Annotated in this window: 58 protein-coding genes (2 of these 58 cut by a window edge); 34 read left to right on the top strand and 24 right to left on the bottom strand. The window is 67.4% G+C overall.

Annotated elements, in window-relative coordinates; translation table 11 throughout:
• The 3 genes in view from AC5W7N_RS02155 to AC5W7N_RS02165 are tightly spaced (at most 15 nt apart) and all read left to right on the top strand, a layout consistent with a single transcriptional unit that may run on beyond the window.
• A protein-coding gene (locus AC5W7N_RS02155; protein ID WP_163813995.1) for a thiolase family protein crosses the window boundary here: on the top strand, positions 1-671 show its 3' portion. The gene continues 499 nt to the left of window position 1, outside the view; the window shows 671 of its 1,170 coding nt (coding positions 500-1,170); its start codon lies off the left edge, out of view; the stop codon is at positions 669-671.
• Positions 668-1,543 carry a TIGR03619 family F420-dependent LLM class oxidoreductase gene (locus tag AC5W7N_RS02160; RefSeq protein ID WP_163813994.1) on the top strand — a complete coding sequence of 292 codons (876 nt, stop codon included), beginning with the start codon at positions 668-670 and terminating at the stop codon, positions 1,541-1,543. Before AC5W7N_RS02155 ends, AC5W7N_RS02160 begins: the two co-directional genes overlap by 4 nt.
• A gap of 15 nt (positions 1,544-1,558) precedes the next feature.
• Positions 1,559-1,987: a nuclear transport factor 2 family protein gene (locus tag AC5W7N_RS02165; protein WP_036532703.1), complete on the top strand. Its 429-nt coding sequence runs from the start codon at positions 1,559-1,561 to the stop codon at positions 1,985-1,987.
• A 67-nt stretch (positions 1,988-2,054) separates the two neighbouring features.
• On the opposite strand, the gene AC5W7N_RS02170 is transcribed toward AC5W7N_RS02165, so the two are convergent.
• Entirely contained in the window at positions 2,055-3,326 is a 1,272-nt protein-coding gene (locus tag AC5W7N_RS02170; RefSeq protein ID WP_163813993.1) for a cytochrome P450, read from the bottom strand.
• Between the two features lie 187 nt (positions 3,327-3,513).
• Between AC5W7N_RS02170 and AC5W7N_RS02175 the strand changes: the two genes are divergently transcribed.
• Positions 3,514-4,677 (top strand): steroid 3-ketoacyl-CoA thiolase, encoded by a 1,164-nt coding sequence (locus AC5W7N_RS02175; RefSeq protein ID WP_163813992.1) that lies wholly within the window; start codon positions 3,514-3,516, stop codon positions 4,675-4,677.
• 362 nt (positions 4,678-5,039) lie between these two features.
• Complete coding sequence (locus AC5W7N_RS02180; protein WP_014348820.1) at positions 5,040-5,456, top strand: helix-turn-helix domain-containing protein; 417 nt, start codon at positions 5,040-5,042, stop codon at positions 5,454-5,456.
• Positions 5,457-5,622: 166 nt separating this feature from the next.
• On the opposite strand, the gene AC5W7N_RS02185 is transcribed toward AC5W7N_RS02180, so the two are convergent.
• The 5 genes from AC5W7N_RS02185 to AC5W7N_RS02205 form a co-directional block, all read right to left on the bottom strand.
• Positions 5,623-6,657, bottom strand: a complete 1,035-nt coding sequence (locus tag AC5W7N_RS02185) for a hypothetical protein (protein WP_194991816.1) — start codon at positions 6,655-6,657, stop codon at positions 5,623-5,625.
• Positions 6,654-7,169, bottom strand: a complete 516-nt coding sequence (locus AC5W7N_RS02190) for an ImmA/IrrE family metallo-endopeptidase (RefSeq protein ID WP_036532694.1) — start codon at positions 7,167-7,169, stop codon at positions 6,654-6,656. Before AC5W7N_RS02190 ends, AC5W7N_RS02185 begins: the two co-directional genes overlap by 4 nt.
• A 6-nt stretch (positions 7,170-7,175) precedes the next feature.
• The gene (locus tag AC5W7N_RS02195) at positions 7,176-8,504 is read right to left on the bottom strand and encodes a TrbL/VirB6 family protein (protein WP_195020546.1); all 1,329 of its coding nucleotides are present in this window, start codon (positions 8,502-8,504) and stop codon (positions 7,176-7,178) included.
• 604 nt (positions 8,505-9,108) lie between these two features.
• The gene (locus AC5W7N_RS02200; RefSeq protein WP_163813989.1) at positions 9,109-10,020 is read right to left on the bottom strand and encodes an SDR family oxidoreductase; all 912 of its coding nucleotides are present in this window, start codon (positions 10,018-10,020) and stop codon (positions 9,109-9,111) included.
• 72 nt (positions 10,021-10,092) lie between these two features.
• Entirely contained in the window at positions 10,093-10,896 is an 804-nt protein-coding gene (locus AC5W7N_RS02205) for an SDR family oxidoreductase (protein WP_163813988.1), read from the bottom strand.
• A gap of 60 nt (positions 10,897-10,956) precedes the next feature.
• On the opposite strand from AC5W7N_RS02205, the gene AC5W7N_RS02210 reads away from it, so the two are divergent.
• From AC5W7N_RS02210 to AC5W7N_RS02235, 6 genes are all read left to right on the top strand, one after another.
• Entirely contained in the window at positions 10,957-11,721 is a 765-nt protein-coding gene (locus AC5W7N_RS02210) for an enoyl-CoA hydratase family protein (protein ID WP_163814044.1), read from the top strand.
• A gap of 6 nt (positions 11,722-11,727) precedes the next feature.
• Entirely contained in the window at positions 11,728-12,603 is an 876-nt protein-coding gene (locus AC5W7N_RS02215) for a CoA transferase subunit A (RefSeq protein WP_163813987.1), read from the top strand.
• Positions 12,600-13,409 (top strand): CoA-transferase subunit beta, encoded by an 810-nt coding sequence (locus tag AC5W7N_RS02220; protein WP_228815247.1) that lies wholly within the window; start codon positions 12,600-12,602, stop codon positions 13,407-13,409. Before AC5W7N_RS02215 ends, AC5W7N_RS02220 begins: the two co-directional genes overlap by 4 nt.
• On the top strand, positions 13,406-14,500 hold the full coding sequence (locus AC5W7N_RS02225; RefSeq protein ID WP_195020545.1) for an NAD(P)H-dependent flavin oxidoreductase: 1,095 nt from the start codon (positions 13,406-13,408) through the stop codon (positions 14,498-14,500). Before AC5W7N_RS02220 ends, AC5W7N_RS02225 begins: the two co-directional genes overlap by 4 nt.
• Positions 14,501-14,697: 197 nt before the next feature.
• On the top strand, positions 14,698-15,306 hold the full coding sequence (locus AC5W7N_RS02230) for a TetR/AcrR family transcriptional regulator (protein ID WP_163813985.1): 609 nt from the start codon (positions 14,698-14,700) through the stop codon (positions 15,304-15,306).
• Positions 15,307-15,355: 49 nt separating this feature from the next.
• A complete protein-coding gene (locus AC5W7N_RS02235; RefSeq protein WP_195020920.1) occupies positions 15,356-16,510 on the top strand; it encodes an acetyl-CoA C-acetyltransferase in 1,155 nt (384 codons plus the stop codon).
• A 144-nt stretch (positions 16,511-16,654) separates the two neighbouring features.
• Here the strand turns inward: AC5W7N_RS02235 and AC5W7N_RS02240 are convergent, their stop codons facing one another.
• The 7 genes from AC5W7N_RS02240 to AC5W7N_RS02270 all read right to left on the bottom strand — a co-directional run bounded on the left by AC5W7N_RS02240 (position 16,655) and on the right by AC5W7N_RS02270 (position 23,895).
• The gene (locus tag AC5W7N_RS02240) at positions 16,655-18,022 is read right to left on the bottom strand and encodes an NtaA/DmoA family FMN-dependent monooxygenase (RefSeq protein ID WP_195020544.1); all 1,368 of its coding nucleotides are present in this window, start codon (positions 18,020-18,022) and stop codon (positions 16,655-16,657) included.
• Between the two features lie 11 nt (positions 18,023-18,033).
• A complete protein-coding gene (locus tag AC5W7N_RS02245) occupies positions 18,034-19,239 on the bottom strand; it encodes an LLM class flavin-dependent oxidoreductase (protein ID WP_163813983.1) in 1,206 nt (401 codons plus the stop codon).
• A gap of 203 nt (positions 19,240-19,442) precedes the next feature.
• On the bottom strand, positions 19,443-19,952 hold the full coding sequence (locus AC5W7N_RS02250; RefSeq protein WP_228815246.1) for a hypothetical protein: 510 nt from the start codon (positions 19,950-19,952) through the stop codon (positions 19,443-19,445).
• 30 nt (positions 19,953-19,982) lie between these two features.
• Entirely contained in the window at positions 19,983-20,996 is a 1,014-nt protein-coding gene (locus AC5W7N_RS02255) for a Gfo/Idh/MocA family protein (protein ID WP_228815244.1), read from the bottom strand.
• Positions 20,997-21,078: 82 nt separating this feature from the next.
• On the bottom strand, positions 21,079-21,825 hold the full coding sequence (locus AC5W7N_RS02260) for a hypothetical protein (protein WP_228815242.1): 747 nt from the start codon (positions 21,823-21,825) through the stop codon (positions 21,079-21,081).
• A 79-nt stretch (positions 21,826-21,904) separates the two neighbouring features.
• Complete coding sequence (locus AC5W7N_RS02265; protein ID WP_194991390.1) at positions 21,905-22,711, bottom strand: SDR family oxidoreductase; 807 nt, start codon at positions 22,709-22,711, stop codon at positions 21,905-21,907.
• Complete coding sequence (locus AC5W7N_RS02270; protein ID WP_194991393.1) at positions 22,708-23,895, bottom strand: acyl-CoA dehydrogenase family protein; 1,188 nt, start codon at positions 23,893-23,895, stop codon at positions 22,708-22,710. The genes AC5W7N_RS02265 and AC5W7N_RS02270 overlap by 4 nt, the downstream gene beginning before the upstream one ends.
• A 191-nt stretch (positions 23,896-24,086) precedes the next feature.
• Here AC5W7N_RS02270 and AC5W7N_RS02275 point away from each other — a divergent pair, with 191 nt between their 5' ends.
• The 9 genes from AC5W7N_RS02275 (at position 24,087) to AC5W7N_RS02315 (ending at position 33,605) form a co-directional block, all read left to right on the top strand.
• On the top strand, positions 24,087-25,652 hold the full coding sequence (locus AC5W7N_RS02275) for a FadD3 family acyl-CoA ligase (protein ID WP_495923164.1): 1,566 nt from the start codon (positions 24,087-24,089) through the stop codon (positions 25,650-25,652).
• Positions 25,653-26,567 carry an enoyl-CoA hydratase gene (locus tag AC5W7N_RS02280; RefSeq protein ID WP_195020543.1) on the top strand — a complete coding sequence of 305 codons (915 nt, stop codon included), beginning with the start codon at positions 25,653-25,655 and terminating at the stop codon, positions 26,565-26,567.
• Positions 26,568-27,707: an acyl-CoA dehydrogenase family protein gene (locus tag AC5W7N_RS02285; RefSeq protein WP_163813979.1), complete on the top strand. Its 1,140-nt coding sequence runs from the start codon at positions 26,568-26,570 to the stop codon at positions 27,705-27,707.
• Complete coding sequence (locus tag AC5W7N_RS02290) at positions 27,704-28,732, top strand: acyl-CoA dehydrogenase family protein (RefSeq protein ID WP_195020542.1); 1,029 nt, start codon at positions 27,704-27,706, stop codon at positions 28,730-28,732. The genes AC5W7N_RS02285 and AC5W7N_RS02290 overlap by 4 nt, the downstream gene beginning before the upstream one ends.
• 91 nt (positions 28,733-28,823) lie before the next feature.
• Complete coding sequence (locus AC5W7N_RS02295; protein ID WP_432420910.1) at positions 28,824-29,921, top strand: acyl-CoA dehydrogenase family protein; 1,098 nt, start codon at positions 28,824-28,826, stop codon at positions 29,919-29,921.
• Positions 29,922-30,320: 399 nt separating this feature from the next.
• Entirely contained in the window at positions 30,321-30,776 is a 456-nt protein-coding gene (locus AC5W7N_RS02300) for a hypothetical protein (protein WP_194992805.1), read from the top strand.
• A gap of 136 nt (positions 30,777-30,912) precedes the next feature.
• Complete coding sequence (locus AC5W7N_RS02305; protein ID WP_280498746.1) at positions 30,913-31,449, top strand: MarR family winged helix-turn-helix transcriptional regulator; 537 nt, start codon at positions 30,913-30,915, stop codon at positions 31,447-31,449.
• A gap of 14 nt (positions 31,450-31,463) precedes the next feature.
• Complete coding sequence (locus tag AC5W7N_RS02310) at positions 31,464-32,711, top strand: MFS transporter (protein WP_163813975.1); 1,248 nt, start codon at positions 31,464-31,466, stop codon at positions 32,709-32,711.
• 147 nt (positions 32,712-32,858) lie between these two features.
• Positions 32,859-33,605, top strand: coding sequence for a DUF427 domain-containing protein (locus tag AC5W7N_RS02315; protein ID WP_163813974.1), 747 nt, complete (start codon positions 32,859-32,861; stop codon positions 33,603-33,605).
• A 175-nt stretch (positions 33,606-33,780) separates the two neighbouring features.
• Here the strand turns inward: AC5W7N_RS02315 and AC5W7N_RS02320 are convergent, their stop codons facing one another.
• Positions 33,781-34,113 (bottom strand): hypothetical protein, encoded by a 333-nt coding sequence (locus AC5W7N_RS02320; protein WP_163813973.1) that lies wholly within the window; start codon positions 34,111-34,113, stop codon positions 33,781-33,783.
• Complete coding sequence (locus tag AC5W7N_RS02325; protein ID WP_163813972.1) at positions 34,113-35,330, bottom strand: 3-ketosteroid-9-alpha-monooxygenase, oxygenase component; 1,218 nt, start codon at positions 35,328-35,330, stop codon at positions 34,113-34,115. Before AC5W7N_RS02325 ends, AC5W7N_RS02320 begins: the two co-directional genes overlap by 1 nt.
• A 194-nt stretch (positions 35,331-35,524) precedes the next feature.
• Here AC5W7N_RS02325 and hsaA point away from each other — a divergent pair, with 194 nt between their 5' ends.
• The 7 genes from hsaA (at position 35,525) to AC5W7N_RS02360 (ending at position 41,122) form a co-directional block, all read left to right on the top strand.
• Positions 35,525-36,688, top strand: a complete 1,164-nt coding sequence (hsaA, locus tag AC5W7N_RS02330) for a 3-hydroxy-9,10-secoandrosta-1,3,5(10)-triene-9,17-dione monooxygenase oxygenase subunit (RefSeq protein WP_163813971.1) — start codon at positions 35,525-35,527, stop codon at positions 36,686-36,688.
• A gap of 17 nt (positions 36,689-36,705) precedes the next feature.
• On the top strand, positions 36,706-37,578 hold the full coding sequence (gene hsaD / locus AC5W7N_RS02335; RefSeq protein ID WP_163814038.1) for a 4,5:9,10-diseco-3-hydroxy-5,9,17-trioxoandrosta-1(10),2-diene-4-oate hydrolase: 873 nt from the start codon (positions 36,706-36,708) through the stop codon (positions 37,576-37,578).
• Positions 37,579-37,580: 2 nt separating this feature from the next.
• The gene (gene hsaC, locus AC5W7N_RS02340) at positions 37,581-38,480 is read left to right on the top strand and encodes an iron-dependent extradiol dioxygenase HsaC (RefSeq protein ID WP_194991498.1); all 900 of its coding nucleotides are present in this window, start codon (positions 37,581-37,583) and stop codon (positions 38,478-38,480) included.
• 2 nt (positions 38,481-38,482) lie between these two features.
• On the top strand, positions 38,483-39,076 hold the full coding sequence (gene hsaB / locus AC5W7N_RS02345; protein WP_194991497.1) for a 3-hydroxy-9,10-secoandrosta-1,3,5(10)-triene-9,17-dione monooxygenase reductase subunit: 594 nt from the start codon (positions 38,483-38,485) through the stop codon (positions 39,074-39,076).
• Positions 39,077-39,260: 184 nt separating this feature from the next.
• Entirely contained in the window at positions 39,261-39,848 is a 588-nt protein-coding gene (locus tag AC5W7N_RS02350) for a YdeI/OmpD-associated family protein (protein ID WP_324191366.1), read from the top strand.
• 95 nt (positions 39,849-39,943) lie between these two features.
• Positions 39,944-40,744: a DUF1460 domain-containing protein gene (locus AC5W7N_RS02355; RefSeq protein ID WP_195020541.1), complete on the top strand. Its 801-nt coding sequence runs from the start codon at positions 39,944-39,946 to the stop codon at positions 40,742-40,744.
• A 36-nt stretch (positions 40,745-40,780) separates the two neighbouring features.
• Positions 40,781-41,122, top strand: coding sequence for a DUF433 domain-containing protein (locus tag AC5W7N_RS02360; protein WP_163813967.1), 342 nt, complete (start codon positions 40,781-40,783; stop codon positions 41,120-41,122).
• Between the two features lie 33 nt (positions 41,123-41,155).
• On the opposite strand, the gene AC5W7N_RS02365 is transcribed toward AC5W7N_RS02360, so the two are convergent.
• From AC5W7N_RS02365 to AC5W7N_RS02385, 5 genes are all read right to left on the bottom strand, one after another.
• Positions 41,156-41,482 carry a helix-turn-helix domain-containing protein gene (locus tag AC5W7N_RS02365; RefSeq protein ID WP_163813966.1) on the bottom strand — a complete coding sequence of 109 codons (327 nt, stop codon included), beginning with the start codon at positions 41,480-41,482 and terminating at the stop codon, positions 41,156-41,158.
• 514 nt (positions 41,483-41,996) lie between these two features.
• Positions 41,997-43,034, bottom strand: a complete 1,038-nt coding sequence (gene dmpG, locus AC5W7N_RS02370) for a 4-hydroxy-2-oxovalerate aldolase (RefSeq protein WP_014348786.1) — start codon at positions 43,032-43,034, stop codon at positions 41,997-41,999.
• A 12-nt stretch (positions 43,035-43,046) separates the two neighbouring features.
• Positions 43,047-43,955, bottom strand: a complete 909-nt coding sequence (locus AC5W7N_RS02375; protein WP_036532626.1) for an acetaldehyde dehydrogenase (acetylating) — start codon at positions 43,953-43,955, stop codon at positions 43,047-43,049.
• A 10-nt stretch (positions 43,956-43,965) separates the two neighbouring features.
• The gene (locus AC5W7N_RS02380; protein WP_163813964.1) at positions 43,966-44,751 is read right to left on the bottom strand and encodes a 2-keto-4-pentenoate hydratase; all 786 of its coding nucleotides are present in this window, start codon (positions 44,749-44,751) and stop codon (positions 43,966-43,968) included.
• Between the two features lie 141 nt (positions 44,752-44,892).
• A complete protein-coding gene (locus tag AC5W7N_RS02385) occupies positions 44,893-46,524 on the bottom strand; it encodes an FAD-binding protein (RefSeq protein ID WP_195020540.1) in 1,632 nt (543 codons plus the stop codon).
• Positions 46,525-46,666: 142 nt separating this feature from the next.
• Between AC5W7N_RS02385 and kstD the strand changes: the two genes are divergently transcribed.
• From kstD to AC5W7N_RS02400, 3 genes are all read left to right on the top strand, one after another.
• Entirely contained in the window at positions 46,667-48,376 is a 1,710-nt protein-coding gene (gene kstD, locus AC5W7N_RS02390; protein ID WP_195006925.1) for a 3-oxosteroid 1-dehydrogenase, read from the top strand.
• A gap of 140 nt (positions 48,377-48,516) precedes the next feature.
• The gene (locus AC5W7N_RS02395) at positions 48,517-49,380 is read left to right on the top strand and encodes an enoyl-CoA hydratase ChsH3 (RefSeq protein WP_195020539.1); all 864 of its coding nucleotides are present in this window, start codon (positions 48,517-48,519) and stop codon (positions 49,378-49,380) included.
• 233 nt (positions 49,381-49,613) lie between these two features.
• Complete coding sequence (locus tag AC5W7N_RS02400; protein ID WP_324197384.1) at positions 49,614-50,312, top strand: YwaF family protein; 699 nt, start codon at positions 49,614-49,616, stop codon at positions 50,310-50,312.
• Between the two features lie 63 nt (positions 50,313-50,375).
• Here AC5W7N_RS02400 and AC5W7N_RS02405 read toward each other — a convergent pair whose 3' ends face one another.
• Positions 50,376-50,765, bottom strand: coding sequence for a DoxX family protein (locus AC5W7N_RS02405; RefSeq protein WP_195020537.1), 390 nt, complete (start codon positions 50,763-50,765; stop codon positions 50,376-50,378).
• Positions 50,766-50,940: 175 nt separating this feature from the next.
• Between AC5W7N_RS02405 and AC5W7N_RS02410 the strand changes: the two genes are divergently transcribed.
• Positions 50,941-51,231, top strand: coding sequence for a hypothetical protein (locus AC5W7N_RS02410; protein WP_280213614.1), 291 nt, complete (start codon positions 50,941-50,943; stop codon positions 51,229-51,231).
• A gap of 219 nt (positions 51,232-51,450) precedes the next feature.
• A complete protein-coding gene (locus AC5W7N_RS02415) occupies positions 51,451-52,620 on the top strand; it encodes a methyltransferase (protein WP_195020536.1) in 1,170 nt (389 codons plus the stop codon).
• Here AC5W7N_RS02415 and AC5W7N_RS02420 read toward each other — a convergent pair.
• Positions 52,611-53,168, bottom strand: a complete 558-nt coding sequence (locus AC5W7N_RS02420) for a DUF7691 family protein (RefSeq protein WP_495923169.1) — start codon at positions 53,166-53,168, stop codon at positions 52,611-52,613. The two genes, AC5W7N_RS02415 and AC5W7N_RS02420, sit on opposite strands and share 10 nt — an antisense overlap.
• A 418-nt stretch (positions 53,169-53,586) precedes the next feature.
• Here AC5W7N_RS02420 and AC5W7N_RS02425 point away from each other — a divergent pair, with 418 nt between their 5' ends.
• Positions 53,587-54,468 (top strand): helix-turn-helix domain-containing protein, encoded by an 882-nt coding sequence (locus tag AC5W7N_RS02425; RefSeq protein ID WP_490724535.1) that lies wholly within the window; start codon positions 53,587-53,589, stop codon positions 54,466-54,468.
• Positions 54,465-54,671: a DUF397 domain-containing protein gene (locus tag AC5W7N_RS02430; protein WP_195020533.1), complete on the top strand. Its 207-nt coding sequence runs from the start codon at positions 54,465-54,467 to the stop codon at positions 54,669-54,671. The genes AC5W7N_RS02425 and AC5W7N_RS02430 overlap by 4 nt, the downstream gene beginning before the upstream one ends.
• 155 nt (positions 54,672-54,826) lie before the next feature.
• Here AC5W7N_RS02430 and AC5W7N_RS02435 read toward each other — a convergent pair whose 3' ends face one another.
• Positions 54,827-55,228 (bottom strand): hypothetical protein, encoded by a 402-nt coding sequence (locus AC5W7N_RS02435; RefSeq protein WP_195020532.1) that lies wholly within the window; start codon positions 55,226-55,228, stop codon positions 54,827-54,829.
• 8 nt (positions 55,229-55,236) lie between these two features.
• Positions 55,237-55,576: the 3' portion of a DUF3558 domain-containing protein gene (locus AC5W7N_RS02440; RefSeq protein ID WP_495923171.1), read on the bottom strand. The gene runs 167 nt beyond the window's last position; the window shows 340 of its 507 coding nt (coding positions 168-507); the start codon falls outside the window, past its right edge; its stop codon occupies positions 55,237-55,239.

Consider the following 55,576-nt stretch of genomic DNA (forward strand, 5'->3'; position numbering starts at 1 on the left):
AGGATCGGCGCAATGGCGCCAAGAACCCGTACGCGCACCTGAAGCAGCCCGATATCACCATGGAGTCGGTGCTGGCCTCGCAGATGCTGTGGGATCCGATCCGCTTCGACGAGACCTGCCCCTCCTCCGACGGCGCCTGCGCGGTGGTCATCGGTGGCGAGAGTTCGGCCGCCGCGGTGGAAGCGGCGGGCAAGAAGGTGGCGTGGGTGCACGCGACCGCCATGCGCACCGAGCCCACCACCTATGCCGGTCGCGACCAGGTGAATCCGCAGGCCGGGCGCGATGCGGCCGCCGCGTTGTGGAAGCAGGCCGGCATCACCGATCCGCTCCGCGAGATCGACGCCGCCGAGATCTACGTTCCCTTCTCCTGGTTCGAGCCGATGTGGCTGGAAAACCTGGGCTTCGCCGCCCCCGGTGACGGCTGGAAACTCACCGACAAGGGCGAAACCGAGATCGGCGGCACCCTGCCGGTGAACCCGTCCGGCGGCGTGCTCTCGTCCAACCCGATCGGCGCCTCCGGCATGATCCGTTTCGCCGAGGCCGCCAAACAGGTGATGGGCCGGGCCGGCGCCTACCAGGTCGAGGACGCGCGCAGGGCGCTGGGCCACGCCTATGGTGGTGGCTCGCAGTACTTCTCGATGTGGGTGGTCGGTTCGGAGCGTCCGGCATGAAGTTCACCCTCGGCATCGCACTGAGCCCGCTCGAGCAGCTGCCCGAGCTGGCCAAGACCGCGGAAGAATGCGGGTTCTCCTCCATCGCCCTGCCCGATTCGCTGTTCTACATGAAGACTGCGGAGGCGAAATACCCCTACACCCCCGACGGCAGCCGCTTCTGGGGGCCCGAGACCCCGTGGGTGGATCCGTTGATCGGCGCCACCGCCATGGCCGCGGTGACCAGCCGCATCCGCTTCTACACCAATGTGCTCAAGCTCGGTTCCCGCAATCCGCTGCTACTGGCCCGCCAGGTCGGCTCGGTGGCGAATATGTCGGGCAACCGCTTCGGATTCGGCGTGGGCATCGGCTGGGCGCCGGAGGAATTCGAATGGTGCGGGGTGCCGTTCAAGCGGCGCGGTGCCAGGGTGGACGAGATGATCGAGGTCATCAAGCTGGTGCTCGGCGGCGGGATGGTCGAGTACCACGGCGAGTTCTTCGACTTCGATCCGTTGCAGATGAGTCCGGCGCCGACCGAACCGGTGCCGTTCTATATCGGCGGCCACACCGACGCCGCGCTGCGCCGCGCGGCGCGGGTCGGCGACGGCTGGACCTCGGCCATGATGAAGTTCGACCAGCTGTGCGAGACCATCGAGACTCTGCGGCAGTTGCGCGCAGAATACGGCCGGGCCGAGGAGCCGTTCGAGATCCAGGCGGTGTGCATCGACAAGTTCGGCCGCTCGGGCTATCAGGATCTGGCCGGAGCCGGCGTCACCGACGCGATCGTGGTGCCGTGGCTGATGGACGGCATCGGGTTCGACGGTGAGCTGTCGGCCAAGCAGGAATCGCTGCGCAAGTTCGCGGCCGCCAATATCGACGATCCGATCGTCTGAGCCGGAAGGGCAACCATGACCGTCGAGTCCTCCCCCATCACCGATCATCCGGCGCGCGCCGCGGGCCTGGCCTCACAGGCGGCGGTGCGGGCTCGCGATAAAAATGCCTGGTTGGAGCTGTTCGCCGAGGACGGCATCGTCGAGGATCCGATCGGGCCGTCCGGTTTCGATCCCGAGGGGCGCGGCCACCGCGGCCGCGACGCCATCGCGGCCTTCTGGGACAAAGCGATCGCGGCCACCGAATCGATCGAGTTCCTGTTCGGCGATTCGTTCGCCTGCGGTTCGGAGGTCGCCTTCACCGGCCTCATCCGCAGCACCCTCGGTGGGCATGTGATCGATGCCGAGGGCGTGTTCACCTACCGCGTCGACGAGGCGGGCAAGATCGCCGCATTGCGCGCGTATTGGGAGGTCGACCGGGCCATGAAGACGGCGCGACCGGCCTGAAGCACAGAAACGACGATGCCCCCTCGATCCATTCGATCGAGGGGGCATCGTCGTACGTGGACGGAATTCAGCTGCCGGTCTGCCCGGTGACCGGGCAGGTCTTGTAATCGACCGGGAATTCCTTGATGCCGTTGAGCCAACCCGAACGCAGGCGCTTGGCGTCGCCGAGCTTGCTGATATCGGGCAGATGATCGGCGATCGCGTTGAAGATCAGATCGACCTCGAGACGAGCCAGGTTCGCACCGATACAGAAATGCGCACCGGTGCCGCCGAAGGACAGATGCTGATTGTCCTCGCGCATGATGTCGAACTTCTCCGGATTCTCGAAGACGTCCTCATCGAAGTTGGCCGAGCGGTACAGCATGACCACCCGCTGACCCTTTTTGATCTGCACGCCGCCGAGCTCCACATCTTCCAGAGCGGTGCGCTGGAACGACGTCACCGGGGTGGCCCAGCGGATGATCTCGTCGGCGGCGGTGGCCGGACGTTCCTTTTTGAACAGTTCCCACTGATCGGGGTGTTCGAGGAAGGCCATCATGCCGTGGGTGATGGCATTGCGGGTGGTCTCGTTACCCGCCACCGCCAGCATGATGACGAAGAAGCCGAATTCCTCTTCCGAGAGCTTGTCGCCATCGATATCGGCCTCGATCAACGTGGTCACGATGTCATCGGCCGGACATTTCTTGCGATCGGCCGCCATCTGGTAGGCGTAGCCGAGAATTTCCGCGGACGCCACCACCGGATCGGCGTCGTTGTCCGGATCGTCGTAGCCGGTCATCTCATTGGACCAGCGGAAGACCTTCATCCGATCTTCCTGCGGAACACCGATCAGTTCGGCGATCGCCTGCAGCGGCAGCTCGCACGCGATCTGGGTGACGAAATCGCCGGATCCGGCCTCGGCGGCCGCCTTCACGATGCCTTCCGCGCGGGCCGAGAGCTCGGCACGCAGGCTGTTGATCGCGCGCGGGGTGAAGCCGCGGGAAATGATCTTGCGCAGTTTGGTGTGCTCGGGCGCGTCCTTGTTGATCAGGACGAACCGTTGCAGCTCGATCTGTTCCCGGGTGATGTCGTCGTTGAACCGCGGGATCGCGGTGTTCTCATAGGTGGAGAACACGTCGCTGCGCCGCGAGACCTCCTTGACGTCGGCGTGCTTGCTGACGACCCAGAATCCGTCGTCATGGAAGCCGCCCACTTCCGGTGGCTGTGGATTCCACCAGATCGGCGCGGCCCGGCGCAGCTCGGCGAATTCCTCGACCGGGACGCGGTGGGCATAGATTTCGGGATCGGTGACGTCGAATCCGTCCGGCAGATCGGGCCGGACCGTTCGAGGGGCTACCACCAGTGGCCTCCTTCAGAGAGTGCGCAACCAAGCCGAGCCGAGCACCAGGTGCATCCGTCGACAACACTGGAACACGTTCTACAATTATTGAAGCACAGGCGGGAAAACTAGGAAAGAAACCGGACAGATCCGCCGGTGACAAGTGTCAAGAACACGTTTCAATTCTGTCCTCGAGGAAAGGTTGGAGATGGGTACACCCGTCATCGTCGAAGCCGCCCGCACCCCCATCGGCAAGCGTCGCGGCTGGCTGTCCGGCCTGCACGCGGCCGAGCTCATCGGCCTCGCCCAGCGCGGCCTGCTCGAGCGCGCCCATCTGGACCCCGCCCTCGTGGAGCAGGTCATCGGCGGATGCGTCACCCAAGCCGGCGAGCAGTCCAACAACGTCACCCGGGTCGGCTGGCTGCATGCCGGACTGCCCTGGCAGGTCGGCTGCACCACCATCGACGCCCAGTGCGGTTCGGCCCAGCAGGCCAATCACCTGATCGCCGGGCTCATCGCCACCGACGCCATCGAGATCGGCATGGCCTGCGGCGTGGAGGCGATGAGCCGGGTTCCGCTCGGCGCCAACGTCGGTGAGCACGCGGGCCCGCGCCGGCCCGCGTCGTGGAATATCGATATGCCCAACCAGTTCGAGGCCGCCGAGCGAATCGCCAAGCGGCGCGGCATCACCCGCGAAGACGTCGACGCGCTCGGCGTGCGCTCGCAGCGCCTGGCCGCCCAGGCCTGGGCCGAGGGCCGCTTCGATCGCGAGGTGCTCACCGTGACCGCTCCGGTCGCCGATAAGGAAGGGAACCTCACCGGGGAGAAGATGGAGGTCAGCCGGGATCAGGGTCTGCGCGAGACCACCGCCGAGAGCCTGGCCGGACTGAAGCCGGTACTCGAGGGCGGCATCCACACCGCAGGCACCTCCTCGCAGATCTCCGACGGCGCCGCAGCGGTGCTGCTGATGGACGAAAATGCCGCGCGCCGTGAAGGTTTGACCCCGCGCGCGCGGATCGTCACCCAGTGCCTGGTCGGCTCGGAGCCGGAGTTCCACCTCGACGGCCCGGTGCAGGCCACCACCCGCCTGCTGGAGCGTTCGGGTATGAGCATGAGCGATATCGATCTGTTCGAGATCAACGAAGCGTTCGCGTCCGTGCCGCTGTCGTGGGCGTCGGTGCACAAGCCGGATATGGACAAGGTGAACGTCAACGGTGGGGCCATCGCCCTCGGCCATCCGGTCGGTTCCACCGGATCCCGCCTCATCACAACGGCTTTGCACGAGTTGGAGCGTTCCGACAAGAGCATCGCAATGGTGCTCATGTGTGCCGGTGGCGCACTAGCGACAGGCACCATCATCGAGCGGTTGTAGGGCTTTCAACCAATTCCCTGGTGCAACTTGAACGTTCATCTCGGAGGCGGCAAAACGTGTCGTACGCCACACAAAGTCCGGTACAGAGGACTAGATGAGATGTCAGCTAACTTGCGGCTACCGCACGTCCGACCGGCAAGACCCCCGCGACGGGCTAGAACTTGCTGGCCGGACGGCTCCACAAGAGCCGTTGGTGGAACCCGCAAACGCCACGCTCGGAACCTCTGCACTGGATACCGACCTGGAAGCTTCAAGGAAATTCGGAATCAGGCGTAGGTTTTCAGTTACTGAGCCGCTAATATCAATGATACGTATCCGAGATAACGACTGTTAGTACAGCGAAGGGAATTGGGCGGCTCACAATGGCTGATTTCGCGGCGCGGCTGAACAAGCTGTTCGAAACCGTGCATCCCCCGGGGCGTAAGCCGCACACCAACGCGGAGGTCGCAGCCGCGCTGACGGCTTCAGGGCATCCGATCTCCAAACCGTACCTGTCGCAGTTGCGGTCCGGGCAGCGGACCAATCCGTCGGACGAGACGGTGGCCGCGTTGGCGAAGTTCTTCAAGGTCAAGCCCGACTACTTCTTCAACGACATCTACGCCGCCAAGATCGACCACGATCTGGAACTGCTGTCTCAGTTGCAGGGGTACGGGCTGCGTCGACTGTCCAGCCGGGCTTTCGACCTTTCCGAAGAATCACAGAATCTACTCACGTCCATGGCGGAGAAACTCCGGGCAAGTGAAGGTCTGCCCGAAGTTCCTCCGGACGGGACCGAATAGGCTCTCGCACACCACAACACAGTGCGGCCCGCCGGGTCGCACTGTGTTGTGTTATGTGATCGGCGCCCCGTCGCAGCGAATACTCGCCGGCGAGGACGGCTGAAAACCGCTGCCCCGGAGCGTGAGCCGCGCCGGGGCGACGGTCGAGCCGAAGGGTATCGCCGACTCAGGGCCGCGGCTGGGCGGCGGCCGGCTTCTTCTGCTGCTCGCGCGCAGTGGTGTCGAAGGCCTGCGCGATCGCACTGACCCAGCCACGCGGGCTCACTCCCTCGGGCGGCGCGATCCAGCGAGCGTCGACCACCACATCGCCCAGCGGGTTGCGCGCCCACCGCGCGACACGATCGGCGCGCTGGGTCACCGAGGCCGGCGGATCACCGGCCGAGACGAGCTGCACACCACCACCGGACTGGAGATAGAGCGCGTCCATGATCTGCGCCACCCGATCGGAGGCCTTCAACTGAGTGGAGGTGCCGCCCTGTTCGTGCGCCACCACCTCCGGGAAGCGCTTCACCATGACCCGGTGCAGCAGCTCGATGCGCCGCAACAGCAGCCGCGCGCGCACCCACAACTCGATGACGATCCACACCGCACCGAACGCGATCAACAGGCTCGCGACCTGCCAGGCAGGCCAACCCCAGTCCGCCGCACCGGGTTTCGCGCGTGGCGCGTCGATGGCGACGCGCCGGATCTCCAGCACCGCGAGCACGGCCACCAGCGCGGTGCCCGCGGTATAGATCGCGATACCGCGCCCGAGCGCGGTCCAGTCCAGATTGCGCAGTCCGGTGACGACGATGAAAACCCCGCCGAGCGCGACGATCACCCAGCCGAACACATGCGTCCAGGCCAGAGTGGCCGCGGCCGCTGCCGCACCGACGGCATAGATGCCCAAGGCGATCTGACGCAGATTGCGCCGCGACACCACCGGCCAGGCCGCCGACGCCACCACCGAGGTGGCCGTGGTGAACAGCAGCCAGGCCGCGACGACGACGCCGTCGGACAGCAGGCCGGAAGGCACGCCTTCCGGTAGCAGGTTGTCGACCGCGAGCCCCACATCGGGAATCGCCACGGTGGCGGCGAGCGCGACCGCGGCGACCGCGATCACGATGGCCACCCGGGCCGTGGTCGCGGGCTTGACCAGCACCCGGCCCACCCGCGCACCGGCTGCCATCCAGACCAGCATGGCCGTCAACCAGAAGGTCATCCGAGAGCCTCATCGAATCGAAGGACCGAGACGCCCGCGCCCCGGTTGTTGAATACGCGCAGTCGTGTCATCAGCATCGCGGCGAAGGTCTCGGCCTCCCATTCGGCCTGCTCGTCTTCGCCGTCGTCGACGATCTGCTGGTGGGCGCGCTGGCTCAGCATGTAGGCGATCAGATCGTCGCTGGCTTCGAGCGTCACCTCCGGCGCGGGCGCACCCTCGTGGTCGAACACGATGTGCCCGAGCTCGTGGGCGAGGGTGTGCTCGCGGCTCGGCAGTGCGGTGGCCAGCACGATCACGTCTTTGTCCGGATAGAAGCGACGCTGACCGCAGACACCGGGGCCGAGGTCGGCGTCGGCGATCTCGATCATCCGTTTGCGTTCGGCGGCGATGGCGAGCACCACCTCGTCGAGGGTGGTCGCGTCGAAATCGGCGGCGACCGCGCAGACCGCGTCCACGGCCGCGGCCACCCGGCGGTAGGACCGCGAACCGCTCTGCGCCTTACTCTGTGTCATCGCCGATCACCGACCCGTTCCGAAGAATTCGGCGCGCGCGGCATCGATGCGTGCCTGTGCCGCCGAGGCACTCTGGAAGCTCACCGCGCCCGATCCCGCACCGGCCAGGGTCAGGGCGATCAGACCGCCGATCACCGTCAGCACCTTCGGCTCGGGCAGACCGTCCTCGGCGCTGGTGTTGCGCACATCGGGATCTGCCGGCGCGGCCGATGCGGGCGGAGCCGCGGGAGCGGGCGCCGCCGCGGCGGGCGGGGCGGGGGCGGCCGCCGGAGCAGGCGGCGCGACCACCGGCAGGGCCGGGACACCGGGAACCACCGGTGCGAGGGCGGGCGGTGCGATCGCGGGCGGCGCGGGCACCGGCGGAATGGCAAGCGGCGGCAGCGCGGGCGCCGGCGGCACCGGCGGAATGGGAAGCAGCAATAAGAGCAGAGGCGAGGCGGAACCGACCGCGGCCGAGCCGACGGCCGCCGATCCGACCGCGGCCGAACCCGTTGCCGCCGAACCGAGTCCGGCCGCGCCCAGCGCCGCCGATCCGACGGCCGCCGAGCCGGTACCGAGCACCCCGGCACCGGCCGAACCCACGGCGGCCGAACCGGTGCCGAGAGCGGCCGAGCCGGTGCCGAGAGCGCCGATACCCGCCGAACCCACTGCGGCAGAGCCGGTTCCGAGTGCACCGACCCCGGCCGAGCCGACGGCCGCCGAACCGGTGCCGAGGGCAGCGCCGAGGCCCGCCGAGCCGGTGCTGAGAATCACGCCGAGAGCGGAGGATCCGCCGCCGAGCACCGCGCCGAGTCCGGCCGAGCCCGCCGCGGCTGAGCCCGCTGCGGCCGAACCGGCTCCGGCCGAACCGGTTCCGGGGCCTGCGACGTCGGTGGGTTCGATACCGGCATCGATCGGTGTCTGCCGTCCAGGAATGGACAGCGGCTGCCATTCGTCTGCGTCGCTTTGCGCTGGCGCCGCGCCAATGCCCTCCGCGCCGGGGTTGTTATCCGTCGCGGTCGGCCCAACTCCGTTGTCGGCGTTCGCGTCCGCGCCATGATCGGCGTTCGCGCCCGCACCGCTGCCGGTGTTCGGCAGCACGCCATTGCCCGCGTTCGCGCCGGGACCGTTGCCGGCATGCGCGCCATTGCCCCCGTTCGCACCCCCAGCGCTTCCGGAGTTGGGCACGCCGCCGATGATCGGCGGGTTCGGATTCCCGTTGCCCGGATTCGGGGCACTGTTACCGCCCTGACCGGAACCACCCGGCTGGGCCTCGGCCGCTACCGGCCCGAGTAGTCCGAGGCAGCCGACGGCCCCCGCTACCGCGAGCACACCGGTGAAGCGACCACTGGCCATGCGACGGCCTTCCCCTCATAGAGACTGCGCAAATCCTCGCCCGGCCATACGCACAACCCGGACTCCAACAACGGTTGCCCATAGTAAACCGTCGGCTTCCCGGCGCGCAGCGGTACCGCCCGCTCAGCGGCGGCGATCGACCGGGCATTCCCCTCGCCTGGACGACGTAAACCGCGTCCGCCGAGGTCTGCGCCCTGCCGTGGGTGCGTCCACGTGGGCGACCTTACGGTCGGTTTGCTGGCGGTAGCCTCGCGGAAGAGCCCGGCATCCACCGACGTGAGAGCCGCCACACCGGACCGCGGCCTACTACCGGGCGGCGCCGCAGGAACTCGATCGTGTGCTGGCAGAGGCGCTCGCCGGGTCGCCCTCGTGGTGAGCGCCGCCGAAGCCGACGGATCTTCCGCGGCGAACACATCCCGTGCCGAGAGCAGCCGAGGTTCGCGAGGGGCTGCCGCACGTGCGATCGGCCCATCTCGCCGCCACCCCGTGCCACGAGCGCGAGCTGTCAGCGGAGCTCGCCGAAGCCCGCGGCCCGGTCCCGACGCGAAACGGCGGCGCGAGTCGAGAACTCGCGCCGCCGTTCGGAAGGCTGAAGACAGCCGGATTACGCGCCGTAGACCGGTTCGGGCGTATTGGCCTTGGCGAGCAGGTCCGCCACCACCGGGCCGAGTTCGGCCGGGTCCCAGCGGGCGCCGCGGTCGACGGGAATGCCGTGCCGCCAGCCCTCGGCGACGGCGACCTTACCGCCTTCGACCTCGAACATGCGGCCGGTCACGCCGGCGGATTCGGCACTGCCGAGCCAGACGACCAGCGGCGAGACGTTCTCCGGCGCCATCGCGTCGAAGCCCTCCTCGGGCGCGGCCATATCCTCGGCGAAGACGGTCTCGGTCATCCGGGTGCGCGCAGCGGGGGCGATCGCGTTCACGGTGACGCCGTAGCGGGCGAACTCCGCCGAAGCGGTGAGGGTCAGGCCGGCGATGCCCGCCTTGGCCGCGCCGTAATTGCCCTGGCCGACGCTGCCCTGCAAGCCGGCGCCGGAGCTGGTGTTGATCACGCGAGCGTCGACCGGACGTCCGGCCTTGGACTCACCACGCCAGTACTCGATGGCGTGGCGCATGGTGGCGAAGTGACCCTTGAGGTGGACCCGGATCACGGCGTCCCATTCCTCTTCGGACAGGTTGACCAGCATCCGGTCGCGCACGAAGCCGGCATTGTTGACCAGCACGTCGAGGCCGCCGAAGGTGTCGACGGCCTGGCGGATGAGCCGGCGCGCGCCTTCCCAGTCGGCCACGTCGTCGCCATTGGCCACGGCCTCGCCGCCCTGCGCGCGGATCTCGGCGACGACCTGCTCGGCCGGTGTCTCGCCGGTATCGGCGCCGTTGAGCGCGGAGCCCAGATCGTTGACGACCACCTTGGCGCCCGCCGCGGCGAACGCCAGCGCGTGCGCGCGGCCGATGCCGCGGCCGGCGCCGGTGATGATCACGGTACGTCCGGCACAGATCCCATCGGTTTCCATCGTGTTCCTATCGTCTTGCTCAGCGGTCGGGGTGGGCGATCAGGCCGGGGCGCGGCGCTGATCAGGTCTCGGTCAGGGCTTGGGCGCGCCGTTGGGGGCGGCGGTGTTGACGGTGGCGGCGTCCAGGAAGGCCGGGCGTTCGCCGCCGCCGTGCACCTCGAGGGTCGCCCCGCTGACGTAGCCGGCCAGCGGTGAGGCGAGGAAGGCCACGCAGCGGCCGACGTCTTCGGGCCGGGCCAGCCGCCCCAGCGGGATGGTGGCGCCGACCGCGGCCACCCCGTCGGCGTCGCCGTAGTGCAGCAGGCTGAGTTCGGTCTCCACCGGGCCGACGACCACCGAGTTCACCCGGACCTTCGGCGCCCACTCCACCGCGAGCGAGGCGGTGAGACTGTCGACGCCGGCCTTGGCCGCTCCGTAGGCCGCGGTGCCCGGTGACGGGCGATGCGCGCTGACGCTGGAGATATTGACGATCGTGCCGCCGTCGGGCTGGGCCTGCATCACCGCGTTGGCCAGCTGCGAAACCAGCAGCGGTGCGAGCAGATTCAGCTCGACGATCTTGGCGTGGAATTTCGCGCTGGCGTCGGCGGCAAGGGCGAAGGGGGCGCCGCCCGCGTTGTTGACCAGATGGTCGAGGCGGCCGTGCCGGGCGATGACGGTGTCGATCAGCTCGCGTACCGCGTCACCGTCGCGCACATCGCATGGCAGGAATTCGGCCTGCCGTCCCTCGTATTCCACCGGGGCGTCACCGGGGCGGCGTGCGCAGGCCAGCACGGTCGCGCCCGCGGCGAGCAGGGCCCGGCTGACGCCCGCGCCCACCCCGCGGACACCGCCGGTTACCAGAACGACGCGTCCGGACAGATCGATTTCGAGTGCCACCGTGCTAACCTACCAAGCAATTGCTTGCTTAGCCAAGGTTCGCTCACGATGGGAACTGCGATGGGGATCAACCGTCACACCGAATCAACCGGCATCACCGTCATCACGGTCGACTATCCGCCGGTCAACGCCATACCCTCGGACGGCTGGTTCGCTCTCGCCGACGCACTGCGCGAGGCAGGCCGCGATCCGGAGACCAAGGTGGTGGTGCTGCGCGCCGAGGGCCGCGGGTTCAACGCCGGCGTGGACATCAAGGAGATGAACGCCGACACCGGGCACACCGCGCTGATCCGCGCCAATCACGGCTGCTTCGAGGCCTTCGCCGCCGTCTACGACTGCCAGGTGCCGGTGATCTCCGCGGTCAACGGCTTCTGCCTGGGCGGTGGCATCGGCCTGGTCGGCAATTCCGATATCGTCGTCGCCTCCGACGACGCCACCTTCGGCCTGCCCGAAGTCGACCGCGGCGCCCTCGGCGCGGCCACCCACCTCGCCCGGCTGATCCCCCAGCACCTGATGCGGGCCATGTTCTACACCGCGGGCACCCTCACCGCGCAGCAGCTGCACCACTACGGCTCGGTGCTGCACGTGGTGCCGCGCGCCGAACTCGACGCCACCGCGATGGACGTCGCCAAGAACATCGCGAACAAGGACGGCCGGGTGATCCGCGCCGCCAAACGCGCCCTCAACGGCATCGACGTGCAGGACGTGCACCGCTCCTACCGCTACGAGCAGGGCTTCACCATGGAGCTCAACCTCGCCGGTGTGGCCGATGAGATCCGCGCGCGTTTCGACGACGATCTGGCCGCACAGAAGAAAGGGAAGTAGAAACCCATGCGCGACAAGCACATGACGCTCGACGAGGTCGTCGGCGAACTGCGCAGCGGAATGACCATCGGCCTCGGTGGCTGGGGGTCACGGCGTAAGCCGATGGCTCTGGTCCGGGCGCTGCTGCGGTCCGATATCACCGATCTGACCGTGGTCACCTACGGCGGCCCCGATCTCGGCCTGCTGTGCTCGGCGGGCAAGGTGCGCAAGGCCTACTACGGGTTCGTCTCGCTGGATTCGGCACCGTTCTACGACCCCTGGTTCGCCAAGGCGCGCACCGAGGGCGCGATCACCGTGCGGGAGATGGACGAGGGCATGGTCAAGTGCGGTCTGCAGGCCGCCGCCGCCCGCCTGCCGTTCCTGCCGATCCGCGCCGGTCTGGGTTCGGCCGTGCTCGACTTCTGGGAGGGCGAGCTGAAGACGGTGCAGTCGCCCTACCCCACCGACGGCAAGACCGAGACGCTGATCGCGATGCCCGCGCTGAACCTGGACGCCGCGTTCGTGCACCTTGATCTGGGCGATAAGCACGGCAATGCCGCCTACACCGGCGTCGACCCGTACTTCGACGATCTGTACTGTCTGTCGGCCGAGCGCCGCTACCTGACGGTGGACCGACTGGTCGACACCGAGGAGCTGGTGAAAGCCGTTCCGCAGCAGTCGATCATCCTCAACCGGATGATGGTCGACGGCGTGGTGGAGGCCCCCGGTGGCGCGCACTTCACCTTCTCCGGCAGCTACGGCCGCGACGAGAAGTTCCAGCGCCACTATGTGGAGGCCGCCAAGACACCCGAATCGTGGGCCGAGTTCAAGGCGCGCTACCTGGATGTGTCCGAGGACGAATACCAGGCCGCTGTCCGTGCTTTCGCCGAGGAGCAGAAATGACCGAGAACATCACTGCATCGCAGAGCGATTCCGTGGGGGGCGGTGGTCGGGCGACGGGCGAGCCGATTACCCGGGCCGAGGTCTGCGTCGTCGCCGCGGCCGAGATCTTCCGTGGCGCGGGCGAGATCATGGCCAGCCCGATGTCCACCATCACCACTATCGGTGCCCGGCTGGCGCGGCTGACCTTCGAGCCGGATCTGCTGCTGTCCGACGGTGAGGCGCTGCTGTTCGCCGAGGTGCCTGCGATCGGCGGCAAGGCGCCCATCGAGGGCTGGATTCCGTTCTCCCGGGTCTTCGATGTGGTCGCCTCAGGGCGCAGGCACGTGGTGATGGGCGCCAATCAGCTGGACCGGTACGGCAATCAGAACCTGTCCGCGTTCGGCCCGCTGCAACAGCCGACTCGGCAGATGTTCGGGGTGCGCGGCGCGCCCGGCAACACCATCAACCACGCCACCAGCTACTTCGTGCCGCGGCACAACAGGCGGGTGTTCTGCGAGACCGTCGACATCGTCTCCGGTATCGGCTACGACAAGATCGATCCGGATAATCCCGCCTTCCGGTTCCACCATCTGCATCGGGTGGTGAGCAATCTCGGCGTCTTCGATTTCGGCGGGCCCGGCCGCACCATGCGGGCGCTGTCGCTGCATCCGGGCGTCACCGCCGATGAGGTCGCCGAGAACACCTCGTTCGAGATCGCCGAGCTGGGCGAGGCGGGCGAAACGCGGCTGCCCACCGAGGAAGAGCTGCGGATCATTCGCACCGTGCTCGACCCGAAGGGCATTCGCGAGAAGGAGGTCTCGTCATGAGTCCACGGCTGCGGACTCCGCTGACCGAACTCGTCGGCATCGAGCATCCGATCGTGCAGACCGGCATGGGCTGGGTGGCCGGGCCGCGGCTGGTCGCGGCCACCGCCGAGGCCGGCGGACTCGGCATCCTGGCCTCGGCCACCATGACCTACGACGAGCTCGAGGCCGCGATCGCGAAGACCAAATCGCACACCGCGAAACCGTTCGGCGTGAACATCCGCGCCGACGCCTCCGACGCCGGTGAGCGCATCGACCTGCTGATCCGGGAGAAGGTGGCGGTGGCGTCGTTCGCGCTGGCGCCCAAGCAGGAGCTGATCGCGAAGCTGAAAGATGCCGGGGTCGTCGTGATTCCGTCCATCGGCGCGGCCAAGCACGCCGTGAAGGTGGCCTCGTGGGGCGCCGACGCGGTGATCGTGCAGGGCGGCGAGGGCGGTGGGCACACCGGACCGGTCGCCACCACGCTGCTGCTGCCCTCGGTGCTCGATGCCGTCGATATCCCGGTGGTCGCCGCAGGCGGCTTCTTCGACGGCCGTGGCCTGGCGGCCGCCCTCGCCTACGGTGCCGCGGGCATCGCGATGGGCACCCGCTTCCTGCTGACCCAGGAAAGCCAGGTCCCCGACGCGGTGAAGCAGGAATACTTGAACCGGCACCTGCAGGACACCGTCGTCTCGCTCAAGGTCGACGGCATGCCGCACCGCGTGCTCAATACCGAACTGGTGCAGCGCCTGGAGCATTCGGGCAACTGGCGCGGTCTGACCGCCGCGGTCACCAATGCCGCGAAGTTCAAGTCGATGACCGGCATGAAGTGGTCCACCATGATCCGCGACGGCCTGGCCATGCGCAAGGCCAAGGACCTCACCTGGTCCCAGGTGATCATGGCGGCTAACACCCCGATGCTGCTCAAAGCCGGTCTGGTAGAAGGTAATACCGAGGCGGGCGTGCTCGCCGCGGGCCAGGTCACCGGCATCATCGACGACCTGCCCACCTGCCAGGAACTCATCGACCGCATCGTGCGCGATGCGGTCGCGCGGATAGACACGATCGCCGCGCTCACCCAGGACGCCCGGGCGACCCCCGGCGCGTCGACGTAACCGAGTCAGCTCGGTCGACGGTCGGGCGGTCTCCCCTCGCGGGAGGCCGCCCGACTTCACTTCTTTGGTCCATGCCGCTCCGTGCGGCGGCGCCGCGGGGGCTGTGCGCATGGATCGCGGCGGCGCTACGAGCCCGCTGATCGTTCAGGCGGCCGGCCACCCTTCCCCAAGCAAATGCTTGGTTGTATTATGGCCGGGTGACCGCACCCGACCCGTCCAAATCAGCCCGGCGCAACGAACTGCTCGGATTGGCGGCCGACCTGTTCGCCGAGCGGGGTCTGCGCGCCACCACCGTCCGCGATATCGCCGATGCGGCCGGAATCCTATCGGGCAGCCTGTATCACCACTTCGATTCCAAGGAATCGATGGTCGACGAAATCCTGCGAGGCTTCCTCGACGACCTCTTCGGCCGCTACCGCGACATCGCCGCCGCCGGTTTGAGCTCGCGCGACACTCTCGAGGCGCTGGTGCTGGCCTCCTACGAGTCGTTCGACCGCTACCACGCCGCCGTCGCCATCTACCAGGCCGAGGCCAAACGCCTGCGCGGCGTCGAACGCTTCACCTACATCGACGAATACAACAAGGAATTCCGCGCGCTGTGGCAGCAGGTGCTCACCCAGGGCGTGCGCGACGGCAGCTTCCGGGCCGAACTCGATATCGAACTGGCCTACCGGTTCCTGCGCGACACCGTCTGGGTGGCGGTGCGCTGGTACACCCCTGGCGGGCCGATCACCGTAGACAACCTCGCCAAGCAATATCTGACCATCGTGCTCGACGGGCTGACCGTGCCCGGGCACACCACGTAGGAGTCTGAACATGTCCGAACCCTCCGGCTCGCGCCGCCCCTACACCCCGCTGCGCGAGGCGTACGTGATCGACGCGGTGCGCACCCCGGTCGGCAAGCGCGGCGGCGCCCTGGCCGGCGTGCATCCGGCCGATCTCGGTGCCGCGGCCCTGCGTGGTCTGCTCGACCGCAACCCCATCGATCCCGGTGTGGTGGATGACGTCATCGTCGGCTGTGTCGACAACATCGGCCCGCAGGCAGGCAATATCGGCCGCACCGCGTGGCTCGTGGCCGGCTACCCGGAGGAAGTTCCCGGCGTCACCGTCGACCGGCAGTGCGGTTCCAGCCAGCAGGCCATCAACTTCGGCGCCCAGGCCATCATGAGCGGCACCGCCGAGGTGATCGTCGCCGGCGGTGTGCAGAACATGAGCGCCATTCCGATTTCGGCGGCCATGCTCGCGGGCAAGGAGTACGGCTACGAGTCGCCGTTCGTCGGCGCGCAGGGCTGGGATCACCGCTACGGCACCGGTGAGGTCTCGCAGTTCCACGGCGCCCAGCTGATCGCGGAGAAGTGGGGCATCAGCCGCGAGGACATGGAGCGCTGGGCGCTGCGCAGCCATGAACGCGCCCGCCGCGCCATCAAGGAGGGCCGTTTCGATCGCGAGATCGTTCCAGTCGGTGAATTCTGGATCGATCAGGGCCCGCGCGAGACAAGCCTGGAGAAGATGGCCTCGCTGCCCGCGCTCGCCGAGGGCAGCCCGCTCACCGCCGCGGTGGCCTCGCAGATCTCCGACGGTGCCAGCGCCACCCTGCTGGCCTCGGATTGGGCCGTCCAGGAGTACGGCCTGACCCCGCGCGCCCGCATCCACCACGTCAGCGCCCGCGGCGCCGACCCGATCTTCATGCTCAGCGCGCCGATCCCGGCCACCAAGTGGGCACTGGAGAAGACCGGCCTGACCATCGACGATATCGACGTCATCGAGATCAACGAGGCCTTCGCCCCCGTCGTGCTCGCCTGGCTGAAGGAGACCGGCGCCGACCCGGAGAAGGTCAACGTCAACGGCGGCGCCATCGCCCTCGGCCACCCCCTCGGCGCCACCGGCGCGAAACTGTTCGCCACCCTGCTCAACGAGCTGGAGCGGATCAACGGCCGCTACGGCCTGCTCACCATCTGCGAGGGCGGCGGCACGGCCAACGTCACGATCATCGAGCGCCTGGATCGCTGAACCCACTTGTGCCGACGGCCGTTTGTCTGATCCAACGGCCGTCGGCGCATCCGCGATCGTTCCGCTGCCGCGGTGCCCCAGCCACCGAATATCTTGGTGCGCAACCAGTTCTGTGCAGCCTCGGCCAGCCGTTGCCCGGCGGGTTCAGCCGCGCGCGGCGACCTTGCCGGACGCGTAGAGATTCGGCAGGCCGAGATTGTCGCGCAGGGTGGTTCCGGTGTATTCGGCGCGCAGCGCACCACGCTCCTGCAACAGCGGCACCACCCGGTCCACGAATTCGTCCAAACCGGTGGGCACCAGGTGGGAGCCGAGGATGAAACCGTCGGAGCCGTTGTTCTGCACGAAATCATCGATCTGCTGGGCGATCTGGTCCGGGGTGCCGACCAGTGGTCCGCGTTCGAATTGATCGATCACGACCTCACGCAAACTCAGCTTCTTCTCCTCGGCGACCGCCCGCAGCTTGGCTGCCGTGGCGAAACGATCCTGATACACGAACGCCTTGCCCTGGATGATCGGCGGCGCTTCCGGATCCGGGTCGATATCGGGCACCGGGCCGTCCGGATCGTAGGCCGACAGATCGCGGTTCCAGATCTGCTCCAGCAGAATCAGCGCGGTCTGGCCGGTGACCTGCTCGTCACGGATGGTGTGGTACTTCTCGATGGCCTCGGCCTCGGTGTCGCCGAGTACGAAACTCGCCGAGGGCAGGATCTTGATGTCGTCGGCCGAGCGTCCGGCCGCGACCGCGCGGGCCTTGATGTCGCGGTAGAAATCGGCGGCCTCGGGGAGTTGGCCGTAGGGGGAGAAGATGGCGTCGGCATTGGCGGCGGCGAAGTCACGGCCCTGCGGTGAGACACCGGCCTGCAACGTCACCGGACGGCCCTGCGGGCTGCGCGGCACGGTGAACCGGCCGGCGATGTCGAACTGACTGCTGTGCACGGCGAACGCGCCCGCATCCGATCGGGCCAGGTAGAGCCCGGATTCCCGGTCGGCGACGATATCCCCGGCCGCCCACGAATCCCACAGCGCGCGCACCGCTGCGACCGTCTCCTCCGCCCGCGCGTACCGCTGCGAACGGTCCAGATACCCACCGCGGCGGAAGTTCTGGCCGGTGAACGCGTCGAACGAGGTGACCACATTCCACGCGGCGCGCCCGCCGGACAGATGATCGAGGCTCGCGAACTGCCGTGCCAGCTCGTAGGGCTCGTTGAAGGTGGTGTTGATGGTGCCCGCCAGACCGAGATGTTCGGTGACGGCGGCGAGCGAGGCGAGGACGGTGAAGGTGTCGGGCCTGCCGATGATGTCCTGGTCGAAGATCTTACCCGCCCGTTCACGCAGCGCGAGCCCTTCGGCGAGGAAGAAGAAATCGAACCTGCCGCGTTCGGCGGTGCGGGCGGTGTGCTCGAACGAGCTGAATTCGATCTGGCTGCCGGCCTGCGGATCCCACCAGGAGGTGTGATGGTTGACGCCACCGAGGTAGGCGCCGAGGATGACCTGCTTGCGTTGGGTGCTCATGGTGACCTCGTTCAGGCGACGGCGTAGCGGTTGGGGACGGTTGTGGACAATCCGAGCAGGGCACGCAGTGAGCCGCCCGGATACTCGGTGCGGGCCAGGCCGTGGTCGCGCAGAGCCGGGACCACCTGGTCGGCGATGGCGTTCAGGTCGTCGACGGCCACACCCGGGCGTAGCCGGAATCCGTCGACGCCCTGCTCGCTCCAGCGCGTCAACAGCTGCGCCAGCTGCTCGGCGCTGCCGGTGAAGACGGCTGCGTCGGAGCTGAATTCGCTACCATCCCACTCGTCCAGCCGAGCCAAACGCGCCGCGCCGGTCTCGGTCTCCGAATCGAGGAAGACGACCAGATCCGCGAACACCCTCAACCGTTCACCGGTTCGTCCGGCAGCGGCATCCGCGATTTGGGTGAGGACAGATGAGGGGCCCGCCTCGAGATCAGGGGTGACGAACACCAGATCAGCGGCTCGCGCGGCGAACTCGTAGACCACCGGATGATGAGCCAGCGCCGTCACCACCGGCTGGCCCTGCGGCGGGCGCGGCGTGATGGACGGTCCACGCACCGAGAAGAACCGGCCCTCGAAGTCGATGTAGTGCAGCTTGGCCCGGTCGATGAACCGCCGGTTGGGGACGTCACGGATCTCGGCGTCGTCCTCCCAGCTGTCCCACAGCCTGCGCACGACCTCCACCGCATCGCTCGCCTCGTCGAACAACTCCACGACCGAATCCGGCAGGGCGGCCCCGGTCCTCGCGCGCGCCAACTCCTCGGAGGTGAGTGCTCGAATCTCGCGCCTGCCGAAATGGCCCGCCTCGGTGGCCGAGCCGGACACCTTCACCTGCCATCCCGCCCGGCCCTGCGAGGTGTAATCCAAGGTAGCGAGCGCTTTCGACACATGGAACGGCTCGGTGTGCGTGGTGGTGACGGTCGGGATCAATCCGATATTGCTGGTCGCGGGAGCCAGCCGCGCCGCGATCAGATGTGCGTCCAGCCGGCCGCGCACCCGATCCACTCGATCACCGAACTCGTGCCGTTCACCCGGCACCGTGAAACTGTCCTCGATGGTGAGGAAATCGAGCCGCGCCCGCTCCGCCACACCGGCCAGATCCACCCAGTACCCGGCATCGAACAATTCCGCCGGCCGCGAGTTCGGCTCCCGCCACGCCGCCGGATGCCACCCGGCCCCGTCCAGCGCGACCCCGAGATGCAGAGGTTTCGATGCCATCGTTGTCCCGTCCTACGAATACGCGAATGATCTACTTCGCCAACGTAAGAAAGTGAACGTTCATCGACCAGGGTTCCGCTGAGCATGATCCGAAACCTGCCAGCCCCTCGGAGTGTTGGTAGCTGAATCGCCGTGATGGATAGAGCCGACGTCGTGGTGGTCTTGCCGCGACCGAGTTGAACGCGGGAGCCGAGTTGCGCTACCTACAACTGGTACGGGTCGAGCAGCGTGACCGGTGTGTGCGCGACTTCCAGTGCCGCATCGGGAAATTCAGGGCCGGCGCGGTAGAAGCGAGCTCGGGTACGGCCTACCGGCTCCAGGATGTGGGCGCGAACCAGATCTCGCAAGTCGCGTTGGGCTTGTTGCAGGCTCAGGGCTTCACTGTGCTCGTAGCGAGTACGGCGGACGCGGCCGGACATGGCAACGTCATGGAGGGCGGTGACGAGGCGCTGGTCGAGGCGCCGCTCATCGGCGAAGTCGGCCAAAATGTCCCACACTCGGCCGGATCGCTCCAACCTCGCGTGCACGGTTTGAGCTTGCTGGTGATAGGCGGTCAGATTGAACCGCACCCATTCGGATACATCTTGATCCAGCCGATACGTGCTACCGCGACGGCCGAGGACCTGGTAGTACTCCCAGGTATTGCCGGGCCGCCCCAGCCACGCCTCGATCGAGAAGAACTGCGGCGCGAGCACACCTTCACGAGCGATCATCAAGGTCTGCAACGACCGCGCCGACGGCCGTTACACGGATACGTCCGGGACCAGAACTGGCTGCGACCCGCGCGCCAGCGACTCCGCGCCCGCCACTCCGACCAGCGACGCCGCGACCGCCGGTCGTACCGGAATCAGCGGTGCCGCGCCGTGTTCGACGGCGGCGTGGAAACCCTCGAGCAGGGCGACGGTGCCTTCGGCCATCGGGTCGACTGGCTCGTTGTCGACCTGGTAGGGGCGCGGGCGGCGGATTTCCTCATGAGCGCGGCCGTCGGGCCGAGCCCAGCCTTCTGAGCGCACTCGCACCGACCAGGCGCTGTCGCCCGAGGTGCGCAGCGATTCTGCGAGGCCGTGGGCGCCCCGTACCGAGATCCAGCTCCAGTGGCTGTCGGGTTCGCCGGCGAGGAAACCGTGGCGGGCCAGAGCGAGGGTGCCATCGGAGAGGCGGATGGTCAGGACGACGGCGGCCGGACGATCACCCGGCCCGACGGGGAAGGCGCTGACCTCTACCGGCCAGGCGCCGGTGAGGTTCAGCAGTGGGGAGACGGTGTGCGTGCAATACGCGGTGGGCGCGATACGTCCGCGCCAATGGGCCGGGTCGCCGATGAGTGCGGCGGTCTCACGCGGCGAGAGGCTGTGCAGGTAGTCCGCCTCTACCACAGTGATAGCGCCGAGCTCGCCGGATTTTACCGCCTCGCGGAGCAGCCGGGTGTGCGGATGGAATGCGTAGTTCTCGGCGAACGAGTACGTCGCCGTCGAACGCTCGGCCGCCGCGATGAGTCGGCGCCCCTCGTCCTCGGATGTACAGGCCGCCGTCTCCGACAGCACGTGGATTCCGCGGTCGAGGAACGCGATGGCCAGCTCCGCGTGGGCATCGAAATCATTGGCCAGGATGACACCGTCGATGCCGGCGTCGAGTAATTCGATCCAGTCTCCACTCGCCTCGGCCGCCGGGAACGTCGCGTGCGCGGCGGCCAGACGTTCGGGATCGCGATCACAGACGGCGGCCACCTCGAACCCCGTCCGTGCGGCCCACTCCGCCATATACAGTCCCCGCAGCAAACCCACGACCCCGATGCGCATTTATGTGGAATTACACGCGAGAGCGGATCCGGGCAAACAGTTTTCACCGCTCCGAATACCGCAGCGGCGACGATCTCGACAGGTCGGCGAGCAGGCGCTCGCAGATCACCACGGGCGAGACGCCGGCCCGCATCATGCGCATCACCAGGGCCAATCGGCGTTCGCAGCTGTCCCATTCGACGGTGAGGGGTTTGCGACCCGGGCCTGCGTCGACGGTGGCGAGTACCCGTGGCGGGCCGTAGCGGGTGGGCTCTTCGATCAGCTTCAGCACCATCCCGCGCTGCCAGGCGTGGTAGGTGTCCATATCGGCGCTGCCGATGAGCTTGTCGGTCACCGCGCACAGGCCCTGCGCGATCTGGTCGGAGAAGGTGTCGCGGTCGAAACGGTATTTGCGGGAACTGCGCACCACATCGAGCAGATCGGCGCGCACCTCGTAGAGCAGTTCGATTTGATGGGTCCGGCGCCGCTGCTCTTCGCTGCCGTTCTGGCCGGTGCCGAGCCCGATCCGGCGGGCCCTGGCCCGTTCGCGTGCCATATCGGCTCGCAGCGCGGCGCGGGGATCGCGGGCGATGTCGTTCTCGTCCACGGCATAGGACTCGAGAATGCGCCCGGCGCGGGAAGCTGCCGAGCGGCGCCCGACGTCGAGGAGTTCGGCGCCGAAGGTCAACGCGGCCAGGACCAGACTTTCCTGTCTGCGCCGTGCGAGCACGACATCACGCACCAACTCGAGTTCGAGTTGTTCGCGCGTGGGCTGTTCTCGGGCAGATCGGTGGTCCTGGCCCATAGCCATCGCCCCTCCGGGTGTGCGATCCCGACCTCATCCAGGATCGCACACCAGGGCTGAGACGGCTCCGGCTTTTTCGTCCCGCTCAAGCCCGCTGGCTGCTGATGGAGACGATCTCCCCGGTCAGGTAGGTGGTGTAGTCACTGGCCAGCATCGCGATGGTGGCCGCGACCTCCCATGGTTCGGCGGCCCGGCCGAAGGCCTCGCGCTCGGAGAGCCGGTCGAGCAGTTCGGTGGAACTCACCTTGTCCAGGAAGGCGTGCCTGGCGATGCTGGGCGCGACGGCATTGATGCGCACTCCCAGCTCGGCGGCCTCCACCGCACTGCACCTGGTCAACGCCATCACGCCGGCTTTGGCCGCCGCGTAGTGGGCCTGGCCGTACTGGGCGCGCCAGCCGAGCACGCTGGCATTGTTGACCACCACACCGCCGTGGCCGGCTGCGCGGAAATAGGCCAGTTCGGCGCGGGTGCAGCGGAAGGTGCCGTTGAGCGTCACATCGAGCACGCGGTCCCACTGCTCGTCGGTCATATCGACCACCGGGGTTTCGCCGCCGAGGCCGGCGTTATTGACGAAGATGTCGATCCGGCCCATCGCCGCGGCCGCGCCGCGCACCAGTTCGTCGACCTGTTCGGTGCTGCACACATCGCAGACGATGGCCTCGACCTTGCGGTCGGGGAATTCGGCACTCAGTTCGGCGCGGGTCTCCCCCAGCCTGCGTTCGTGCCAGTCCGAGACCACGACGTCGGCGCCCTCCGACAGCAGCCTGCGCGCGGTGGCCGAGCCGATGCCGGTGCCCGCGGCGGCGGTCACCACGGCTTTGCGGTCGGTCAGCAGGCCGTGGCCCGCGACGAGCGCGGGTGCGACCGACAACGACACGGTGTTCTCACTCATGACGGCCGAGCCTCCCGGGGCAGACCGAGCACACGCTCGGAGATGATGTTGCGCTGCACTTCGTTCGAACCTCCGTAGATGGTGTCGGCGCGGGTGAACAGATACAGCCGCTGCCATTCGTCGAGATCGTCGTCGGCGGCCACCAGGCCTGCCGGTCCCCGCACGGCCATGGCGAGTTCGCCGAGGCCGCGATGCCAGTTGGCCCACAGCAGCTTCGCCACCGAGGCCTGCCCGCCGCCGTCATCGGCGCCCGCGCCCTCCATGGTGCGCATGGCATGCGCGCGCAGTACGCGCAGACCGACCCAGGCGCGGTCGATCTGGTCGGCGATCAGCGGATCGTCGATGGCGCCATTGCGGCGCGCCAGTTCCTCGACGCCGGCGAGTTCGCGTTCGAAGCGGATCTGCTGGCCGAGGGTGGAGATACCGCGTTCGAAGGTGAGCGTGCCCATGGCGATGCGCCAGCCCTCACCCGGCTCGCCGACGACGAGATCGGCGGCGGTGCGGGCATCGTCGAAGAACACCTCGTTGAACTCCGAGGTGCCGGTGAGCTGATTGATCGGGCGCACCGTGATGCCCGGCTGGTTCATCGGGACCAGCAGGTAGGACAGGCCCTTGTGGCGTTTGGACCCGGGTTCGGTGCGGGCCACCACGAAGCACCAGTCGGCCACGTGCGCCAGCGAGGTCCAGATCTTCTGGCCGTTGATCGACCATTCGTCGCCGTCGAGGCGGGCCGAGGTGGCGACCGCGGCCAGGTCGGAGCCCGCGCCTGGTTCGGAATAGCCCTGGCACCACAGTTCGGTGACGGTGCGGATGCCGGGCAGGAACCGCTGCTTCTGTGCTTCGGTGCCGAAGGCCAGCACGGTCGGCCCGAGCAGCTCTTCACCCACGTGCGAGACCCGAGCGGGCGCATCGGCCTTGGCGTATTCCTCGTGGAAGATGATCTGCTGCCGGACGCTCGCCTCGCGGCCGCCGTACTCCTTCGGCCAGCCGAGGCAGGTCCAGCCCGAGGCCGCCAGATGACGATCCCAGGCCAGCCGTTCGTCGAAGGCCTCGTGTTCGCGGCCGGGCCCACCGAGGCCGCGCAGATCCTTGTACTCGCCGTTCAGGTTCTCCGCGAGCCAGGCGCGGATCTCGGCGCGGAAGGTCGCGTCGGCGTCGTGGCCGTTCACATCGTTTGCCGTCATGGCCGCCTCGTTTGCCGTGGTGGACGCCGGATTCGCCGGGTCGCCCGGCGAAATCGCCGAACTGCGCCCACCGGCCGGACCGGTGTCGGATTCTGAGGTCTGGATCGCACCCACGCCGATACGATAACCTACCAAGCACTTGCTTTGTAAGACTCCGGTCTTACCGACCGCACCGACGGTGAGGACAACCCGTGACAACCCCTGCACAGACCACCCCGATGGCGCTGCACGATGCGGCGCGCACCTTCGGCACCGCACCCGCCGTGGCCGACGGCGAGACCCGCCTGGATTGGACGCAGCTGCTGGAAGCGGTGCAGGACGTCGCGCGGGCGCTCATCGCCCGTGGCGTGCAGCGTGGCGACCGGGTGGCGATGTGGTCGCCCAATACCCATCACTGGGTCACCGCCGCCCTGGCCGCGCACTACTGCGGCGCCGCCCTGGTGCCGCTCAACACCCGGTACGTGGCCGAGGAAGCGGCCGATGTACTGCGCCGGGTGAACCCGAAGGCATTGTTCATCTCCGGGCCGTTCCTGCGGCGCGAACGCCTGACCGAACTGCTGGCTGCCGCGCCCGACCTCGATATTCCGACGATCGTGGTCATCCCGGTGGAGGGGCCGATGACAGTCGAGTCGTCATCGGCGGATCCCCGGGTCCTGCACTGGTCGCAGCTGCCCGAGGCCGCCGAATCGGTGACCCGCGAGCAGGCGCGCGAGCGCGCCGAATCGGTGAGCCCCGAGGACATCTCCGACATCCTGTTCACCTCGGGCACCACCGGCCGCAGCAAGGGCACCCTGGTGGCGCATCGCCAGGCGCTGTCGGTGGTGCGGGCCTGGATCGGCTGCTCGACGCTCACGAGCACCGACCGCTATCTGCTGGTCAACCCGTTCTTCCACAACTTCGGCTTCAAGGCGGGTTTCCTGGCCTGCCTGGTGGCGGGCGCGACGATCGTGCCGCAGATCGTGTTCGACGTTCCGCAGACCATGCGGATGGTCGGCGAGGAGAAGATCACCGTCCTCACCGGTCCGCCGACCATCTACCAGACCATTCTCGACTTCCCCAACCGCGACGACTACGACCTGAGCACACTGCGGGTGGCCGTCACCGGCGCGGCGACCGTACCGGTGGTGCTGATCGAGCGGATGCGCTCGGAACTGTCGTTCGATGTGGTCGTCACCGCGTACGGGCTGTCGGAATCGGCCGGCTTCGGCACCATGTGCCGCCCCGACGACGACGCCGAAACCGTCGCCAACACCTGCGGCAGGCCCATCGCCGATTTCGAATTGCGCCTCGACACCACCGGTGAGGTGCTGCTGCGCGGACCGAATGTGATGCTCGGCTACCTCGACGATCCCAAGGCCACCGCCGAGGCCATCGACGCCGACGGCTGGTTGCACACCGGCGATATCGGCACCATCGACGAGCGCGGCTACCTCAAGATCACCGACCGGCTCAAGGACATGTACATCAGCGGCGGCTTCAACGTCTATCCCGCCGAGATCGAGCAGGCGCTGGCCCGCTTGGACGGCGTCGCGGAATCGGCCGTCATCGGGGTGCCCGACACCCGGATGGGCGAGGTGGGCAAGGCGTATGTGGTGCGCAAGCCCGGCTCGACGCTCACCGAAGAGGACGTGATCGCCTACGCCACCACCGTGCTGGCCAATTTCAAGGTGCCGCGCATCGTCGAGTTCCGCGACCAGCTGCCCTACAGCGCCGCCGGGAAGGTGCTCAAACGTCAACTACGTGAGGAGAAGTCGTAAATGCCTGCCGAAGAACCAGCGGTGCCGTTCGAACCGGATGTGGTGACCTACGAGCGCCGCGGTGCGGTGGCAGTGATCACCATGAACCGGCCGGACTACCGCAATGCCCAGAACTCGGTGATGACCTACGCCCTCGATGCCGCCTTCGAGCGGGCCGTGGAGGACGCCGAGGTCGGTGTCATCGTGCTGGCCGGCAACGGCAAGCATTTCAGCGCCGGGCACGATATCGGCACACCTGGCCGCGACCATCATGTGCGCTACCCGAACAAGGCCGCCCTGTGGTGGGACCATGTGGACCGCGTCGGCGGCGATCAGCGCTTCGCCCGCGAGACCGAGGTCTATCTGGGCATGTGCAGGCGCTGGCGGGAGATCCCCAAGCCGACCATCGCGATGGTGCAGGGCGCCTGCATCGCCGGCGGGCTCATGCTGGCATGGGTGTGCGATCTGATCGTCGCCTCCGAGGATGCCTTCTTCTCCGATCCCGTTGTCCGGATGGGCATTCCGGGCGTCGAGTACTTCGCGCACCCGTGGGTGCTCGGTCCGCGCGCGGCCAAGGAGTTCCTGTTCACCGGCGACCGGTTCAGCGCCGCGCAGGCCAAGGAATGGGGCATGGTGAACCGGGTCGTGCCGCGTGAACAGCTCGAGACCGAGACCTTCGCGCTGGCCGACAAGATCGCCACCATGCCGCAGTTCGGTCTCGCGCTCACCAAGAAGGCGGTCAACCAGGCCGAGGACCTGATGGGCATGCGGTCGGGCATGGACTCGGTGTTCGGCCTGCACCATTTCGCGCACGCCCACAACGCCGAGGTCGGCGCGGATTCCCTCGGCGGCATGAACGCCAAAACGATGAAAGCCACGGCGAGTACGGCGTCCGCCGACGCCGAAGCCGAAGCCACGCAGAACGGGGCGAAATAAGTGGATCTGGATCTGGATCAGGCCACCCGCGACTTCCAGTGGGAAGTGCGCGACTGGCTGGCCGCGAACAAGCCGGCGCAGCCGCTGCCGTCGATGGACACCAAGGCCGGTTTCGAGGCCCATCGGGAGTGGGAACACACCCTCGCCGAGGCGCGGTACTCGGTGGTGTCGTGGCCGCAGGAGTACGGCGGGCGCGATGCGTCGCTGCTGGAATGGGTGCTGTTCGAGCAGGAGTACTACGCGGCGGGCGCGCCCGGCCGGGTGAGCCAGAACGGCATCTTCCTGCTGGCACCCACACTGTTCGAGCACGGCACCCCTGAGCAGCTGGCCCGGATCATGCCGCGCATGGCCCGCGCCGACGATATCTGGGCGCAGGCCTGGTCGGAGCCGGAAGCCGGTAGCGACCTGGCCGGTATCCGTTCGACCGCGCGCCGCACCGAGGGCGGCTGGCTGCTGAGCGGGCAGAAGACCTGGAGTTCGCGCGCGGCCTACGCCGATCGCGCGTTCGGGCTGTTCCGCAGCGATCCCGAGGCCGAACGCCATCGCGGGCTCACCTACGTGATGTTCCCGCTGGACGCCGAGGGCGTCACGGTGCGCCCGATCCCGCAGTTGGACGGGGAACCCGGTTTCGCGGAGATCTTCCTCGACGAGGTGTTCGTGCCCGACGCCGACGTCATCGGTGCGCCGAACGAGGGCTGGCGGGTCGCGATGAGCACCTCCAGCAACGAACGCGGCCTCTCGTTGCGCAGCCCGGGGCGATTCAGCGCCACCGCACAGCGGCTCATCGACCTGTGGGCGGGCACCGAGGCATCGGATACCGCCGCCCGCGACAAGGTGGTGGACGCCTGGATCGGCAGCGAGGCCTACCGGCTGCACACCTTCGGCACGGTGACCCGGTTGAACGAGGGCGGCAAGCTCGGCGCGGAATCCTCGATCACCAAGGTGTTCTGGTCCGAACTCGATATCGCCATGCACGAAACGGCGCTCGACCTGCTCGGCGACACCGCCGAACTGGCCGGGCCGTGGACCGACGGCTATCTGTTCTCGCTGTCGGGCCCGATCTACGCCGGTACCAACGAGATCCAACGCAACATCATTGCCGAGCGGCTCCTCGGCCTACCGAGAGGAGGCAGCCGATGAGGTTCGCGCTCAGTCCGGAACACGTCGATTTTGCCGCCAGTATTCGCAAGCTGCTCGACGCCGGTAAGACACCCGCCGCGGTGCGTTCGTGGTCGGCCGGTGAGCACGCCGCGGGGCGTGCGCTGCTCGAACAGTTGGCCGGGGCCGGGGTCTTCGGGCTCGCGGTGGCCGAGGAGTTCGACGGTATCGGTGCCGAACCGATCGACCTGGTGGTGGCGTTCGGTGAGCTCGGGCGCTCGGCTGCGCCCGGGCCGCTGGTGGAATCGGCCGCCGCGATTCCCGCCGTGCTGCAAGCGCTCGCGGATTCGACCGGTGCTGACGCGGCGGCAAGGTGGTTGCCGGGTATCGCGGCCGGCACCACGCTCGGCACGATCGCCTTCGCTGCCCCGGGCCGCGGAGCCATCGCCCTCGACGCCGATGTGGCCGAGCTGATCCTGATCGCGGACGGCGACCGGCTGTCCACCGGCACGGTCGGCGAACAGGTGCGCTCGGTGGATCCGGCGCGCCGGCTGTTCACCGTGGTACCCGATGAACTGATCGCCGAAGGTGCGCACGTCGTGGACGCCATCGCCGCCGGCTTCGACGCCGCGGCCCTGGCGTGTGCGGCGCAGCTGCTCGGCGCCGGGAGCGGCCTGCTGGACGCGGCGACCGAATACGCCAAGCAGCGCAAGCAGTTCGGGCGTCCGATCGGCGAGTTCCAGGCGGTGAAGCAGAAGCTGGCCGATGTGCTCATCGCGCTCGACCTGGCCGAACCGCTGCTGCACCGCGCCGCCTTGACCGCGGGCGGTCCCGACCGCGCCCGTGACGTGTCCGCCGCCCTGGTGGCCTGCGGCAACGCCGCCCACCTCGCGGCACGCACCGGCCTGCAGGTACACGGCGCCATCGGCTACACCGCCGAATACGACCTGTCGCTGCTGCTCACCAAGGTCACCGCGCTGCGCTCGGCGTGGGGCACGGCGGATTTCCATCGCGCGCGGATCGCCGAAGCGCTGCGCTCGACTGTCGCTGGCGGAGCCTCCGCATGAGTACCGCCCGCATCGCACCCGTGTGCGCCCGAGGTGAGCAGGGCCCAGGTGCCGTCTCGGTCGGACCGCTCCCCTCGGAATTCGCGCACTCATGGGCGCACCGACCGACCAGCCGGAACGGAGAAAACGCGTGATCACCCCGGAGCAGCAAGAACTCGTCGCCGCCGTGCGTGGAGCGGTGGCCAAGAAGGGTGGCCCCGCTGTCGACCGGCAGGCACTCGACAGCGAACTGGGCTACGACGCCGCACTGTGGCGGACACTGTGTGAGCAGGTCGGAGTCGCGGCGCTGGCCATTCCCGAGGAGTACGGCGGGTTCGGGGCGAGCCTGGTCGAATCGCTGCTGGTGGTCGGGGAATTGGGGCGGTCGCTCGCCGGTGTGCCGATGCTCGGATCGGCCGTACTCGGTGCGCAGGCGGTGCTGCTGTCCGGCGATTCGGACGCCTGTGAGCGACTGTTGCCGGAGGTCGCCGAGGGGACGAGGACCCTGGCCGTGTGCTGGGCCGCAGCAGACGGCTGGGCCGGCTTCGGCGTGCGCGCCGATGGTGAACGCCTCAGCGGCACCGCACATTACGTCCTCGATGCGGGTCGGGCCGACACGCTGATCGTGGTCACCGAAACCGGCTTGTTCGAGGTCGATCCGGCGGCCTCGGGCGTCGAACGGCGCGCATCCGCCACCATGGACCCCACCCGCAAGCTCGGCGAGATCACCTTCACGAATGTGAACGCGCGCCGGCTCGGCACCGGCGATCCGGCACCGATCATCACCCGGTTGCGGGAAATCGCCTGGGCCGCCCTGGCCGCCGAGCAGGTCGGCGCCGCCGAACAATGCCTGAACACAACGGTCGAATACGCGAAATCGCGGGTCCAGTTCGGCCGCCCGATCGGCAGCTTCCAGGCCCTCAAGCACCGCATGGCCGATATGTACGTGCTGGTCGAATCCGCCAAGTCCACCTCCTACGCCGCGACCTTCGCCGTCGGTACCGACAGCCCGTCGGCCGCCGAGGCCGTCTGGGTAGCCCGCCGCCACTGCTCGGAGGCCTACTCGACCGTGGCCGCCGAAATGATCCAGCTGCACGGCGGCATCGCCATCACCTGGGAACACGACGCGCACCTGCACTTCAAGCGCGCCCACGGTGACGGGCTGCTGTTCGGCAAGCCCCGACACCGGCCGCTACCGCAGTCCGCGTAGCCGGGCGGGGTGCCACCGAATGCTCGGCCGCACCGATTGATGGTGCGGCCGAGCCGGTTCCGCAGGTCGTAGCGGGTGCCGCCGATGGGAAACTATCGCCGCGCCTCGGATGCGATACTGCGGGCACGAGCTCGTAATCGCCGACGAGAGGTGCTCATGACAGTCGGGCCAGTGGCCGGGGGTCCCACGCCGTCGCCATCACCCGGTCCGCCACCGACTCCACCCGATGCGAAGCCATGGCACCTCGATCCCCCGCCTGGAGCGTCGCGGGCCCTCGCCGAATTCATCTCCGGAGCATCGGACTGTTTCCGTTCCCTCGCAAGGACCTTGGGCACTCCGCAGTATGCGGTCGAACCTCCGGCCCCACCACCCGCGCGACCCGCTCCCGAGCCCGTCGGCATGGCCGGGTCGGCTATCGCGTCGCTGACGAAACTCCAGCACGCCTTGGAGCGAGACGCGGGAAGTTGGCGTGCCTCGGAAAATGATGCGGCCACCGCCGCGCGGCGAGCCGCCACCATCGGCTCGATCGCCCTGCAACAGTTGAAGGACGTGGTGTCTCGGCTGCGGGACCTGCTGTCCACCTTCGATCTCACCCGGCCACCCGTCCGGTACGCCGCGCACGGTTCGTTCGGCGATGAACTGGCGTCGGCGACCGAGTACCAACTGTTCCTCGCGGTGGAGCGCGCATTGGCCGAGGGCAACTGGATTGTCCAGACGGCAAGTCTCATGATCGGCGACGAAACATACAAGCCGGCCTACCCGCGGATGCCGATAATCCCGCGGGAGCTGATTCCACCCTCGCCCGTCCCGATGCCCCGTATCTTGCGCAACCCTCGGGGTATTGCCGAGGTGTGAGACCGATCCAGCTACGGCGAACGCCGTGGACGGACCGGCGCGGTTGAGGCGCGGCCCGGGCGGGAACCCTTCCCCTCCCCCTGCCGGTGACTCATCTCACCAACAATAGATAGTTAGCCTATGTAATAATATTCAGGTGCAGCCGAGTGACGTGGTTTCCGCGGAAGACATCGTCGTCGATCTCGTGGTGAACGCCGCTCGGCTGACTCGGCTGGCCGGGGTGATCAGTGGGGACGCCCTTCCACCGCGCGCGGAACTGCGGGCACTGTCGGTGCTCGACGAGCACGGTGAGCTACGGGTCAGCGAATTCGCCCGCATCGATCGATGCTCACAACCGGCGGCAACGGCGCTGATCGGCAAGCTGGTCGCGGACGGATACGCCACCCGGCACAAGGACCCGGACGATGCGCGGGCCGTGGTCGTCGCCCTCACCCCGGCCGGACGAAACCGGCTGATCGAATCCCGCCGAGCCTTCGGCACCGCGCTCGCCGCGCGGCTGCCCGGCTACGACACCGACCGACTGATCCGGCTGGAGGCCGAACTCACCGCATTGCTGGACGCACTGAAGGCCACCGAAGCGCCCGGCACGAACCGACACCGAGGAATGCACAGTCATGAGCGGTCAGGCCCGGAGGCCGCAGCGAAGCGTCACCACGCAGGGCCCCGGTCATGACAAAAGGAGCACCGATGACAACCGTGACCAGGACGCACAGCGCCGCGTCCGCGACCGTAGAGAAGACCAAGCAACCCAAGGCGGTATGGGCCGTCGCCTTCGCCAGCGTCATCGCGTTCATGGGCATCGGCCTGGTCGACCCGATCCTCAAGCCGATCGGTGAGCAGCTGCACGCCTCGCCGTCGCAGGTGTCGCTGCTGTTCACCAGCTACATGCTGGTCACCGGCGTGGCGATGCTGATCACGGGTGTGGTGTCGAGCCGCTTCGGCGCGAAGAAGACCCTGTTGACCGGTCTGGCCATCATCGTGGTGTTCGCGGCGCTGGCCGGCATGTCGAACACCGTGGAGCAGATCGTCGGCTTCCGTGCGGGCTGGGGCCTCGGTAACGCGCTGTTCATCGCGACCGCACTGGCCACCATCGTCGGCGCTGCCAGCGGCGGCGTCGCGCGCGCCATCATCCTGTACGAGGCCGCGCTCGGTATCGGCATCGCGACCGGGCCGCTGGTCGGCGGACTGCTGGGCGGGATCAGCTGGCGCGGACCGTTCTTCGGCGTCTCGGTGCTGATGGCCGTCGCCTTCATCTCGCTGGTGGTGCTGCTACCGGAAACCCCGAAGCCGGCCAAGCCCACCTCGATCACCGCGCCGTTCAAGGCGCTGCGCCACCGCGGCCTGCTGACGGTGAGCCTGACCGCGCTGTTCTACAACTTCGGCTTCTTCACCCTGCTCGCTTACACCCCGTTCCCGCTGGATATGGGCACCTACGCGATCGGGTTCATCTTCTTCGGCTGGGGCCTGATGCTGGCGGTGGCGTCGGTGTACTTCGCGCCGGTGTTGCAGCGCCGCTTCGGCACCCTGCCGATGATGGGCTTGGCACTGGCCCTGTTCGCCGCCGATCTCGCGATGATGGCCGTGTTCGCCGAGCACAAGCCGGTGCTGATCGTCGGCGTGGTGCTCGCGGGCCTGTTCCTCGGCGTGAACAACACGCTGATCACCGAGGCCGTGATGATCTCCGCGCCGGTGGAACGCTCCACCGCCTCGGCCGCCTACAGCTTCGTCCGCTTCGCCGGCGGCGCCGCGGCTCCGTGGCTGGCGGGCAAGCTCGGCGAGCACAACACCGCGCTGCCGTTCTGGGTGGGCGCGGCCTGCACCGCCGTCGCCGTGCTGGTGTTGCTCGGTGGACGTTCGGCCCTCGCCCACATCGACGATCACGATCCCGCACCGCACAGCGTCGACGAGGCGCAGGCGATCACCGTCGGCGACTGACGATCTCGGCTCGCCCGACCCACAGGCCCCGCCCACTCGGCGGGGCCTGTTCGCTGTCGGCTCCCGCACCTCCCCGGTCATCGATCGGCACCCGGCCTTCGCGTCGAGCCCTACCTGCGTTGATGCGGCCGGGGTAGCGTCGCAGGTATGACCGAAGCGCAGCGGGAACAGGTCAGGATCGAGCCGTGTCATAAGCGAGTGCGGGTCTATGTCGGCGGCAAGCTGGTCGCCGACACCACGCGGCCGTCCCTGGTCTGGGAGATCCCCTACTACCCCACCTACTACATTCCGGTCGCCGATCTGCGCGCGAAACTCGAGCCCAACGGCAGTGTCCGCGAATCCATTCACCGCGGCGAGGGCACCGGCTACGACGTGGTCGTCGACGGCGCCATCGTGCCCGGCGCGGCAACGCGCTATCTCGGCTCACCGGAGCTGAGTGAGCTGGTGCGGCTGGACTGGAACGCGATGGACGAATGGTTCGAAGAAGACGAGCCGGTCTACGTCCACCCGCGCGACCCGTACTCCCGGGTCGACATCCTCACCAGCTCGCGCAATATCCGGGTGGAGGTCGACGGCGTCACCGTCGCCGATTCCAACGCCCCGCGCATCCTGTTCGAAACCGGCCTGCCCGCACGGTATTACCTGCCGCTCACCGACGTCCGGATGGATCTGCTGCACCCCTCCGACACCCACAGCCGCTGCCCGTACAAAGGCACCGCCGATTACTGGAACATCCGCATCGGAGATACCGAGCGCCGCGATCTGGCGTGGATCTACCGCACCCCGGTCGCGGAGAGTCAGAAAATCGCCGGGCTGGCCTGCTTCTACAACGAGAAGGTCGACATCTACATCGACGGCGAACTCCAAGAGCGTCCGCAGTCTCCGTTCAGCTGACGGCACCCGCAGGCGACAGCCCTGCGCACCGGCCGATTGCCGAGCCTGGGCCCGTCGAGCCGGATGGCTACAACCCACGACTGCACGGGCGATGGCGACATAGGGCGTGGCCGGGCACCCGATAACGACGACGGGGCGAGGAGATCACTCCTCGCCCCGTCCTCATCACCGACCACTACTCGGCGATGTCGATCACCCCTTCGTCGACCGCCCATTTGATGGTGCGTTCGAGATCGGCGCAGGATTCCGGTCGTCCCGGTCCGGCGCCCTGCTCGGCGAGCTTGGCGTAGACCGGGCAGTGGGCGGCGGGGTCGCCGGTCCACTGGATCGAGGTCTGATGCGAACTGCTCTTGCGCACCAGCACCTCGGTCCGGCAGGTCTGGCACCGCAGTGGAGTCAGCCCCTCCTCCAGGTACCTGGCCTTGTCGACGACCGTCTGGGCGGCCACCGCGGCACGCCGCGCCGGTTGGTCGGCGAAGTCGGGTGCTTTCGCCCAGGTCGCGGTCATTACACACCCGCCTCCGCTGCGCTCGATTCCGCTTCGGCGGCCTCGGCCTCACGCTTGCGCCGCAGGTTCTCGGCGACCTCGGCTTCCCAGGCCTCGTTGGCCTTGGTGGTGTCGACCTCGAACTCGAAGCGCTGGGTCATCTTCTCGGTGACGTCGGCGACGTCGACGTAGAACTGCTCGTACCAGCGGCGCAGCTGGTAGACCGGCCCGTCTTCCTCACACAGCAGCGGGTTCTCGACCTTGGACTTGTGCTTCCAGATCTCCACGTCCTGCAGGAAGCCGTCGCCGAAGAAGGTGGTCATGCTCTTGGCGAGCTTGGCCGCGGTGGCGTCGTCGAGGCCCTTGGGCTTCTCGACGCTGAGCCCCCACTGCAGCACGAACGAATCGTGGTCCACCGGGTAGTGGCAGTTGATCAGGTTGACCGTGATCTCGTAGCCGCCGTAGATATTCACCAGCGGGTTGATCATGTAGGACGGCCCGAAGTACGACGCTTCCGACTTGAGCAGGTTGTCGCCGCCGTACTTGGCCGCGATGCCCACATCCGGGCGTCCCTTGGTCTCCAGGAACTGGGTCGCGACGTGGCCTTCGAAGACGTTCTTGAAGTAGGTCGGGAAGGCGAAGTGGATGTAGAAGAAGTGCGCCATGTCGACGACGTTGTCGATGATCTCGCGGCAGTTGGCGCCCTCGATCAGCAGCGAGTTCCAGGTCCACTCGGTCCAGTCGCTGTTGAGTTCCTCTAGCGGGTTGCCGTCGGCGTCGGTGTAGGGGCCCTTGATGTAAGGGATGGTGACTTCCGGCGGCGGCGGGTTGCCCTCGTGGTCGTGCCAGACGAACAGCTGGCCGTTGCGTTCGAGGGTGGTCCACTTCCTGGTCCTGGCCAGGGGCGGCACGCGGCGGGCGTACGGAATCGAGGTGCATTTGCCGTTCGCGCCCCAGCGCCAGTCATGGAACGGGCAGGCGATGTCGTCGCCCTTGACTTCGCCCATGCTCAGGTCGCCGCCCATATGCCTGCAGTAGGCGTCGAGCACCCGCAATTCGCCGGCGGTATCGGCCCAGACGACGAGCTTGGTGCCGAAGGCGTTGACCGAATGCGGCTTGCCGTCACGGAACGTCTTGGCCAGACCCAGGCAATGCCATCCCCGCGCATACCGGGTGGGCGCGGAGCCGACATCGAGCTCCCGAACCTTCGCACCGCTCCCCTGTGGGGTATCTGCCATCGCGAATCCTCCTCCTTCTGTACTAGAACACGTTACAAAAATGTCGCGTTCCACGCCAGCGATAGCGGCTACTTCCTGCACAAGCCGTGTCGAACCCGGTAATGAACACCGGTTCTCGACAGAAATAAGAACGTGTTCTAGTCTCAGAGACAAATGAGTACCGGTTACCAACCAAGGCAGGAGCAGGTCCGGAAATGACGCAAGAAGTGACCGAACGGGTCGAAGCGCTGTTGCCGATGTTGCGCGAACGCGCGCAAGAGGCCGAGGACCTGCGGCGCATCCCCGACGAAACCATGAAGGCGCTGCAAGAGACCGGCTTCTTCAAGCTGCTGCAGCCCAAGCAGTGGGGCGGGTACGCCGCCGACCCGGTGATCTTCTACGACACCGTCCGCAAGATCGCCAGCGCCTGCGGCTCCACCGGGTGGGTGGCCGGCATCATCGGCGTGCACAACTGGCACCTCGCGCTGTTCTCCCAGGAAGCCCAGCAGGACGTGTGGGGCGAGAACACCGACATCCGCATCTCCTCCTCCTATGCGCCGATGGGCGCGGGCACCGTGGTCGAGGGTGGCTACCGGGTCAGCGGCTCGTGGGCCTGGTCCTCGGGCTCCGATCACGCCGAGTGGACCTTCGTCGGCGGACCGGTCATCAAGGACGGCCGACCGGTCGATTTCGGCAGCTTCCTGATCCCGCGCTCGGACTACCGCATCGATGACGTCTGGAACGTCGTCGGCCTGCGCGGCACCGGCTCCAACACCCTGGTGGTGGAAGACGTGTTCGTGCCGCGGCACCGGTTCCTCAGCTACAAGACGATGAACGATCTGGCCTCGCCCGGCCTCGAGCAGAACACCGATCCGGTGTACAAGATGCCGTGGGGCACCATCCATCCCACCACCATCTCCACCCCCATCGTCGGTATGGCCTACGGCGCCTACGAGGCGCATGTCGAGCACCAGGGCAAGCGGGTGCGCGCGGCCTACGCGGGTGAGAAGGCCAAGGACGATCCGTTCGCCAAGGTGCGCATCGCCGAGGCCTCCAGCGATATCGACGCCGCCTGGCGTCAGCTCTCGGGCAATGTCGCCGAGGAGTACGCGCATCTGCTGGCCGGCGAGGAGATCCCGTTCGATCTGCGCCTGCGCGCCCGCCGCGACCAAGTGCGCGCCACCGGCCGCGCCATCGCCTCGATCGATAAGCTCTTCGAGAGCTCCGGCGCCACCGCACTGGCCAACGGCACGCCGCTGCAACGGTTCTGGCGGGACGCGCACGCGGGCCGGGTGCATGCCGCCAACGATCCGGAGCGGGCCTACATGGTGTACGGCGCGGGCGAGTTCGGACTGCCCGTCACCGACACCATGGTGTGATGACCACAGGAGACACAGTGACCTCGACCGTGGAACTCACCTACGAATCCACTTCCCGGTTCGCCCAGGTGCGGCCGGATCTGAAACTGCATTACCACGAGGCGGGCGTCGGCAACGGCCCGACGATCGTGCTGCTGCACGGCGGCGGGCCCGGCGCCTCGTCCTGGTCGAACTTCTCCCGCAATATCCCGGTGCTGGCGCGGGACTTCCACGTCATCGCCGTGGATCAGCCCGGCTACGGCAAGTCCGACAAGCCGACCGAGCATCCGCAGTACTTCGTGCACAGCGCCTCGGCCTTGAAGGACCTGCTCGACACCCTCGGCATCACCGATCGGGTGCATCTGCTGGGCAATTCGCTCGGCGGCGGCACCTCGGTGCGTTTCGCGCTCGATTACCCCGATCGCGCGGGCAAGCTCATCCTGATGGGCCCGGGCGGACTGAGCACCAACCTGTTCGCGCCCGACCCCACCGAGGGTGTGCGGCTGCTGTCGAAGTTCACCTATGAACCCACGCGCGAGAACATCGAGGCGTTCATCCGGATCATGGTGTTCGACCAGTCCCTGGTCACCGATGAGCTGATCGATGAGCGGTTCGCCGCGGCAGGCACCCCCGAATCGATTGCCGCGATGAAGGCGATGGGCAAATCGTTCGCCAGTGCCGATTTCGAGAAGGGCATGCTCTGGCGCGACGCCTACAAGCTGCGTCAGCCGGTACTGCTGATCTGGGGCCGGGAGGACCGGGTGAACCCGCTCGACGGCGCGCTGGTGGCGTTGAAATCGATCCCGCGCGCCCAGCTGCACGTCTTCGGTGGCTGCGGGCACTGGGCCCAGCTGGAGAAGTTCGCCGAATTCAACCGGCTCGCCACCGATTTCCTGAACGGGGTGAAATAGCCATGGGCATTCGCGCACTCGGATATATGCGCATCGAGGCCACCGATATGGCGGCCTGGCGCGAGTACGGGCTCAAGGTCCTCGGCATGATGGAAGCGCCCGGCCCCGACCCGGACAACCTCTACCTGCGCATGGACGATTTCCCGGCGCGGCTGGTGATCGTTCCCGGCGAGAAGGACCGCTTGCAGGTCTCCGGCTGGGAAGTCACCGACGCGCCCGCGCTGCAGGAACTGCGGGACGCTCTCTCCGCCGCCGGTGTGCCGTTCAAGGAGGCCACCAAGGAGGAGCTCGCCGAGCGCCGGGTCGAGAACATGATCCGGTTCGAGGATCCGTCCGGCAATGCGCTGGAAGCCTTCCACGGGGCGCAGTATCTGGCCCGCCGGTTCGTCAGCCCGTACGGGCACAAGTTCGTCACCGAAGAGCAGGGCCTCGGCCATGTGGTGCTGACCTGCACCGACGACGCCGCCGCGCAGGCGTTCTACCAGGACGTGCTCGGGTTCCGGTTGCGCGACTCGATGCGGCTGCCCCCGCAGATGGTGGGCAGGCCAGCCGACGGCGATCCGGCGTGGCTGCGGTTCTACGGCTGCAACCCGCGCCACCATTCGCTGGCGTTCCTGCCGCTGCCGAACTCGACCGGTATCGTGCACCTCATGCTCGAGGTGGAGAACTCCGACGACGTCGGCCTCTGCCTGGACCGCGCGATGCGCAAGAAGGTGAAGATGTCGGCCACTCTCGGCCGCCACATCAACGACAAGATGCTGTCGTTCTATATGAAGACCCCGGGCGGTTTCGATATCGAATTCGGTTGCGAGGGTCTGGAAGTCGACGATCACTCGTGGATCGCGCGGGAATCGACCGCGGTCTCGCTGTGGGGCCACGACTTCACCGTAGGGATGAAATAGCGATGAGCGACGGGGCGGAAGTGACCACGCAGGATTACCCGGAGATCGACGGCCGTCAGTTCCGGAATGTGCTGGGGCAGTTCTGCACCGGCATCACCGTCATCACCACTATGGACGGCGAGGGCGCCCCGATCGGGTTCGCCTGCCAGTCGTTCGCCGCCCTCTCGCTCGACCCGCCGCTGGTGCTGTTCTGTCCCACCAAGGGCTCGCGGTCCTGGGCCGCGATCGAACGCAACGGGCGTTTCTGCGCCAACGTCCTCGCCGAAGAGCAGCAGCAACTGTGCGCCCGCTTCGGTTCCCGCGAACCCGACAAGTTCGCCGAAACCTCCTGGCGCACCTCAGAGCTGGAGCTACCGCTCCTTGACGACGCGCTGGCCACCATCCAGTGCTCGGTGGACCGTGTCGTCGACGGCGGCGATCACCACATCGTGATCGGCCGTGTGCTGGCCCTGTCGGAGTCGACCACCTCCGGCAGGCCGCTGTTGTTCTATCGCGGCCAGTACACCGCCATCGAACCGGAGAAGACGGTGCCCGCGCCGTGGCGGGCGGATCTCGAGCATTTCCTGACCACGACCACGTTGGATACCTGGTTGTAGGTCCACGACCGCGCGGAATCCTCCGCGTCTCGCCCGGCCGGGCTCGCAGCAACCGGCCGGGCTTCGTCGTTTCCGGCCCGACACCCGGTGCTTCCCGGGTCGCGCCGCCCGAGCCGCCGAGTTCCAGCCGAAACCGCGCCGATAAGTGCTCAGTTGTTGAGCACTTATCGGCGGAGGATGGGTGGTGATCGAACCGACGGACCCGGGAGACGATATGGACGGCACCGTGATCACCTGCACCGATGCGGCGGAGTGGGAGGCCTGGCTGGCGGCGAACCACGATCGTGCTCCGGAGGTGTGGGTGAAGATCGCCAAGAAGGGCGCGCCCGACACCACGATCACGCTGAGCGAGGCGCTGGACGGGGCGCTCTGCTACGGGTGGATCGACAGCATTCGGCGCTGGTACGACGCCCATCATTACGTGCAACGCTATTCGCCCCGCCGGCCGCGCAGCCCCTGGTCGCAGGTCAATGTGGCGAAGGTGGAGGCGTTGCTGGCGGCGGGGCGGATGCGCGCGCCGGGGCTTGCGGCGGTCGAGGCGGCGCGAGCCGATGGGCGCTGGGCCGCCGCCTACGCCTCGCAGCGGGAGGCGACAGTGCCAGAGGATCTCGCGACGGCACTGCGCCGGCAGCCGGCCGCGCGCGAGCGGTTCGAGGCATTGGATCGCACCGGGCAGTATGCGCTGTTGCTGCGCCTGATGAAGAGCGGGACGCAGGTGCAGCGGGAGAATCAGTTGCGGCGGATCCTCGTGGAGCTCGGCGGCGAACCGTAGACCGGATGAACCGCTGCCATCATCTCCCGGTCGTGAGCGCGCGCGGCGGGCTACCGTGATTACCGACCGCGTGCTGAACCGACCCGGGAGGTTTCTTGCGCATCATCGTCCGCGCGCTGTTGCTCGTGCTGGCACTCGTCTGCGGGCCTGCGGTGCTGATTCCCGGCGCGGCCGCCGCACCTGCCGTCGACGACGTCACCGCGCGCCGCATCGACGAGCTGCTGGCGGTGCGGGCCGGGGCGGCGACGCAGAGCAAGGGCGAGTTGATCGAGGTGCTCTCGCGCCAGTTCCTCGGCACCCCGTACGGCGCGAACATGCTCATCGGATCCGCGACCGAGCCCGAACAGCTGGTGGTCGATCTGCGCCGCGTCGACTGCTTCACCTACCTCGACTACGTCGAAGCACTCAGCCGCTCCACCACTCGCGAGGAGTTCATCGCGAACCTCATCGACACCCGCTACACCGGCGGCCGCGTCGAATTCACCCAGCGCAAGCACTTCTTCACCGACTGGGCGCACACCGAACGCATCGCCGCCACCGACATCACCGCAACCCTTCCGGCCCCGACGTTCACCGTGACCAAACACCTGAATGCGAAGGCAGACGGCTCGAACTACCTCCCCGGCCTGCCCGTGGTAGATCGCGAGATCAGCTACATCCCCAGCACCGCCGTCGACGACAACGTCATCGCACACCTGCGCACCGGCGACTACATCGGCGCCTACGCCGACCAACCCGGCCTCGACGTCACCCACGTCGGCATCTTCGTCACCACCCCGAACGGCCCGGTCTTCCGCAACGCCTCCTCGCTGCCCGCCGACAACAAGGTGGCCGACACCCCGTTCCGCGATTACGTCGCCTCGACACCCGGGATCCTCGTTCTGCGGCCGAACTAGTACCCGGCCACCCGCCCTTCCCCTACAGTCGTGCGCATGTCGCACCTCGGTCGAATCACCTCCGATCCGGAGATCTGCCACGGCAAGCCCGTGGTGCGCGGCTTGCGCTATCCGGTCGAGATGCTGCTCGGACTCCTCGCATCTGGGATGGGTACCGAAGACATCCTCGGCGACTATCCCGATCTTCAACCCGAGGACATCCTGGCGGTACTCGAATATGCCGCTGCGGTGACCGCCCAGCAGACGACCGCGATATTCGACGAGGGCGCGTCCGAAGCAGCACGCTCCAAGCGGGTCGACGCCCTGAATGAGCTCACTGAGATGGCCGGCCGCGGCGACTTCGAGATGCTGCTCGACAAGGACGAGTATCGGCGCTGATCAGCTCCTGTCAGCCGCCCTCAGCGGATCCTTTCATGCTGCGGTGCCATGCGGAACGAAGCGGACCTGCGGGTCATCGTCATCGATCGCAATGTTGAGCGATGCATCCAGCGCGCGCGCAAGCTTGGTCAGCAACGGCAGCGTCGGAACCGCATCGGAGCCCTCGATCCTGGAGATCTTCGCCTGTGTCAGGCCGGCTCGGTCTGCGAGTTCGGCTTGCGTGAGCCCGAGTTCGGTACGCCGAAGGTAGATAGCTTCGGCGAGCGCCATCGCGAGCCGAATCTCGGTGCGCGCGTCGACCACTGCCTGGGGTTCGTCCAGAGCCTGAACACGCAGATCCTTCCATCGACTGTGCGGCATCACAGCTCTCCTTGTTCGATCACCCGGATGAACTCGTCGTGAGCCGGTCCGTGTTCGGCTGCACAGATCATCCGCGCCTTGATTGCTCGCTTCACCTCGGCATCCTCGCGATCCTTCGTCTTACGGAAGACCGTGAGCAATACGATCGTCCGGTCGGAACGAAACCAGTAGGTGATGCGTGTGGCCGCCCGTCGAGAGTCGGCCGCAACTCTCGCACTCCCTCGCCAAGGTGGCGCGAAAACGGCTCACCCAGAGTCAGCGCATGCTCGGCTAGTAGCCCGACGTACTCCTCGACCTTCAGGAAGTGTTTGGCCGGCAGAGACTCCAGCCAGGCCCGAACCTCTGGCTCGATCTCGATCGAATACAGCGGATCCACCGCACCAGCGTACATGTTGTTAACGACATATCGCTGTCGAACTGCGGCGATCGAGGACATCTCGGCGGCGATACCCGGAAACGCAAACGGGCCGCGAACGCGAGGGGGTTACGTTCGCGGCCCGGTTCAGAGCAAGGATCAGGCGGTGACTGGCGCCTGTTCCCGCTGGAGTTCCAGCGCAATGTCGATGAGCTGGTCTTCCTGTCCGCCGACGAGCTTGCGCTTGCCTGCGCGGACGAGCATTTCGGCGGCCGAGACTCCGTAGCGTTCGGCCTGGCGTTCGGCGTGGCGCAGGAAGCTGGAGTAGACGCCCGCGTAGCCCATCATCAGCGACTGGCGGTCGAGCAGGCATTCGTGCGGCATGGCCGGGCGGACGACGTCTTCGGCGGCGTCGGCGATGGCGAAGAAATCGATGCCGGTCTTGATGTCGAGCTTGTCGCAGACGCCGACCAGCGCCTCCACCGGGGTGTTGCCCGCGCCCGCGCCGAAGCGGCGGGCGCTGCCGTCGATCTGGGTGGCGCCGGCGCGGATGGCGTAGATCGAGTTCGCGACGGCGAGGTCCAGATTCTCGTGGCCGTGGAAGCCGACCTGGGCGTCGTTGCCCAGTTCGGCGACCAGCGCGGAGACCCGGTCGGCGACCTGCTCGAGCACGAGCGCACCGGCCGAATCCACCACGTACACGCACTGGCAGCCCGCGTCGGCCATGATCCTGGCCTGCTTGGCGAGCGCCTCCGGCGGCTGAGTGTGCGACATCATCAGGAAGCCGACGGTTTCCAGGCCCAGGTCGCGGGCGAGCCCGAAGTGCTGGATGGAGACGTCGGCCTCGGTGCAGTGGGTGGCGATGCGGCAGATGCTCGCGCCATTGTCCTGGGAGATCTTGATGTCTTCCTTGACGCCGACGCCGGGCAGCATGAGCACCGCGATCTTGGCCTGCTTCGCGGTCTCGGCCGCGATGGTGATCAGTTCCTGCTCAGGGGTTTTGGAGAACCCGTAGTTGAACGAGGAGCCGCCGAGGCCGTCACCGTGGGTGACCTCGATGACCGGCACACCGGCGCCGTCGAGCGCGGTGACGATATCGCGCACTTCGGTGGCGGTGAACTGGTGGCGCTTGTGGTGGGACCCGTCACGCAGCGAGGTGTCGGTGACCCGGATATCGAGTTCAGCTGAGAAAGCCATGGGAAACGCTCCTTACACCCGTGCCGAGGCGATCTGCTTGGCCATGACTTCGCCGACCCTGGTGGCGGCGGCGGTCATGATGTCGAGGTTGCCCGCGTAGGGCGGCAGGAAGTCGCCGGCGCCTTCGACCTCGACGAAGACCGAGACCTTCGCCATGCCGCCGGACACCACCGACGGCTCGTCGAACTGGGGCTCGTTGAGCAGCCGGTAGCCGGGCACGTACTGCTGGATGTCGGCGACCATCCGGTGGATGGAGTCGGCGATGGCGTCGGTGTCGGCGTCGTCGGGGATGGCGCAGAAGATGGTGTCGCGCATGATCATCGGCGGTTCGGCCGGGTTCAGGATGATGATGGCCTTACCGCGCTGCGCGCCGCCGATGGTCTCGACGCCCCGGCTGGTGGTCTTGGTGAATTCGTCGATATTGGCGCGGGTACCGGGACCGGCGGACACCGATGAGACCGACGCGACGATTTCGGCGTAGGGCACCGGGACCACGCGCGACACGGCCGCGACGATCGGAATCGTGGCCTGACCACCACAGGTGATCATGTTGACGTTCGGCGCGTCGATATTGGCCCCGAGGTTCACCGGCGGCACCACGGCGGGCCCGACGGCGGCGGGGGTCAGGTCGACGGCGCGAATCCCCTTCTCCGCGTACTTCGGCGCGGCCTCCCGGTGCACGTAGGCCGAGGTGGCCTCGAACACCATGTCGGGCAGTTCGGACTGGCCGAGCAGCCAGTCGACGCCCTCGTGCGAGGTCTCCAGGCCCAGCCCGCGAGCGCGCTTCAAGCCTTCGGACTCGGGATCGATGCCGATCATCCAGCGCGGCTCGATGTGCTCGGAGCGGAGCAGTTTGTACAGCAGATCGGTGCTGATGTTGCCGGACCCGACGATCGCGGCGGTGACGGTCCCTTCGGACACGACGTACCTCCTACGTGAATTGCAAACGGACAGAACCGAGTCCGGCGAACTCGGCATGGAAAGCATCTCCGGGACGCGCGTCGATGGCGCGCGTGCAGGAACCGGGCAGGACCACATCGCCCGCCTTCAACCGGACCCCGAAGCTCGCGACCTTGCGGGCCAGCCACGCCACCGCGATGACCGGATCGCCGAGTACCGCGTCACTGCGGCCCTCGGCGACGACCTCGCCGTTGCGGGTGAGCACCGCATTGATCGACTTGATGTCGATGTCCTTCGGCGCGACCCGCTCCTTGCCGAGCACGAAGCCGGCCGAGGAGGCATTGTCGGAGATGGTGTCGGCCAGGCCGATGTTCCAGTCCTTGATCCGCGAGTCGATGAGCTCGATGGAGGGCGCGAACGCGACGGTGGCGGCGAGCACGTCCTCTTCGGTGCAGTCCGCGCCGGGCAGATCGGCGCCGAGGACGAACCCGACCTCGACCTCCACCCGCGGGAACAGGTAGCGATCGGCCTCGACCGGAACGTCTTCGTAGACTTCCATTTCCGCGAGCAGATGCCCGTAGTCGGGTTCGTCGACGCCCATCATCTGCTGCATCGCCTTCGACGACAGGCCCACCTTGTGCCCGACCACGCGCGCGCCGGATTCGAGCCTGCGCCGGATATTGATCAGCTGGATCTCGTAGGCGTCGACGACGTCGATATCTGGGTGCCGCGCGACCAGCGGATCGATGGCGACCCGGTCGCGTTCGGCGCGCTCGAGTTCGTCGGCCAGTTCGGTTCGTACCGCATCGGACAGCACGTCAGTAATCCTTTCTCTCATGAGCAGGCGCCTGCGTGGTTACGCTGCGCTGCCGGGCCTCCCCCTGCGTCGCCGGGCTGCGCACCCGCTGCCGGGGCGGCCCGCACATGAGGGATTCGTATGTCTCAGAAGCGGTTCCGCTCATGAGAGGTTCCTTTCCGCTGCCGCCGCATCGCGCCGGTCGCTGCGCACTCCGGCCGCCGACCGTCCCGCGCGCCGTCCGGAGAACACGCAGTCGGCCAGCGACAGGCCGCTGACGTAGGAGTCCGAGCAGATGCCGACGGCGGTGCGTCCGGCCGCGTACAGGCCGGGGATATCGGTTCCGTCGGTGGAGCGCACGGCGCCGGTCTCCTCGTCGACGACAACGCCACCGAGGGTGAGCATCGGGCAGGGGTTGATCACGCTCGGCCGGATGGAGACGTTGAGCAGCCAGAACGGGCCGGTGCGCAGCGGGGTGGTGTATTCGGCCGGTTTGCCGACCGGGTCGGGGGCGCCGGTGTCGATGGCCTGGTTGTAGGCGTCGACGGTGGCGCGCAGCCCGGCGGGATCGATGCCGGCCTTGGCCGCGACCTGCTCGATGGTGGCGCCGCGCTTGGCGCTGCGGCGCAGCGGCTCGAACTGGGCGCGCTGGAACCAGGTGCCCTGCGCACCGATCTGGCCGATGGCGGTGCGCATCATCGGCTCGTCGGCCAGCAGCCAGCCGAAGCCGCCGTGCTCGTTGACCAGCTTGTTGCCGACGGCGGCGCCGTAGCGGGTTTCGTCGATGACGCGGCGGCCCTGCCCGTCGACCAGGATGGCGCCGGTGAACGCGCTCGGCGGCAGCAGGAACCGCCAGGCCGAGACGTTGCCCATCCGGTCGGTGGCCGCGCCGACGCGCTGCGCCAGCGTGATGCCGCTGCCGTCGTCGCCGGTGGTGCCCAGCGCCATCCCGCCTTTGTAGGCGGGGGCGTGCTCGGCCACCATCTCGCGGTTGGCGATGAATCCGCCCGCGCTCACGATCACCCCGCGCCGGGCCAGCACCCGGATGGTGGTGCGGTAGCGCTCGTCGATCTGCGCCATCCGCTTCTCCATCGCCTTGCGCAGCGGCGGGTAGTAGATGCCGGGTTTGGCGGCCAGTTTCGCCATGCGGGTGTAGCGCTCGCGGATGCGCCCCGGCGCCCCACGCAGGGTGCGGCATTCGACGCCGATGACGGCGCCGGTGGCGTCGGTGATCAGCTCGGTGGCCTGCGTCAGCGTTTCCACCCGGACCCCGGCCTTCGCCGCGGCGGCGGTCAGCGGACCGGACAACTTCTTGCCGGACACACCGCGCCCGTGCACCCGATGGCCGCGCTGAGCTGCGGGGATGTCGGAGAAGGCGCCGGAGATCTCGCTGCCGGAGTAGTAGAGGTAGTAGTCGTCGTTCGGGTAGGAGGTCTTGTACGGGCACAGCGAGGCCTCGAACGGCACGCCGTGGCCCTTCAGCCAGTCGATCATGGCGGGGCTCTCGTCGACGAACCGCCGCAGCGTCTCCGGACGCACCGCATCGCCGACCTCACGCTCGAGGTAGGCAAGCATCGCTTCGGGGGTGTCGCGCACCCCGGCTTCACGCTGCACGGAGGTACCGCCTCCGGCGTAGATGATCCCGCCCGACAGCGCCGTCGCGCCGCCGCCGGTGAACCGTTCCAGGACCAGCACCTGCGCCCCGTCGGCCGCGGCTTCCAGCGCCGCGCAGGCCCCCGCCGCCCCGAAACCGATGACGATCACGTCGGCGGTCAGGTCCCAATCGAGGCTCATGTACTCCACTCCGGTTCCGCTCCACTTCGGAACTCGCCACTAAACTGGAACGAGTTTCCTTGACGATAAGACTGCTGCGTTCACCCCTGATTAGCAAGGTATACGCACCAACCAATGGATTAACAACCGAAGATTCTATAACGTGTTCTACATGACTGATCGGGAATACGATGTGGTGGTGGTCGGTAGTGGCGCCGCCGGAATGACCGCCGCCCTGACGGCCGCCCATCACGGGCTCAGCGTGGTGGTCCTGGAGAAGGCCGCACACTACGGTGGATCCACCGCTCGCTCCGGTGGTGGAGTGTGGGTTCCCGGAAACAAGGCACTGCTGGCCTCGGGCCGGCCGGACGACCGCGAACAGGCGCGCAAATACCTGCACAGCATCATCGGCGACGTGGTGCCGAAGGAACGGATCGACACCTACATCGATCGCGGCGCGGAAGCGCTGGACTTCGTGCTCGATCACACGCCGCTGAAGCTGAAGTGGGTACCCGGCTACTCCGACTACTACCCGGAGGCTCCCGGAGGCAAGGGCGAGGGACGCTCCTGCGAGCCCAAGCCGTTCGATGCGATGGTGCTCGGCGAGGAGCGGTTCAACCTCGAACCGCCGTACGCCAAGGCCCCGCTCAACGTCGCCGTCATGCAGGAAGACTTCGTGCGGCTCAACCTGATCAAGCGCCACCCCAAGGGCATGATGCGCGCGATGCGCGTCGGCGCGCGCACCTACTGGGCCAAGTTCACCCGCAAGCACCTGCTGGTCATGGGCCAGGCGATCATGGCGGCCATGCGCAAGGGGCTCATGGACGCGAACGTCCCGTTGCTGTTGAACACCCCGATGACCAAGCTCGTGGTGACCGACGGCGCCGTCACCGGCGTCGAAGCCCTCCAGGACGGTAAGCCGGTCACCTTCACCGCGCGTCTGGGCGTCGTCCTCGGCAGCGGCGGTTTCGAGCACAACGCCGAGATGCGCACCAAGTACCAGCGCCAGCCCATCACCACCGAGTGGACCACGGGCGCGGCGGCCAACACCGGCGACGGCATCGTCGCGGGCATGGACGCGGGCGCGGCGATCGGCTTCATGGAAGACGCCTGGTGGGGTCCCACCGTGTTCAAGGGCGGCAAGCCGTGGTTCGCGCTGGCCGAACGGAATCTGCCCGGCAGCATCATGGTGAACGCCGACGGTAAGCGTTTCGGTAATGAGTCCGCTCCTTACGTCGAGGCTGTGCACACCATGTACGGCGGCGAATACGGTCAGGGTGAGGGTCCGGGCGAGAACATCCCCGCCTGGCTGGTGTTCGACCAGCGTTATCGGAACCGCTACATCTTCGCCGGGCTACAGCCAGGCCAGCGGTTCCCGTCCCGCTGGATGGAAAACGATTTCATCGTCAAGGCCGACACCATCGAGGAACTGGCCGAAAAACTCGGCGTGCCCGCCGACAACCTGACCGCCACCGTCGCGCGGTTCAACAGCTTCGCCGACACCGGCAAGGACGAGGACTTCGGCCGCGGCGACAGCCACTACGACCGCTACTACGGCGACCCGACCGTCAAGCCCAATCCGTGCCTCGCGGCGCTGGTCCAGGGCCCGTTCTACGCGGCCAAGATCGTGCCGGGCGATCTCGGCACCAAGGGTGGACTGGTGGCCGACACGGCCGGGCGGGTGCTGCGCGAGGACGGCACACCGATCGAGGGGCTCTACGCCTCCGGCAACTGCTCGACGCCGGTCATGGGCCACACCTACGCCGGGCCGGGCGCGACCATCGGGCCCGCGATCACCTTCGGTTACCTGGCCGTGCTGGATATCGCGGAGCGCAAGAAGTCGGAGTCCGCGCGGGCGTCGGCCGAGGTTTAGGAGATGGCCCGGGTCGGGCGGTGGGCGGTGGGCCTCGCGTCCCACGAGGCGGGCGATCCGCTGCCGCGCACCGCGCCCGCTGGGCAGGATGACGGAAACGGCGGCACCGTTTTGTCCACAATCATGCACAAGGAGAACTGATGCCCATCGACCCGAAGATCGCGCTCGGCGCCGAACTGCCGAGCCGGGAGTTCGCGTGGACGGCGTCCGACGTCCAGCTGTATCAGCTCGGCCTCGGCGCGGGCGCGCGCTGGACCGATCCCGCCGAACTGCGCTACCTCGACGACCGCACCCCGCAGGTGCTGCCGACGTTCGCGACCGTCGCGCAGACCCTGAACGAGACCGAGCCGCCGAAGGTCAGCTTCCCCGGCATCGATATCGACCTGGCGAAGGTGGTGCACGGCCACCAGGAAATCGAGGTGCATCGCCCCATTCCGGCGTCGGGTAAGGCGACCGGCACCGGGCGGATCAGCGAGATCTGGGACAAGGGCTCGGCAGCGGTCGTGGTGCAGGAGCACACCATCACCGGTTCCGACGGCTCGCCCCTGTGGACGGCCCGCTCGTCCATCTTCGCGAAGGGCGAGGGCGGTTTCGGTGGCGAACGCGGCCCCAGCACCAAGTCCGAACTGCCCGACCGTGCACCGGATTTCGACGTCACCACGCCGACGCTGCCGCAGCAGGCACTGCTCTACCGGATGCTCGGTGACCGCAATCCCCTGCACTCGGATCCCGAATTCGCCCGCGCCGCAGGGTTTCCCAACCCGATCCTGCACGGCCTGTGCACCTACGGCATCGTCTGCAAGACCGCGACGGACACCGTGCTCGATTCCGACGCTTCCCGCGTCACCGGTTTCCGGGCGCGGTTCGCCGGTGTGCTCTATCCCGGTGAGACGATCCGCACCCGGATCTGGCGTGGTGCGGGCGAGCTGATCATCGGCGCGAGCGTGGTCGAGCGCGACGATGCGCCGGTGCTGGCGGATGTGCGGTTGAGCTACCGCGACTGACCTCTGCTTGCGGCTACCGGCCGGTACGAAGGTCCCGAGCGGAATTCCGTTCGGGACCTTCGCTTATCCCGGCCGCTCCGGTCGGCACGATGATCGGATCCGGCTTCGACCCGGCGGGTGGACCGATGCGGGCCACGCCGATGATCACCTATCGGTGACCGACATCGATGCGGCCCCGCACCGGGCCGACCAATCGCCGGTTTCGCGGCCCGCGGCCAATTACCCTGAGGGCTGTGCACCCGGTGGCCAGGGAGTTCTCCGCGTACGGCCCATCGCACTGGATTGTGCTCGCGGTGTTCGCGGCCGGGGCGGCCGCGGTGGTGGTGATCGGGCGGCGGGAGGAGGAGACCAGCGCCGCGAGTGCGTTCAGCCGGGCGTTCGGGCTGGTGACCCTGGGGATCTATCTGGTGGTCTTGGGGTCGACCATGTTTCCGCCGACCGTGGGGCAATCCGTTCCATTGCGGCTGACCGACTTGGCGACGGTGGTGTCGGGGGTCGCGTTGCTGACACGTTGGCCGTGGGCTTATGCGCTGACTTATTACTGGTGCCTGACCTTGAGTACGCAGGCATTGGTGTCACCGGCGTTGGAGAGCCCGGACTTCCCGCATTACGAGTTCCTGGGGTTCTGGGCCATTCATCTGCTCGTGGTGTGGGCTGCGATCTATTTGACCTGGGGTGTCGGGATGCGACCCGACTGGCGTAGTTACCGGCTGGCGGTGGGGGCGACGATCGCGTGGGTGGCGATCACCTTCGTGTTCAATTCGCTGGCCGGCACCAACTATGGGTTCGTCAACCGGAAACCCTCGACACCCTCGCTGCTCGATGTGCTGGGGCCCTGGCCGTGGTACCTGGGCACCGTCGCGATCATCTTGCTCGTGGTGTGGGCGTTGATGACCTGGCCGTGGGTTCGGCACCGGGACCGACAGGCGTAAATAATCATCGCCTGATCCCAGTCTGCGGCGCCGCACCCGGGCCGGTGGTCAGCGAGTGGCGGCTCAGCTGAAGGACTCGGGGCCGAAGCGGCCCCAGGCGACGAAGGCCGCGAGTGCGAGGTAGACCAAGTTGAGCGCCACGAACTTGTACTGCTGGTAGCGGGCGTGCGTGATCATCGCGCCGATCATCAGCAGGATCCAGCAGACGGCCGTCACCGCGACCATGACGGGGGCGATGTCGAGCACGGCGGGCAGGATCAGACCGGCCGCAGCCAGGATTTCCACCACGCCGAGGGTTTTGACGAAGCCGGAACTCGCGTGCTCGGTCCAGCCGCCGCCGGACTTCGCGCCCAGCTCGTCGAGTTTGTCCTTGGGCATGAACGCTTTCGAGGCGCCGCCGAACAAGGCGATGGCGGCCAGCAGTCCGGCGGAGATCCAGAGGGCGAGGTTCATGAGCTTTCTCCTGACATGCGCGCGACCGGGCCGGGCCGGTCACCGACGGCGGTTCCCGTCGTGGAACTGATCGCGCATTAGATGCCGCGCACGCCGTGGTTGTGACGGCCCTCGGACGTGATGTGGGTCATGCTTTCGTCGTGACGGCTGCTATGCGTATACGTATACTGCAAAGGTGTTGGATCCTTTGAGCCTCGCCGTCGGCGGTGGCCTGGTGCTGGTCGGCTGGGCTGTCGGCCGGTTCGCGCAGCGCCGGCCTCGGCAGGCGAAGCAGATTCGCCCGCGCTGCGGATGCGGGCACGACCTGGCCTTGCACGATCGCTCGACGGGCAAGTGCCACGCCGAGATCTCACGGCGCGGCATGCACGGCATGCGGGAATGGGTGAGCTGCAACTGTCAGCGCTACACCGGGCCGACCCCGCTGGAAGATGTTTTCGCGCCGCCGATCCTTCCGCCGGAATCCTGATCGGGCGCCCGGAGGTGCGCGCCGCTGTGCGAGGATGGACCTACGTGACGGGAAGGATCCAGCCGTGACTATGGGCATGGTGCTAGGTGACCGAGCTGCCGCGCTTCGAGCGTGCGAGCGACCGTCCGTGCCCTCCTGGTGACAGCCAGATAGCCTCGTCGTACTCCGGCTCGAAGCGTTGCTGATACAAGGCACCTTCGAACAGTTCTGGAGTACCTCATGTCGATGGTCCAGTGGACCGAGGACGGAATCGCCCGCTCCGCACGCTGGCATTCCGAAAGCGATGCGCCGGCACCGGTTCGCGTAGTCGTCGTCGACGACCGCACCACCGCGAAGTCGGCGTACCGCATGGCCCGCAACGGGATCGGACTGCTGTGGCGCGGCGACTTCCACAACGCACGCCAACTGTTGCGCGCGGTGGACCGGCTACAGAGCTCGCGTTCCGGGCCGACCGGAGACGGGGCGGCGGAGCTGTTCCATCGCCATCGCGCCAAGCGCACCGAGCGCGCGCGGGTACTCGGCCGCATGATGGTGCTGCTCGAGCCCGACCACTCGCTGCACCTGCGCCGGGCACCCGACGTGCGCGCGGCCTGCGATCACGCCTACGGCGCGACCACCGAGAGCACCTGTGTGTCGCTGACCGAACTGCTCGGAGTGCTCGGCGCCTACCAGTGGCATCAGCGCGGCGTCGAGATCGAGGCGTTGGACGCGCGTATCCATCCCTCGTACGGCGTGTTCTCGCCGGTGCGCGGGGAGTACATCGACCTCGTCGCCGAGGCGCCGTTCGACGGAGGCGCCGCACCCGCGACGGTGTTCGATCTCGGCACCGGGACCGGAGTGCTCGCCGCCGTCCTCGCCCGCCGTGGGGCGCGGCGGGTGGTGGGCACCGATATCAACCGGCGCGCGGTGAACTGCGCCGCGGCGAATATGCGGCGGCTCGGGTTCGCCGACCGGGTGCAGATCATCGAGGCCGATCTGTGGCCGAGTGGCCGCGCGGACCTGGTGGTGTGTAATCCACCCTGGCTGCCCGCGCAGCCGAGCTCGGACCTCGAACTCGGCGTCTATGACCCGGATTCCGTTGTGCTGCATCGTTTCCTGGACGGACTGGCCGCGCACCTCACCCCCGCCGGTGAGGGCTGGCTGGTGCTGTCCGACCTCGCCGAGCACCTCGGGCTGCGCACCCGCGGCGCGTTGCCCGCCCGCATCGCCGCCGCCGGTCTGCGCGTGGTGAGCAGGCACGATACGCAACCACGGCACGCTCGCGCGACCGACGCCGCCGACCCGCTGCACGAAGCGAGGCGGCGGGAGGTCACCTCGCTGTGGCGGCTGGTGCCGGTGTCGACGGTGGGCCGAGCCGGTGGCGCGGCGCGATCGGGCGCTCAGTGGTAGAAGCAGACCAGGTCGCAGTCGCGTTCCACGCAGGTATTGGTCCATCCGCGCAGTTCGGATAGGGAATCGACCAGTGAAGCGTCCTCGATGGTGGTCAGGTCGGCGGCGTTCAGGGATTCGGCGAGGGGTTTCAGTTCGGCCAGGGCGAGGTGGCCGATCGAAGGGAAGTCATCGATCGGCGGTAGGTCGACCGGGGCGCCGGAGTAGATGAGGTCGGTGGGGTCGAAGTCGATATCGAGGGCACGCAGCGCCGCGCCGACCGCATCGAAGCCATGGCTGCGGAACGGATACCAGTGCCCATTGGGTAGCCAGCCGCCGAATTGTTCGCACAGCACCTTCAGCGCGTAGCCGTAGGCCCAGCCTTCGGAACCGGTGGGCTCCTGGGCGAAGAAGAGCTCGCGTAGGGCCGTGCGGATGGCGGCCTCGTCGAGGGCATGCGCATGCACCTGCATCATCCAGTCGAAGAAATCCTCCGGATCGGAGGTGAATGTTGACGGTGCGTTCAGGTACTTGGTTTCGACCGCATAGGGCATCACGCCGTATCCCACCCCACGGCTCCTTATCTCTCGAGGAACGATCCGAGCGCGCTCCGTGTCGATCGCTCGTGGTGCCACCCTAGCGCGGGGGTATGACAGATTTCGCCGGGCGACGGACAGCCGGAAGATGGCCGGCGGCAACGAGCTACAGCATCGGGAGTGGAATATTCAGTCGTTGAATATTGCAGGTTCGAACTCCAATTCTTCTGCGGCATAACGCATTACATGTCGGCACAGCGTGTTATCTTGGGTTCGGGGTTCTTCAGGGCGGTGTCTGGTGTGCAACAGCGAACCATCTGCTGTGGGCGCGGTGTGGTGGCGAAGGGCCGGGCGGCCCGGATGAGGTAAAAGCCCAGCATGGCTTCCGCGGCAGTGCCATTGCTCTACCCGTTTGCGGGTCGAACGGCCCGCCCTCGATGGGGAGGAAACCATGCAGGACACCGGATCCACCGTGCCGCGCCGCCAGCTCGGCCGCTATCTGATGGATTGGCGCACCCGCGCCGGACTCAGCCAGCCGCAGGCAGCGGGCCTACTCGGCATCGGTTCCACCAGCCTGTACCGGCTCGAACACGGACAGAACGACAGAGTCAACATCGGCCACGTCGAAGCCGCCTGCGAGCTGTACGGGGTGCCCGACCACCTCGTCGCCGCCTACGTCGGGCTGGCGCGGCAGGCGAGCGAGAAGAGCTGGTGGCATGAGTTCGGGGATCTGATCCCCGAGACGTTCGACGTGTACATGGGGTTGGAAGCGGCGGCGCAGAAGTTCATTTCGTATCACGTGGAGTTGGTGCCGGGGATTGTGCAGACGGCGGATTACACACGGGCGTTGGTCCGGGAAGCGCTTCCTGGCGAGACTCCCGCCGAACACGAACGTCGCGTCCAGCTACGGCAATACCGGCAGATGATCGTCACGCGGAAGCGTCAGCCGGCGGATGTCGACATCGTCCTACATGAACCGGTCCTGCGGCGCACGATCGGTGACAGAAAGACAATGGCCGCCCAGCTCAAACGACTCGCAGACCTGAGCACGCGGCCGAACGTCTCCATTCGAGTCATGCCCAACGAGGCGGGCATCCCGGGTGGACGTGCGGTTGGTCAGTTCACGATCCTAGAGTTCGGTACCAACCGCGCGGGCCTTCCCATCGAGCCGCCTGTGGTCTACGTGCCGGGGCTGGTTGGCGACATGTATTTCGAGAAACCAAAGGATGTGCACCGGTACCATCAGGCGTACAAGGCATTCCAGGATTCTGCGCTGGATGACGTGGATAGCAGGGGCTTGCTCCGCCAGGTAGCTAAGGAGTTTCTACAGTGAACAAAGATTTATCTGACGCCCGGTGGTTCAAAAGCAGCCGCAGCGACGCCGTCAAGGACTGCGTGGAAGTCGCGTTCCTGGATGCAGGTCTGGTGGGCGTCCGCGACTCCAAGAACCCGAGCGGAGGCGCGCTCGTCTTCCGCTCGAGCGCGTGGGACGCATTCACCGCCGGAATCGCGAGCGGCAAGTTCGGACGTCGGTAGCAAGCGGCAAGTTCGGCCGTCATCAAAGCATCGAGCCCTGGGCAGGCAGCCTGTCCAGGGCTCATGCTTGCTTCCATTCCCGCCCGCGTCGAGATCTCCAGGTTCAGATCACCACCCCCGTCCTGGCATCAGACCACGACAGCGGGCAACGCGGTCTACCCCTGCGGAATATCCTGACCAGTCTTCGTAACCTGCTGCCCGGTGCCATCATCGGTCTCGATCAGGTTCGCAATCGACTTGGCGACGACCTGCTGAATCAGTTTGACCGTCTCGATGTGCTCCTTCAGCACAGCGTCGAGTGATTGGTTCGTGCCGGTTGCCTTCAACGAAAACTTCTCGCGCAAAGCATCACCTGAGGGAAAGCTGCCGAAGCCTTCGAGATCGGTAACTCGCTGAATTTTGTCGTAGATGAGGTCCAGCTTGTCCAGGTAGTTTCGGCACACAAGGTCGAGACCTGCGCCGACATCCTTGTCCAAGGTCAGCTCACCGGCATTTGCCTGGTCCAGCAACTGGCGCCATTGGTTCGGGTCTACACCACCGAGGTCTAGGACGCTCACCATTCCCCCTAGTTCTCGGGCAGGTATTCGCCCAGGTCAGCAGCGTGTCGGTTCGCGACCAGACACATGTCCTCTTTCGCGCCCACCGAGGCACGCGCCCCTGCCGCGAACATCACGATGCCCTGCGGAATCTCGACCGCGATATTGCACCTCAAGTCGTGCGCGGACCCCGACTTGCGGAACTGGATGGCGCGATGCGATCCGACTGTGATGTCAGTGAACTCGGTGAAATCATCGCGAGCCTTTACCTCATCGAGAGTCGGTGTCCCGGAAGAGACGGTCAGCCAGTACCAACCTGCATCCGCTTTCCAGGTGCAGATCTTCCAGCCGCCTTCGGTGAAGTCGACA

It is taken from the genome of Nocardia sp. CDC519 (assembly GCF_059509835.1).

Bases quoted from the DNA above. Each gene is read 5' to 3' on its own strand.
- AC5W7N_RS02160 (WP_163813994.1), top strand. From the start codon at position 668: ATGAAGTTCACCCTCGGCATCGCACTGAGCCCGCTCGAGCAGCTGCCC.
- AC5W7N_RS02165 (WP_036532703.1), top strand. From the start codon at position 1,559: ATGACCGTCGAGTCCTCCCCCATCACCGATCATCCGGCGCGCGCCGCG.
- AC5W7N_RS02175 (WP_163813992.1), top strand. From the start codon at position 3,514: ATGGGTACACCCGTCATCGTCGAAGCCGCCCGCACCCCCATCGGCAAG.
- AC5W7N_RS02180 (WP_014348820.1), top strand. From the start codon at position 5,040: ATGGCTGATTTCGCGGCGCGGCTGAACAAGCTGTTCGAAACCGTGCAT.
- AC5W7N_RS02185 (WP_194991816.1), bottom strand. From the start codon at position 6,657: ATGACCTTCTGGTTGACGGCCATGCTGGTCTGGATGGCAGCCGGTGCG.
- AC5W7N_RS02190 (WP_036532694.1), bottom strand. From the start codon at position 7,169: ATGACACAGAGTAAGGCGCAGAGCGGTTCGCGGTCCTACCGCCGGGTG.
- AC5W7N_RS02195 (WP_195020546.1), bottom strand. From the start codon at position 8,504: ATGGCCAGTGGTCGCTTCACCGGTGTGCTCGCGGTAGCGGGGGCCGTC.
- AC5W7N_RS02200 (WP_163813989.1), bottom strand. From the start codon at position 10,020: ATGGAAACCGATGGGATCTGTGCCGGACGTACCGTGATCATCACCGGC.
- AC5W7N_RS02210 (WP_163814044.1), top strand. From the start codon at position 10,957: ATGGGGATCAACCGTCACACCGAATCAACCGGCATCACCGTCATCACG.
- AC5W7N_RS02215 (WP_163813987.1), top strand. From the start codon at position 11,728: ATGCGCGACAAGCACATGACGCTCGACGAGGTCGTCGGCGAACTGCGC.
- AC5W7N_RS02220 (WP_228815247.1), top strand. From the start codon at position 12,600: ATGACCGAGAACATCACTGCATCGCAGAGCGATTCCGTGGGGGGCGGT.
- AC5W7N_RS02225 (WP_195020545.1), top strand. From the start codon at position 13,406: ATGAGTCCACGGCTGCGGACTCCGCTGACCGAACTCGTCGGCATCGAG.
- AC5W7N_RS02240 (WP_195020544.1), bottom strand. From the start codon at position 18,022: ATGAGCACCCAACGCAAGCAGGTCATCCTCGGCGCCTACCTCGGTGGC.
- AC5W7N_RS02245 (WP_163813983.1), bottom strand. From the start codon at position 19,239: ATGGCATCGAAACCTCTGCATCTCGGGGTCGCGCTGGACGGGGCCGGG.
- AC5W7N_RS02250 (WP_228815246.1), bottom strand. From the start codon at position 19,952: ATGATCGCTCGTGAAGGTGTGCTCGCGCCGCAGTTCTTCTCGATCGAG.
- AC5W7N_RS02255 (WP_228815244.1), bottom strand. From the start codon at position 20,996: ATGGCGGAGTGGGCCGCACGGACGGGGTTCGAGGTGGCCGCCGTCTGT.
- AC5W7N_RS02260 (WP_228815242.1), bottom strand. From the start codon at position 21,825: ATGGCTATGGGCCAGGACCACCGATCTGCCCGAGAACAGCCCACGCGC.
- AC5W7N_RS02265 (WP_194991390.1), bottom strand. From the start codon at position 22,711: ATGAGTGAGAACACCGTGTCGTTGTCGGTCGCACCCGCGCTCGTCGCG.
- AC5W7N_RS02270 (WP_194991393.1), bottom strand. From the start codon at position 23,895: ATGACGGCAAACGATGTGAACGGCCACGACGCCGACGCGACCTTCCGC.
- AC5W7N_RS02280 (WP_195020543.1), top strand. From the start codon at position 25,653: ATGCCTGCCGAAGAACCAGCGGTGCCGTTCGAACCGGATGTGGTGACC.
- AC5W7N_RS02290 (WP_195020542.1), top strand. From the start codon at position 27,704: ATGAGGTTCGCGCTCAGTCCGGAACACGTCGATTTTGCCGCCAGTATT.
- AC5W7N_RS02295 (WP_432420910.1), top strand. From the start codon at position 28,824: ATGGGCGCACCGACCGACCAGCCGGAACGGAGAAAACGCGTGATCACC.
- AC5W7N_RS02300 (WP_194992805.1), top strand. From the start codon at position 30,321: ATGGCCGGGTCGGCTATCGCGTCGCTGACGAAACTCCAGCACGCCTTG.
- AC5W7N_RS02310 (WP_163813975.1), top strand. From the start codon at position 31,464: ATGACAACCGTGACCAGGACGCACAGCGCCGCGTCCGCGACCGTAGAG.
- AC5W7N_RS02315 (WP_163813974.1), top strand. From the start codon at position 32,859: ATGACCGAAGCGCAGCGGGAACAGGTCAGGATCGAGCCGTGTCATAAG.
- AC5W7N_RS02320 (WP_163813973.1), bottom strand. From the start codon at position 34,113: ATGACCGCGACCTGGGCGAAAGCACCCGACTTCGCCGACCAACCGGCG.
- AC5W7N_RS02325 (WP_163813972.1), bottom strand. From the start codon at position 35,330: ATGGCAGATACCCCACAGGGGAGCGGTGCGAAGGTTCGGGAGCTCGAT.
- hsaA (WP_163813971.1), top strand. From the start codon at position 35,525: ATGACGCAAGAAGTGACCGAACGGGTCGAAGCGCTGTTGCCGATGTTG.
- hsaC (WP_194991498.1), top strand. From the start codon at position 37,581: ATGGGCATTCGCGCACTCGGATATATGCGCATCGAGGCCACCGATATG.
- hsaB (WP_194991497.1), top strand. From the start codon at position 38,483: ATGAGCGACGGGGCGGAAGTGACCACGCAGGATTACCCGGAGATCGAC.
- AC5W7N_RS02360 (WP_163813967.1), top strand. From the start codon at position 40,781: ATGTCGCACCTCGGTCGAATCACCTCCGATCCGGAGATCTGCCACGGC.
- AC5W7N_RS02365 (WP_163813966.1), bottom strand. From the start codon at position 41,482: ATGCCGCACAGTCGATGGAAGGATCTGCGTGTTCAGGCTCTGGACGAA.
- dmpG (WP_014348786.1), bottom strand. From the start codon at position 43,034: ATGGCTTTCTCAGCTGAACTCGATATCCGGGTCACCGACACCTCGCTG.
- AC5W7N_RS02385 (WP_195020540.1), bottom strand. From the start codon at position 46,524: ATGAGCCTCGATTGGGACCTGACCGCCGACGTGATCGTCATCGGTTTC.
- AC5W7N_RS02395 (WP_195020539.1), top strand. From the start codon at position 48,517: ATGCCCATCGACCCGAAGATCGCGCTCGGCGCCGAACTGCCGAGCCGG.
- AC5W7N_RS02405 (WP_195020537.1), bottom strand. From the start codon at position 50,765: ATGAACCTCGCCCTCTGGATCTCCGCCGGACTGCTGGCCGCCATCGCC.
- AC5W7N_RS02415 (WP_195020536.1), top strand. From the start codon at position 51,451: ATGTCGATGGTCCAGTGGACCGAGGACGGAATCGCCCGCTCCGCACGC.
- AC5W7N_RS02425 (WP_490724535.1), top strand. From the start codon at position 53,587: ATGCAGGACACCGGATCCACCGTGCCGCGCCGCCAGCTCGGCCGCTAT.